General features: G+C 27.2%; 46 protein-coding genes, 1 riboswitch and 3 other annotated features (1 of these 50 running past the window's edge). Of the genes, 12 read left to right on the plus strand and 34 right to left on the minus strand.

The genetic code is table 11. The features are described 5' to 3' along the window. On the plus strand, positions 1 to 390 hold a 390-nt coding region (locus BM119_RS20125; protein ID WP_207647666.1), incomplete at its 5' end, for a hypothetical protein. 87 nt (positions 391 to 477) lie between these two features. Here BM119_RS20125 and BM119_RS04750 read toward each other — a convergent pair. Further along, positions 478 to 1,422 carry a radical SAM protein gene (locus BM119_RS04750; RefSeq protein ID WP_090039366.1) on the minus strand — a complete coding sequence of 315 codons (945 nt, stop codon included), beginning with the start codon at positions 1,420 to 1,422 and terminating at the stop codon, positions 478 to 480. A 234-nt stretch (positions 1,423 to 1,656) separates the two neighbouring features. After that, on the minus strand, positions 1,657 to 3,345 hold the full coding sequence (locus BM119_RS04755) for a methyl-accepting chemotaxis protein (protein WP_090039368.1): 1,689 nt from the start codon (positions 3,343 to 3,345) through the stop codon (positions 1,657 to 1,659). Between the two features lie 403 nt (positions 3,346 to 3,748). Between BM119_RS04755 and BM119_RS04760 the strand changes: the two genes are divergently transcribed. The 5 genes from BM119_RS04760 to BM119_RS04780 all read left to right on the plus strand — a co-directional run bounded on the left by BM119_RS04760 (position 3,749) and on the right by BM119_RS04780 (position 13,859). Continuing rightward, positions 3,749 to 8,632, plus strand: a complete 4,884-nt coding sequence (locus BM119_RS04760) for a nucleotidyl transferase family protein (protein ID WP_090039369.1) — start codon at positions 3,749 to 3,751, stop codon at positions 8,630 to 8,632. 4 nt (positions 8,633 to 8,636) lie between these two features. After that, entirely contained in the window at positions 8,637 to 9,869 is a 1,233-nt protein-coding gene (locus BM119_RS04765; protein WP_090039371.1) for a lactate/malate family dehydrogenase, read from the plus strand. Positions 9,870 to 9,875: 6 nt separating this feature from the next. Next, positions 9,876 to 10,931 (plus strand): flavodoxin family protein, encoded by a 1,056-nt coding sequence (locus BM119_RS04770; RefSeq protein WP_090039372.1) that lies wholly within the window; start codon positions 9,876 to 9,878, stop codon positions 10,929 to 10,931. 409 nt (positions 10,932 to 11,340) lie between these two features. Continuing rightward, on the plus strand, positions 11,341 to 12,027 hold the full coding sequence (locus BM119_RS04775) for a hypothetical protein (RefSeq protein WP_090039374.1): 687 nt from the start codon (positions 11,341 to 11,343) through the stop codon (positions 12,025 to 12,027). Positions 12,028 to 12,683: 656 nt separating this feature from the next. Continuing rightward, complete coding sequence (locus BM119_RS04780) at positions 12,684 to 13,859, plus strand: 3D domain-containing protein (RefSeq protein WP_242948319.1); 1,176 nt, start codon at positions 12,684 to 12,686, stop codon at positions 13,857 to 13,859. Between the two features lie 109 nt (positions 13,860 to 13,968). Here BM119_RS04780 and tyrS read toward each other — a convergent pair whose 3' ends face one another. The 16 genes from tyrS to BM119_RS04860 form a co-directional block, all read right to left on the minus strand. Then, a complete protein-coding gene (gene tyrS, locus BM119_RS04785; protein ID WP_090039376.1) occupies positions 13,969 to 15,177 on the minus strand; it encodes a tyrosine--tRNA ligase in 1,209 nt (402 codons plus the stop codon). A 227-nt stretch (positions 15,178 to 15,404) separates the two neighbouring features. Then, positions 15,405 to 15,700 (minus strand) — a binding site (T-box leader). Positions 15,701 to 15,929: 229 nt separating this feature from the next. Next, entirely contained in the window at positions 15,930 to 16,217 is a 288-nt protein-coding gene (locus BM119_RS04790) for a putative quinol monooxygenase (protein WP_090039377.1), read from the minus strand. 327 nt (positions 16,218 to 16,544) lie between these two features. Beyond that, positions 16,545 to 18,323 carry a M3 family oligoendopeptidase gene (locus BM119_RS04795; protein ID WP_090039379.1) on the minus strand — a complete coding sequence of 593 codons (1,779 nt, stop codon included), beginning with the start codon at positions 18,321 to 18,323 and terminating at the stop codon, positions 16,545 to 16,547. Between the two features lie 546 nt (positions 18,324 to 18,869). Next, entirely contained in the window at positions 18,870 to 19,979 is a 1,110-nt protein-coding gene (locus tag BM119_RS04800; protein ID WP_090039380.1) for a hypothetical protein, read from the minus strand. A gap of 356 nt (positions 19,980 to 20,335) precedes the next feature. Then, complete coding sequence (locus BM119_RS04805; protein WP_090039382.1) at positions 20,336 to 20,743, minus strand: hypothetical protein; 408 nt, start codon at positions 20,741 to 20,743, stop codon at positions 20,336 to 20,338. Positions 20,744 to 20,745: 2 nt separating this feature from the next. Beyond that, complete coding sequence (locus BM119_RS04810; protein WP_090039383.1) at positions 20,746 to 20,943, minus strand: helix-turn-helix transcriptional regulator; 198 nt, start codon at positions 20,941 to 20,943, stop codon at positions 20,746 to 20,748. 227 nt (positions 20,944 to 21,170) lie between these two features. Further along, on the minus strand, positions 21,171 to 23,084 hold the full coding sequence (locus BM119_RS04815; RefSeq protein ID WP_090039385.1) for an FtsX-like permease family protein: 1,914 nt from the start codon (positions 23,082 to 23,084) through the stop codon (positions 21,171 to 21,173). Continuing rightward, on the minus strand, positions 23,084 to 23,836 hold the full coding sequence (locus tag BM119_RS04820) for an ABC transporter ATP-binding protein (protein ID WP_090039386.1): 753 nt from the start codon (positions 23,834 to 23,836) through the stop codon (positions 23,084 to 23,086). The genes BM119_RS04815 and BM119_RS04820 overlap by 1 nt, the downstream gene beginning before the upstream one ends. A 137-nt stretch (positions 23,837 to 23,973) precedes the next feature. Continuing rightward, the gene (locus BM119_RS04825; protein WP_090039388.1) at positions 23,974 to 25,041 is read right to left on the minus strand and encodes a sensor histidine kinase; all 1,068 of its coding nucleotides are present in this window, start codon (positions 25,039 to 25,041) and stop codon (positions 23,974 to 23,976) included. Then, positions 25,041 to 25,712, minus strand: coding sequence for a response regulator transcription factor (locus tag BM119_RS04830; protein ID WP_090039390.1), 672 nt, complete (start codon positions 25,710 to 25,712; stop codon positions 25,041 to 25,043). The genes BM119_RS04825 and BM119_RS04830 overlap by 1 nt, the downstream gene beginning before the upstream one ends. Positions 25,713 to 25,784: 72 nt before the next feature. Continuing rightward, positions 25,785 to 26,405 carry a TetR/AcrR family transcriptional regulator gene (locus BM119_RS04835; protein ID WP_090039391.1) on the minus strand — a complete coding sequence of 207 codons (621 nt, stop codon included), beginning with the start codon at positions 26,403 to 26,405 and terminating at the stop codon, positions 25,785 to 25,787. Between the two features lie 3 nt (positions 26,406 to 26,408). After that, on the minus strand, positions 26,409 to 27,206 hold the full coding sequence (locus tag BM119_RS04840; RefSeq protein WP_177199313.1) for an ABC transporter permease subunit: 798 nt from the start codon (positions 27,204 to 27,206) through the stop codon (positions 26,409 to 26,411). A gap of 1 nt (position 27,207) precedes the next feature. Beyond that, entirely contained in the window at positions 27,208 to 28,083 is an 876-nt protein-coding gene (locus BM119_RS04845; RefSeq protein WP_242948320.1) for an ABC transporter ATP-binding protein, read from the minus strand. A gap of 248 nt (positions 28,084 to 28,331) precedes the next feature. Then, on the minus strand, positions 28,332 to 29,777 hold the full coding sequence (gene pdxR, locus BM119_RS04850) for a MocR-like pyridoxine biosynthesis transcription factor PdxR (protein WP_090039396.1): 1,446 nt from the start codon (positions 29,775 to 29,777) through the stop codon (positions 28,332 to 28,334). A 15-nt stretch (positions 29,778 to 29,792) separates the two neighbouring features. Further along, on the minus strand, positions 29,793 to 30,959 hold the full coding sequence (alr, locus tag BM119_RS04855; RefSeq protein WP_423230997.1) for an alanine racemase: 1,167 nt from the start codon (positions 30,957 to 30,959) through the stop codon (positions 29,793 to 29,795). 515 nt (positions 30,960 to 31,474) lie between these two features. Then, positions 31,475 to 33,133: a glutamine--tRNA ligase/YqeY domain fusion protein gene (locus BM119_RS04860; protein ID WP_090039398.1), complete on the minus strand. Its 1,659-nt coding sequence runs from the start codon at positions 33,131 to 33,133 to the stop codon at positions 31,475 to 31,477. 511 nt (positions 33,134 to 33,644) lie between these two features. Continuing rightward, positions 33,645 to 33,905: a binding site (T-box leader), on the minus strand. A 340-nt stretch (positions 33,906 to 34,245) separates the two neighbouring features. On the opposite strand from BM119_RS04860, the gene BM119_RS04865 reads away from it, so the two are divergent. Continuing rightward, on the plus strand, positions 34,246 to 34,896 hold the full coding sequence (locus tag BM119_RS04865; RefSeq protein WP_090039399.1) for a glycosyltransferase: 651 nt from the start codon (positions 34,246 to 34,248) through the stop codon (positions 34,894 to 34,896). Between the two features lie 202 nt (positions 34,897 to 35,098). Here BM119_RS04865 and BM119_RS04870 read toward each other — a convergent pair whose 3' ends face one another. The 7 genes from BM119_RS04870 to BM119_RS04900 all read right to left on the minus strand — a co-directional run bounded on the left by BM119_RS04870 (position 35,099) and on the right by BM119_RS04900 (position 41,756). Next, positions 35,099 to 35,764 (minus strand): hypothetical protein, encoded by a 666-nt coding sequence (locus BM119_RS04870; protein WP_177199314.1) that lies wholly within the window; start codon positions 35,762 to 35,764, stop codon positions 35,099 to 35,101. A gap of 46 nt (positions 35,765 to 35,810) precedes the next feature. Further along, complete coding sequence (locus BM119_RS04875; protein WP_090039403.1) at positions 35,811 to 36,497, minus strand: hypothetical protein; 687 nt, start codon at positions 36,495 to 36,497, stop codon at positions 35,811 to 35,813. Positions 36,498 to 36,520: 23 nt separating this feature from the next. Beyond that, complete coding sequence (locus BM119_RS04880; protein ID WP_090039404.1) at positions 36,521 to 37,825, minus strand: SPFH domain-containing protein; 1,305 nt, start codon at positions 37,823 to 37,825, stop codon at positions 36,521 to 36,523. Between the two features lie 532 nt (positions 37,826 to 38,357). Further along, the gene (locus BM119_RS04885) at positions 38,358 to 39,230 is read right to left on the minus strand and encodes a DegV family protein (RefSeq protein WP_090039405.1); all 873 of its coding nucleotides are present in this window, start codon (positions 39,228 to 39,230) and stop codon (positions 38,358 to 38,360) included. 289 nt (positions 39,231 to 39,519) lie between these two features. Further along, entirely contained in the window at positions 39,520 to 40,149 is a 630-nt protein-coding gene (locus tag BM119_RS04890; RefSeq protein WP_177199315.1) for an HAD family hydrolase, read from the minus strand. A 4-nt stretch (positions 40,150 to 40,153) separates the two neighbouring features. Further along, positions 40,154 to 41,179, minus strand: coding sequence for an ROK family protein (locus BM119_RS04895; protein WP_090039408.1), 1,026 nt, complete (start codon positions 41,177 to 41,179; stop codon positions 40,154 to 40,156). Between the two features lies 1 nt (position 41,180). Then, entirely contained in the window at positions 41,181 to 41,756 is a 576-nt protein-coding gene (locus BM119_RS04900; RefSeq protein WP_090039409.1) for a sugar O-acetyltransferase, read from the minus strand. A gap of 222 nt (positions 41,757 to 41,978) precedes the next feature. On the opposite strand from BM119_RS04900, the gene BM119_RS04905 reads away from it, so the two are divergent. Then, positions 41,979 to 42,257, plus strand: coding sequence for a DUF3795 domain-containing protein (locus BM119_RS04905; RefSeq protein ID WP_090039411.1), 279 nt, complete (start codon positions 41,979 to 41,981; stop codon positions 42,255 to 42,257). Between the two features lie 226 nt (positions 42,258 to 42,483). On the opposite strand, the gene gltX is transcribed toward BM119_RS04905, so the two are convergent. The 5 genes from gltX to BM119_RS04930 all read right to left on the minus strand — a co-directional run bounded on the left by gltX (position 42,484) and on the right by BM119_RS04930 (position 46,758). After that, entirely contained in the window at positions 42,484 to 44,142 is a 1,659-nt protein-coding gene (gene gltX, locus BM119_RS04910) for a glutamate--tRNA ligase (RefSeq protein ID WP_090039413.1), read from the minus strand. A 42-nt stretch (positions 44,143 to 44,184) separates the two neighbouring features. After that, positions 44,185 to 44,418, minus strand: a binding site (T-box leader). Positions 44,419 to 44,551: 133 nt separating this feature from the next. Continuing rightward, positions 44,552 to 45,406 (minus strand): sensor domain-containing diguanylate cyclase, encoded by an 855-nt coding sequence (locus BM119_RS04915; RefSeq protein WP_090039415.1) that lies wholly within the window; start codon positions 45,404 to 45,406, stop codon positions 44,552 to 44,554. Positions 45,407 to 45,755: 349 nt separating this feature from the next. Further along, positions 45,756 to 45,983 carry a hypothetical protein gene (locus BM119_RS04920; protein ID WP_090039418.1) on the minus strand — a complete coding sequence of 76 codons (228 nt, stop codon included), beginning with the start codon at positions 45,981 to 45,983 and terminating at the stop codon, positions 45,756 to 45,758. 10 nt (positions 45,984 to 45,993) lie between these two features. Then, entirely contained in the window at positions 45,994 to 46,371 is a 378-nt protein-coding gene (locus BM119_RS04925) for an SHOCT-like domain-containing protein (protein WP_090039420.1), read from the minus strand. 24 nt (positions 46,372 to 46,395) lie between these two features. After that, the gene (locus BM119_RS04930; protein ID WP_090039422.1) at positions 46,396 to 46,758 is read right to left on the minus strand and encodes a DUF2089 domain-containing protein; all 363 of its coding nucleotides are present in this window, start codon (positions 46,756 to 46,758) and stop codon (positions 46,396 to 46,398) included. A 319-nt stretch (positions 46,759 to 47,077) separates the two neighbouring features. On the opposite strand from BM119_RS04930, the gene BM119_RS04935 reads away from it, so the two are divergent. After that, positions 47,078 to 48,007: a patatin-like phospholipase family protein gene (locus BM119_RS04935; RefSeq protein WP_090039424.1), complete on the plus strand. Its 930-nt coding sequence runs from the start codon at positions 47,078 to 47,080 to the stop codon at positions 48,005 to 48,007. A 95-nt stretch (positions 48,008 to 48,102) separates the two neighbouring features. On the opposite strand, the gene BM119_RS04940 is transcribed toward BM119_RS04935, so the two are convergent. Together BM119_RS04940 and BM119_RS04945 are read right to left on the minus strand one after the other, a co-directional pair. Next, positions 48,103 to 48,546, minus strand: coding sequence for a DMT family transporter (locus tag BM119_RS04940; protein ID WP_177199316.1), 444 nt, complete (start codon positions 48,544 to 48,546; stop codon positions 48,103 to 48,105). An 11-nt stretch (positions 48,547 to 48,557) separates the two neighbouring features. After that, positions 48,558 to 48,977 (minus strand): DMT family transporter, encoded by a 420-nt coding sequence (locus BM119_RS04945; RefSeq protein WP_090039426.1) that lies wholly within the window; start codon positions 48,975 to 48,977, stop codon positions 48,558 to 48,560. A gap of 165 nt (positions 48,978 to 49,142) precedes the next feature. Between BM119_RS04945 and BM119_RS04950 the strand changes: the two genes are divergently transcribed. After that, positions 49,143 to 49,841, plus strand: a complete 699-nt coding sequence (locus BM119_RS04950) for a Crp/Fnr family transcriptional regulator (protein ID WP_090039428.1) — start codon at positions 49,143 to 49,145, stop codon at positions 49,839 to 49,841. Positions 49,842 to 50,101: 260 nt separating this feature from the next. Here BM119_RS04950 and BM119_RS04955 read toward each other — a convergent pair whose 3' ends face one another. After that, positions 50,102 to 53,410: a DEAD/DEAH box helicase gene (locus BM119_RS04955; RefSeq protein ID WP_090039429.1), complete on the minus strand. Its 3,309-nt coding sequence runs from the start codon at positions 53,408 to 53,410 to the stop codon at positions 50,102 to 50,104. Between the two features lie 446 nt (positions 53,411 to 53,856). On the opposite strand from BM119_RS04955, the gene BM119_RS04960 reads away from it, so the two are divergent. Next, positions 53,857 to 54,333 (plus strand): LURP-one-related/scramblase family protein, encoded by a 477-nt coding sequence (locus tag BM119_RS04960; protein ID WP_177199317.1) that lies wholly within the window; start codon positions 53,857 to 53,859, stop codon positions 54,331 to 54,333. A 214-nt stretch (positions 54,334 to 54,547) separates the two neighbouring features. Here BM119_RS04960 and thiD read toward each other — a convergent pair whose 3' ends face one another. Continuing rightward, entirely contained in the window at positions 54,548 to 55,357 is an 810-nt protein-coding gene (gene thiD / locus BM119_RS04965; protein ID WP_090039433.1) for a bifunctional hydroxymethylpyrimidine kinase/phosphomethylpyrimidine kinase, read from the minus strand. Positions 55,358 to 55,527: 170 nt separating this feature from the next. Beyond that, a riboswitch (TPP riboswitch) is annotated at positions 55,528 to 55,639 on the minus strand. 290 nt (positions 55,640 to 55,929) lie between these two features. On the opposite strand from thiD, the gene BM119_RS04970 reads away from it, so the two are divergent. Continuing rightward, positions 55,930 to 57,671, plus strand: the 5' portion of a protein-coding gene (locus BM119_RS04970) for an aminopeptidase P family protein (RefSeq protein WP_090039434.1). Its footprint extends 37 nt past the window's final position; only the first 1,742 of its 1,779 coding nucleotides appear in the window; the start codon lies at positions 55,930 to 55,932; the stop codon falls past the right edge of the window.

The following is a 57,671-nucleotide window of genomic DNA, read 5'->3' on the forward strand; positions in this document are numbered from 1 at the left end:
AAATATTCTTATAGATATTATTACCATAAATACCAGTTACACATACAAAAAAATAAAAGTAGATTTGTTTTTACACAAACCTACTTACATTCTCGAAAAAACCAAATCTCCAATTATAAACTCTTTAGAACTAGACTTAAAGACCTTGTGCTTACCAATGAAGATCCATCAAGCGATAAAGCTCAAGAACTAGGTAGCCTTTTACATAATATAAACCTTAATCGCTCTATGGGTGATAATGATACCCTTAAAGAAATGAAATCTTGCTATGATAACTATACTTCCAGTAAAGATTCTATTGATCCTCTTAATTATAAAATTCCCTCTGAAGAAATGTGCTTTTTAAAAGAGGTAATGAGATTTTTCTATAAAAACAATAAAGGAATATAAGTAAAAAAATACTTATATTCCTTTATATTTATTGCTTAAATTTTAGATTTTCATAAATTATATATCTTCTATTTTTTCTTCAGCTCACTAACTTTTAATATATTTCATTTCATACTCTGTAACATTTCCAATATAGACTTTATTAAGATCATTTTTAAATTCTTTATATACTTTTCTCATTTCCTCTATGCTTGTTGCTTCTTTATCCATTTTATAATTTGGAACACATCTTGTAATATGTAAAGGTATATTACTATCTATACTCTTTAAATAATCTCTAATTAATTTCACAGAATCTAAAGATGTATTTTCGCCCTCTATAAGAGGAATTGTGATTTCCACGTGGCAGCCCATTTCAATACTTATTCTTATGGTATTTAGAACAGGTTGCAATATCCCCTTACAAATGTAAGCATAAAAAATTTCATCTCCTTTTAAATCTATGTTTAATGCATCTATATAAGGAAGGAGTTCTTTTAATGGTTCTTCATTTATAAATCCATTAGTTACAAGGACTATCTTTTTATCTTTACTTTTTTCTTTTAATTTTTTAGATACTTCTAATATGTATTCATAGCTTACTAATGGTTCATTATAAGCAAATGCTATTCCTATATTGTTTTCATCTTTAAAACTATCTATCATTTCTATTGCTTCATCACTAGTAACAGTTCTATTATCTGCTAAATTTTGAGATATTTCATGATTTTCGCAAAATGAACATTTAAGATTGCATCCAAAAGAGCCTAACGTCAATACATTGCTACCCTTATGAAATTCACATAATCCATGTTTTTCTATAGGTTCTAATGCAGTTTTAGTTATCCTCTCATAATTTAAGCTATAAAGCCTTGGTTTTTTAGATTTAATCTTTTCACATCTTCTTGTACCACATAATCCAGTTCTGCCTTCTTCTAATACACATTTATGAGGACATAACATACATTGTACCGTTTCATCACTCTGTAAAACATAATAAAGAGCCTCTTTAATTTTCCCATTAGGACCCAGCATATTATAATATCCTGACATATTAATCCCATCTCCTTAAGTATTTACTATATTACTATGTTTTTATATTCTACTTAACTTTATACCTTTAATTTCAATGTTTTATATTCTTCACAAAATAATAAAAATAGACCATGTAAATATACCACAGTCTATTTTTCACAAATTATTTTTATGATTAATTTAAAATTTCATTATAAAAATACATTAACCTTGTTTTTAATCTTCGTTTATAAATAACCTTAATTTCATTTATTAAAGATTAAATTTATCTATTTCCATCTTTAAACTTTCAGAAAGAGCTTTTAAAGTTTCGCTATATCCAACTACTTCTTGGGTACTATCTAACTGTTCCTCTGAATTTCTTAATATCTGCTCTGAACCTTGAGATATTTCCTCAACAGATTCTGATATTTGTTCAAAGGTATTACTTAAAGAATCTTTTCCTTGTTTCATTGTGTTTGTATAAGTTTTTATTTCCTCTGACATATGAAGTATTTCTTCTAAAACATTTTTTATGTCTCCAAATATAGAGTTGTTTTCCTTACTATATTTTATGTTGTTTTCAGCCACATCTATGCTTTCACATATTTCATTTACTGCATGTTTAGATACAGTTTGTATTGCTTCTATTTTTTTCTTAATATCTTCAGTGGCACTAGATGTTTGTTCTGATAGTTTTCTTATAGAAGATGCCACAACTGAAAATCCTTTTCCAGCATCTCCTGCCCTTGCAGCTTCTATAGATGCATTTAATGCTAATAAATTTGTTTGATTTGCAATTTCTGTTATTATATTGACAATACTTGAAATCTCCTTTGAACTTTTATCAACTTGTCCTATAATCTCATTTAAGTTATTAGTTGCTTCCTTATTTTTCTCACTCCACTTTGCAAGTTCCATGGAGGTTGTAAATCCTCTTTGGCTTAAATTATTCATATTGTTAGTTCTATCTACTATATCATGTATTCCCTTTGTTACACTTTCAATGTTTTCAGATAAATTCTCTTCTTCTTCCATCCCATTGTCTATTTCACTAACAGATATTTCTGTAGACTTAACCATTTCCTCTATGGAACAAGTTATTTCATTGCTACTAGCTGCATTTTCCTCAACAAAAGCTGTTAAATTTTCTGCTGCATCATTAACATTCTCCATAGACTCTTTTATATGAGCAATTACATCTCTGAAGATACCTCTCATTTTAAATAATGCTTCTGCCATAACTCCTATTTCATCTTTTCTATTAACTATGTTATTGTCTTCCTCACTATTAGATAAATCTAAATTTGCTGTTTTCTCTACTAACAATGATAAATCTTTCAATGGATTTATTATTTTTCCTATTATAGCTCCTAATATAAGTCCTATAACTATGAAGCTTATTATTGATATTAATATTTGATAAAGTACTATTTTAGTTACTATAGAATTTATACCACTTTCTTCAATTCCTACATCCATGGTTCCGTATAAATTTCCATTTTTATAAATAGGTCTCATAATATCATATGTCCAAATTCCTTCAACCTCTGCAAAAAATCTAGTGTGCTGTTTTGTTCCCTTTGTAGCTCCCTCTATTGTATAGTCATCTTTATAAGTTTTATTAAGTTTATCTTTATTGCTATGTACTATTGCTTTAACTTCATCCTTATTTATAACTACCGCATAAACAATACCCTTTTGGTCCTTCTTTTCATCTACAAGCTTTTGTAAATCTTCAACTACATTATCACTGCTGTTTAATATAAACTCAGCCTGTTTTGATATTTCGTATACCTGATCTTCTGCCTTTTCTATAAGTACCTCTTTCATATTTGTATTAATAAGTAAAGTAGTAACTACAGTGTTAATAAGTAATATTATAAATGTTATTAATAGTACTGATAATATTAGAACTCTTTTTATACTTTTATTTTTTATTTTATTAACTTGATTCTTCATATGGCACCCCCAATTAAGTTAAATTTAGTTAAAAGTTATTTAAAACTATTTAATCTATTATCGTACAAATTACTAAAACTTTAAGTATAATTTTAAATAATCTGTCACAATATTTATCATTTTTTACCATATATTCTTCAAATAACCTTTTTTCTCTTATTATTTATTATATATTATCATATATGTAATATAAATCCAATAAATAGATCTTAAATTTATTTCTTTGTTCTTTTTAACACTATAAAAAACATCCTTTATTCTTAATTCTTAAGTTTCAAAATTCACCTTCAAAAACTTTTTTCTAAAAAAGCTTGTCCCTTGTAACTTGCAACTTGACACTTTAAATTTGTCACTTGTCACTCTCTTCATATAGTGTATACTTTATTATGAAGGGAGTGTTCTAATGGAAATTTATTGCGTTAATGTTCATAATATAATTTGCAAAAAACTTTTAAATGTAAGCTGGTTAAACAAATTAGGGTTTAAAAAAAATTTAATTGATGACTATATAAAAAGTTATGAGTTTTTAAATACACTGTGCTCTATGGTTGATAACAAAGATTTTACGTGTAAAAGCACATTAAACCTTTTAAATCCTCTTATTAATGCCTTAATTAAAGATAAAAATCTAACTTCATTTGCACCTAATGATTGGCTTACTTACATATATGAGTTTACTTTACACAACAATTTTCCTGATGCTTCAAGTATCACTATTGTTCCTGAATTAACTCCTATATGTGATTTTTATTTAAAATGTCTTAAAGTTATATGTGATACTGAAAAAATAAATAATGGGGACTCTTTTATGAGTAAGTACCCATTAAAATTTTTAACTTCTAAGGAAGAACAAAATTTAGAAAATAAAGATGAATATTTAAGATTTATAAGATCTTTTAATAATTTTTATGTTTATGAAATGATGAAATTAAATGGAGAAATTACTGGTTTTAATACCTTAGAACATATATGTGGTGTGCATTATTTAGCTCTTTTCATAGCAAGGCAGCTTAAAAGTTCAGGAATAAATATAGATCTTGGTAGAGTTTCTGGTGCTGCTGCTGGTCATGATATTGGTAAATATGGATGTAAAAAAAGTGAAATGAAAAGGGTTCCTTATCTTCATTATTACTATAGTGATCAGTGGCTTAAAGACCACAATATTCATTATATAAGGCATATTGCTGTAAATCACTCTACTTGGGATTTAGAACTTGAAAATCTTTCCCTTGAGAATCTTATTCTTATTTATTCTGACTTTAGAGTAAAAAACACTTCCTCTGAAGAAGGGATAGAGATGCACATATTTACATTACAAGAATCCTTTAAAATCATCCTAGATAAACTTGATAATGTAGATGAAGCTAAAGAAAATAGATATAAAAGAGTTTATGAAAAACTACAAGACTTTGAAAGCTTTTTAATTAGTATAAATATAAAAACAAATATATATGATTTACTTAATCCTATTAATCCTCACTCTATATTAAGTAAAAAGGATTTTGCTTTAACCCAAGGTTATGAAGTGGTTTGTTGTCTTAAATATATGGCAATAGAACACAATATAAATCTTATGTATACCTTAAGAGATGAGGTTTCCCTTGAAACCTTACTTGAAAAAGCAAGAAGTGAAAAGGATTGGAAAAATCTTAGAGAATATATAAAGATTTTTGAGGAGTATTCAACTTATCTCACTCAAAAACAAAAACTTCAAACCATGAATTTCCTTTATGAAAACCTTATCCATCCTGAGGATGATATAAGAAATCAATGTGCTAAAATACTTGGTTCTTTAATAGCCATTTATGATGAAAAGTATAGAAAGGAAATTCCCCTTGAGGTTGCTACTGAATTTTCTGACCATGAAAGTCCTAAAATTCTTGAAAAATATATAAATTTAATGTTATTTCCTAGCCACAAAATAATATCAGATCATAGGTATTGGCTTGGATATAGTTTAAGTACATTGGTTAAATACCTGTTTTCTAATTGCAACGAAAATATGGTTGTAACTTATAGAAAGGTTATTTTAAGCTTTTTTAATGCTAATAAATATAAGAATTCTGAAAGCTATTTATTTCTTTTGGAATGTTGCAAATTTATCCCTCTTAGCCCTTATGATGATAGTGTTATAGATTTTTATAATTTTATATACTCAATGCTTTCAAAACGAAATTCTATCTTAAGATTAAGTGCTCTTGAAAGTTCCATAGATTTAATATCTAATTGTAACTTCCATGAATTGTTTATAGATAATCTTACTGTATACCTAAATAATTCAACAAAGAGAAGCTTAATTCCATCTGAAAATTTACTAAGATATAACCTTTGTAAGACCCTTAATCTAGAGGAATTAATGCCTACACTTAAAGAAAACTGTATAAATACCACTGAAGAAATTCAGGAAATATTTCTTTCTAATTTGAAAAGTGCTACCACTTGGGTTAAAAAGAAATATCAAGTTTCCCTTCTTTTAGATGAGGCTTATTATGATAAAAATGCTAACCCAATGCATACAGCCCTTCATTTTTGTAATCTTTTAAAAGTTAGCGCTGTAGAAGGAGTTAGAAATGCTGCTGGTAATGCTATATTAAATCTTATGCCGAAGCTTAACTTCTCTGAAAAGAATGAAATAGCTGTGGAGCTTGTCCGCGCTTTAGAGATGGAGGAAAATAAGTTCACTGAATACATACCTAAATATTTAGGTCAAATTTTTTTATATCTTCCTCCTACAGAGTTTGATGAAATAGTTGATGATTTATGTTATAAAATTAAAATTTCAAAAACTAATGTTAAATCTCTCTTATTAAAAACCCTAGGTTTTACCTTAGAGTTTTATGATAATTATAAAACTAGATTTCATGAAAATAAATGTCATTTTGAAGAAAGACGTAAAACTCTTCTTGGTATTGTTTTAAATGGTCTTGGGGATTATAACAACCAAGTTAAGCAATCTTCTCTTGGTTCTATTGGCAAAGGAGTTTTTGGCTCTAAGGATCTAAGTCTTAAACAAAAAAACGTTATATTTAATCTTATAGCAAAAAAACTTTTAACTCTTTTAGTAGAAGAGAAGGAAAATGAGCTACTCTTTCTTTCAAACTGTGCAACATTAAATCACATATATAGATTTATATCAGATTATAGCTTTTTCCTAGGCAATATTGATTTACCTATACCTAGAAAGGTTGCCTTTTTCCCTGGTACCTTTGACCCATTTTCTTTAAGTCATAAGGAAATTGCAAAAAGAATAAGAGATTTAGGCTTTCAGGTTTATCTTGCTGTAGATGAGTTTTCTTGGTCTAAAAAGACCTTACCAAATCTTTTAAGAAGATCTATATTAAATATGTCCATAGCAAGTGAAATAGATATGTTTCTTTACCCTGATACTTATCCTACTAATATTGCTAATGATAGTGATCTTTTAACTCTAAAAAACAACTTTAAGAATTCTGAAGTTTATATAGTTGTTGGAGCTGATGTTATAGTTAATGCTTCTTCTTATAGGAAAGAGCCTACTGAAGATTCAATTCACAACTTCTCTCATATAATCTTTGAGAGAAATAAACTTAAAAATTTAGATAAAGCAATTAAAAATATAAATGGGAATGTTGAAATTTTAAATTTACCAAATAAGTACACTGATATAAGCTCAACTCAAATTAGAAATTATATAGATGAAAACAGAGATATATCAAGACTTGTTGATCCTCTAGCTCAACAATATATCTATGACAATGGCTTTTATCAAAGAGAGCCTTTAAACAAAATAGATGTAAAACCTCTTTCTTTAGATGTAGATGTATTTGATAATTTAAATAATACTCTTTTGCAAAATATATCCAATCTTACCTTTGATAAATATGGTAAAGTTTTATGTGAAAAAATAATAGATACATTTAAGAAACCTTCTGGTAGAGTTATTTTACTTAAGGATAGTTATAGTGGTAAAATTCTTGGTTTTTCTTTATTTCACTGGAGCCGCTCTTCTATGCTTTATGAGGATATAAAAGATGTAGAAATTGCAAAAAACATAAGAAATAACAGTCTTGGCCGTATAATTCTTTTAGATGAACTTTATATCCATGAATATGATAAAAATAAAACCATACTTCCAATACTCTTAACCGAGACCTTAGCTTTCTGTATATCTCGTGATTATGAATTTGCAGTTTTTAAGAGTTCTGAGGATTCCTTAACACCTTATGGTATAGATGATTTATTAAAATTGTATGGATTCAAAGAAATTACTGATAATAATAAGGGCAATATTTTTTTAGTTAATATGAGTAATCCTTGTATTATAAGTTTTGATATAGAAAATCATCTAAAGGAACCTTTTAGAAGCAATAATAAAATAAAGAATGTAATAAACTCCACAAGAATAAAATTTCAAAAGGCTATTTGTAAATTATTTCCTGGGCAACTTGTTTTACCTTTTGATATTAATATGGTATATCAAGGTATGATAAAGAAAGTTTGTAAGGAAAATAATGTACCTACTAAAATACTTAATCCTAGGACTTTAGGTGATTATATGTGTGTACCTTATGGTGATATTTTAGATAGATATACAATTCCAAATACTGTAACAAAATCTCTACATAGCGAGAAATATTTCCACCCAGATATGAACTCTTTTGATATTAAGGAATCTCCTCGCTATTTAAATTTAAAAAATCAAATAAAGATGTTAAAATCCTTTAATCGTGAAGTTATATTAGTAGATAACATTCTTCATAAAGGATATAGAATAAGAGCTTTAGATCCTCTATTTAAAGAACAAGGTATAAATGTTAGAAAGATTATAACTGGTATATTATCTGGTAATGGTAAAGATATTATGGATTATCAAGAAAGAGCTGTTGATAGTGTATATTTCATACCAAGACTTAAAATTTGGTTTAATGAAAATGATTTATACCCATTTATAGGTGGCGACTCTTTATGGAGGGGAAAATTTCCTGAGCGAAACCTTTTACCATCTGTAAACTTAATTCTTCCATATACTTCACCAGTATTTATAAGAGGAGCTTCCAAAGAAGCAATATATGAATTTTCAAAAGTATGTATTGAAAATTCAATTGAAATCTTTAAAGTTCTAGAAAAAGAATATCATAATATTAATGAAAGAAATCTAAATTTACATTGCCTCGGACATGTGTTTAATACCCCTCGTGCTGTAGATCATGGAAACCATATTAAATACGATTTGAATTTAAGTCCTATTTACTATTTAAATAATGATCTAGAAGCGTTACTAAGATTTGAAAATATTGTTAGGAGATGATTTAATGAATTATTATAAACTTAAAGATAAAGTTTTAATAACTAATGAAGATTTATCATTTGAAAAAGTATGTGAAGGTGATTTAAAAAACTTTAATGGTCATGTATTTTATGGAGATAAAAAACCTTTAGATAGTTTTAGAAGTTTTTTTAAGATTAATTCTACTGAAGATTTAAAAGAAGAAACTTTAGAAATTCTTAAAAACCATAAAAACTCTAATGACTATCCTTCTATTCTTTTAAATGCTATTAATGAGAATAGGGCTTCATTTGTTAATTTAAATAATGATTCTTTTAAAGATATAATCAATAATTGTAATCCTAAAAAATGGAGAGTAAATGTAGTTGGTCTTGGAGATGTAGGTGGTACATTAATCACTGGTCTTAGACTTTTAGGGGGAGACATTGTTGAATCCATAGGAATCTTTGATTTAGATAAAAACAAAATAGATAGATGGATTTTTGAGTGCAATCAAATACTTGATATAAATAATCCTACTGCTCCGTACATTGAAGAAGTTAAAGAAGATGAGCTATTTAACTGTAATATGTTTGTATTTTGTGTATCTGTTGGAGTACCTGAAGTTGGACGTGAAAAAGAAGATGTTAGACTTGTTCAATTTGGAGGAAATAAAAAAGTTCTGTCTCTTTATGCTAAAAAGGCAAGAGAAAATAATTTCACAGGAATATTTTCAGTAGTTTCTGACCCTGTAGATTTATTATGTAAGGTTGCCTTTAATGAAAGCAATAAAAACTCTAATGGAGAATTTGACTTTAAAGGACTTAAATCTCACCAAATTAAAGGCTTTGGCCTTGGTGTTATGAATGCTAGGGCAAATCACTTTGCCATGGAAAACCTTGAAACTAAAAATTATTTAGAAGAAGGTAGAGCCTTTGGTCCCCATGGTGAAGGTCTTCTAATTATTAACAGCATGACAAATTATAATGAAGATTTATCCAATATGTTAACTCACAAAACCAAAACTGCAAATCTTAAAATTAGAAGTGCTGGTTTTAAACCTTATATTGCCCCTGCCCTATCTTCTGGCTCAATAAGCTTAATTGCAACAATGAGCGGGAAATGGCATTATAGTGCTAACTTTATAGGTGGAACTTTTATGGGATGTAAAAACATTGAAACACCTTATGGAACATGTATTGAAACTTATGATTTTCCTTCTAATGTTTTTGAAAAACTACAAAACACTTATGATTATTTAAACTCTATATATAAGTAATATAATATGAAAGAAAAAATTTATGTAATTAAGCCTAATAAAAATATAAGTCCTAGGCTTAATAATATGATAAAAGCATTTGTAGAGGGAAAATCTCATGAAATCATAGAAGATTTTACTACATCTCTAAATTTGAAAAATAAAAAGCTTTTATTTGCTGCAGAAATTAACAAAAGTCTTTATGATATTTCTATGATTAATTTTTTAAGTGATTTAATTGAAAATGATGAGTTAGCTCTTGAAAATTCCATAGGTTCAATGATTATTTGTAGTCCTTGTGAACTTGGAACTAAGAACTTTGGTCAGGATATATTATTTTTATCCAACAATATGGGATGCCATTTCATTGGTCATCCCCTTGTTGAAGCAACTGATAAATTAAATAATCTATTGAAATGGAAAAGGGTTCTAAATCTTCCTTTAGAACAGGTCCTATTAAATAGATGTGCAACCCTTGGAGAAAGATTATTTTATTTTGAAAACCTAAAAATTGAAAACCCCAAAATTTTAGTTTTATACTCTACTCCACATAAATATTCTAATACCTTAGCCTTATGGCATATGGTAAAGGATAATTTACCTTGTGACTCTAACATTAAAGAGATATGTATTGAAAATGGTAAAGTTCAGGATTGTAAAGGGTGCAGTTATAATGCTTGTGTCCATTTTGGCAAAAGAAAAAGCTGCTTTTATGGAGGTGTAATGGTTGAAGATGTACTTCCTGCTATTGAAGAATCAAATATTATAATCTGGCTTTGTCCTAATTATAATGATGCCATAGCAGCTAACTTGACCGCTGTAATAAACAGATTAACAGTTTTATATAATAGAATAATATTTCATGATAAAAGTATTTTTGGCATAGTTGTATCTGGCAATTCTGGTAGTGATTCTGTTGGAAAACAACTTATTGGGGCATTAAACTTAAATAAGGGCTTTCAATTGCCTCCAAATAGTATACTAACAGCTACAGCCAATGACCCTAAATCTATATTAAATTATGAAAACGTTGAGATATTATCCAAAAACTTTAGTGATAATATAATGCATATAATTAAATGATATATTTTTAAAATAAATCCCTACATTAATATATGTATAAATTTATAGGTTTAATTATATGAACAATAAATTTAAAATTAAATAAGCTTTAAGCCATGAAATTCAAGTTGAAAATAACTTAAATTCATGGCTTTTAACATTGAAATCAATTGATTCTTTGCTTTATATGAAGTTTACTTTTAAAAAATATATTACTCTAGTTAAAAAGTCTTAATCTTTAGTAAATAAAACAATTACTGGAGATTACCTCCTTAATCTTCATAGTTATGTTGAAAAGTTTACATTTTCATTGCATTTTTACCATTGCTTATTAGTTATCAAAGTACTATGATAACTAATAGAAATCCTTCTATATATATACAAAATAGACTATTTTTGATGATTTCACTTATAAGGAGTTAGATAAATTATGGTAAGGTTATATGTAAACTTTCAAGATAATGTTCCACAGTATCATTGCACTGCTTGTTCAGCTTGTACAAGCACCTTTGGAAAAAGCCTCTGTAAAATAAAAAACAGAGGATGTTGCTTTTATTTCCCTAAGTTTAATTTAATAGACATTCTAAGAATGACTAAAACTAAAGAGGGATTAAATACATTAAGCAAAATAGTTCATAATAAAGGAACAGAAATTTATCACTACTATATACATTCAAAAGGATATTTTGATCACGAAGGATATAATAAATATTTAGAAACTAAACCCTCTTCTTCTAATCAGGATTATTGTGAAGAAAATATCCAGGATAAAACAATGTTTTTTAGATCTTGTCCTTTTGTCCAAGAAAATGTTGGATGTACACTTCCTATAAAATATCGAACAAATGTATGCAACTTTTTCATATGTAATGAAGTAAAAAAAATACTTGATACTTTGCCTTTGCTTAAAGAATATGAAGAGGAAGCTGCAAAATATTCAAGGTTTAATGATTGGCAAAATGTAGGTTTAGAGTCTATTCTTAAAGATTTAAACATAAATCTTAAGGACAATCTTTATGAATGCATAAAAATTTTAAGGGATATACCTTTAGAGGAATGTGAATTTCCTAAACTGCCCTCTCTAGATAGCTATAATACCTTAAAAGAAAATGCTTAAATTGTTATTAATTTTGTACAATATTATATAAATAAAAAAGATATCAAGTCTCTAAAAAATAATAGACCATAGATTAAAAATATATTAAGTATAATCCCAAAAATTAAAAGTCATTCATAGTGGTACTATGGGTGACTTTTGTTATTTATGTAAATGTAGTATTATGTCAAAAAATATATTATGTAAATATAATTATGCATATAAACAATAAACTCTTTATCTTTTCTATAATCATCTCCAAAATTATTTCATTAATCTTCCTGCCCTAAATTATGAACAATTTTATAGCTCTTTCTCATCTCTAAAACCTTTATTTAAATGGTTTATTCATAACAACCTCAATACATCTCGCTATTTCTATTCACAAAATGTTTTCTTTTATTTTACAATCTTCAAATTTGTACCCCCCTTGACTTTGACAGATTGTCATTACTCTGTTATTATTTATCATGTTCCCAAAAATTTTTGAGAACACTATTAAATGTCTTTTACATTTTTTTCTAACCATAAGTTATTATTATTTTTTAATTTTTGTCCAATAATGGTATATTATAGTATCATAGATTATATAATTATTCTAATAACTTTATTAAAAGGAATTTACTAAAACAGTTAATTAAAAACTGTTAACTAATTATATTAAGGAGGATGATATTTTGCATAAGAAAATTTTAGCAGTGTGTATTTCTTTAACCATTGTTATGAACCAAGTGTTTGTTGCAACAGTTGCTAATGCTGCTCCTAGTGAGGCTATTGAAAGTAGTAACACTCAAATCAAAGAGTTGGACAAACAAATAGTTGATCTTAATGCTCAAATGTCTACTTTAAACACAGAAATAAATAAATTAAATGATACATTAAACCAAAATAGCACTGAGATAAAAAATACAGAACTTAAAATTAAAGATACTGAAGTTAAGATTAGTGAAACTAAGAATAATATATCTGAAAAAGAAAATATATTAGGTGATAGATTAAGAGGTATGTACAAAAGCGATACGTCTTCTAATCCTTTATTACTTGTACTAAGTTCTGAGAACTTTTCAGATTTGCTAAATAAATCTGAAGCTATGGTTAGAATAATAGCTTTTGATAAAAAATTTATTAGTGAATTAGATGCTGAAAAAGAGAATTTAAACAATCAAATAACTGATTTAAATAAAAAAGAAACTGAACTTAATGAATTAAAAAGTTCTACTGAGCAATCTCTTAAAGAAGTAAAAGACAAGCAATCTGAAAAACAAGGTGTTTTAGATAAGTTTAATGAAGAGAAAAAACATTATTTATCTATCATAGAGGAGAATGAAAATTCTTTAATAAGTCACTCTGTTTCTGTAATTAATTCATCAAATTCTATAGATGAACTTAATAATGCAGTAACCACATTAAAACAATTGCTACCGTCTCTCTCTGCTTCTTCCGTTAAGAATAAAGCTCAAGAGGCAATTAACACTGGGACAAGCAAGATATCTAAACTTCAAACTCCTAATTCTAGCGGAAGTTCTAACGGTGGTAATAGTGGTGGTATTACACCTGCTAAGAAAACATATACCATGGACGCAACAGCTTATTGTGATGGACTTATAACTTCAAGTGGAATTCCACCTAGAAGAGATCCTTCAGGTCTTAGTACTGTTGCAGTAGATACTTCTGTAATACCACTAGGTTCTAAGCTTTACATCCCGGGTTATGGACTTGCTATAGCTGCTGATATTGGTGGAGCTATTAAGGGCATGAGAATTGATTTATACATGAACTCAGAATCTGAGTGTAATTCATTTGGTAGACAATCTGTCACTGTGCAAGTTCTTGCTTATGATGGAGAATGGTAATACTTTCAAGTTAAAAATTGATAAGTTAAATGTTTCGGATACAATTAAAAGCTCTATAGTCCTTATGGCTATAGAGCTTTTGTTTTTATAATAATAATCTTCCATAGTATTACCTTGAAACTATTATTTTAACAAAAATTTTCTTACCTATTTGAATTATCAATTCTTCTTCTATTTCTATTTTTGATAGATCTAATTCTTTATTATTATTTACTTTTACTCCTCCTTGACTAGCAAGTCTTCTTGCTTCACTTTTGCTTTTTACTATATTGTTATTAACTAATATATCCACTAAGTCAAAATCTTTTTTATCTACATTTATTGTTTTTATATCATCTGGTATTTGCTTCTTTTGAAAAACTAACTTAAATCTTTCCTCTCCTATTTTTGCTTTTTCTTCTCCATGATATAAAGTAACAATTTCTCTTGCTAAATTCATTTTTATATCCCTTGGGTTAGCTTTATCATTGTCTAGTTGGTCTTTTATTCCGCTTATCACATCTGGATGAATATCTGTTACTAACTCGTAGTATTTAATTATCATTGAATCAGGAATATTCATAGACTTTTCAAACATAGTTTCTGGGCTTTCATCTATTCCAATATAGTTGCCTAAACTTTTGCTCATCTTCTCTACTCCGTCTAAGCCTTCTAACAATGGCATAAATATTGTAGCTTGTGGTTCTTGTCCATAATGTTTTTGGAGCATTCTACCCATTAATACATTGAATCTTTGATCTGTTCCTCCAAGTTCAATATCTGCCTTTAGTTCTAATGAATCATATCCTTGCATTAGTGGGTAAAAGAATTCATGTATTGATATTGGCATATTATTATCAAATCTCTTTTTAAAGTCTTCTCTTTCAAGCATTCTTGCAACTGTCATTGTAGATGCTAAATCAATTATACTTTCAAGACGCAATTTTGATAACCACTCACTGTTGAATCTTACCTCTGTTTTTTCTTTATCTAAAACTTTAAATATTTGTTCTTCATATGTCCTAGCATTTTCTAACACTTGTTCCTTTGAAAGAGCCTTTCTAGCCTTTGATTTTCCTGTTGGATCTCCAATCATTCCAGTGAAATCACCTATGACTATAACTGCTTTATGACCTAAATCCTGTAGTTGTTTTATCTTCCTAAGAACCACAGTATGACCTAAATGTATATCTGGTGCACTAGGATCCAACCCTAATTTTACTACCAACTGTGTGTTTTCCTTATCTGCTTTTATAAGTTTTTCTTTAAGATCATCAAGACCTATTATTTCGTCTGCTCCTTTCATTATAATCTTTAATTGTTCTTCTAAATTTTTCATTATAAATCCTCCCTTAATATTTATTTTAGAAATCTTCTTAAGAAGGTTTCATCATTAACTTGTCATTAATTAAAGCTGTCAATTCCCTCATTTCAAGTTTAACCTATTATAGGTTTTTAATTCTATATTCTCAATTTCAAAAACAGCTTAACCTTAAATTTTATCAGTTAGCAAATTACAGCTTTTCTAGGCACGCTTCTAGACATAAAAAAACTCCCGTCCTTATATAAAAGGACGAGAGTGTTATTCACGTGTTACCACCTTGGTTCATTGTTATGTCACCATAACAACCTCTTCAAGTACGCCAATAAAATATATAATTATATTAAATAAAAATATACCTTTTTACTGGTTATACTCTAGCACTGTAACGTGTGCAAAATACGACAACTGCCTACTGGTTGTAATCTTTCGGAGTGCTGCTCAGAGATGTATTCAAATTAAATTCATTTTGCCCTTCTCACTATCCAGGTACTCTCTGTAAAACTCTTTTAATTCTACTTGTTCTCTTCAAAGCTTTTTCTTATAAGTTTACGGTTATTATATAATAGGTTTTTTTCATTGTCAAGGTTATAAAAATATATTTTTAAACTATTACTTTATTTTTCTTCTTAAATGATTATAATGAATATTTATTACCACTTACTACAATGAATTTTATTTTCATCATATCTATAATCAATTTTCTTATCTATTAAGGCACATTCAGAAAAATAACAAGTCAGTATGCTAGTCTATTTTGTGTCATGTTCCTAAAACACTATTTCATATATATTTAATTCTGATCCATCTTCTTTAAGTTCTTTTAATTTAGGAACTATTGACGTAAAGTGCTTACTACTATTATGTACCTCAATAGCTTCTTTATCCTTCCATTCCTCAATAAATGTTAAAACGTTTTTATTATTTATATCTTCATTTAAACTATATGATATACATCCTTCTTCTTTTAAACTTTCCTTTACCAATTCTTTTGCAAGGTTTTTAAACTCATCTACCTTGCCTTCTTTTACTACATTCTTAGATATAATTTTCAACATAATCATCAAACCCCTTAATAATATATTTTTCAAACTACCTTTAATATTACATACTAAAAACTGTAATATCAAGTGCTCTTTTTTAAGTACCTAGGTTACTTTTATGTTATCTAGCAATTCTAACCATAGAATTTCACACTAAAATAACTTTAATTTTTCTAATTATCTTTCCATGGCTATTTAACCTAGAAAGTTATTTTTCTCTTTATCTTACACATGCAAATATGAGATAATCAACTAAGATTGAATATTCCAATATACAACAAAATACATAAGCCTTAAAAGAACTAATAAAAATTCCTCTAAGGCTTACTATTTTAGCTAAACTTATATTTCGTAACTAAAAGCTATAAATGTATCTATATCCTTTTCTATAAGTTTTAATGAATTTCTCCAGAAATTTATGTCATGAACGTCTATATCCATTATTCTTGTAACATCTTCAATTTTATTTTTTCCTGTTACAGATAAAAGTTCTTCATATTGTTCTGGGAACTCTTTTCCCCTTTTTAGATATTCAGCATAAAGCCCTTTTGCAAATAGAATTCCAAATGCATATGGAAAGTTATAAAAATTAGCATCTGCATAATAATAATGAGATTTCCATGTCCACATATATGGATGTAAATACTCTTGATCTAATCCATCACCATAAGCTTGTCTTTGAGAATCTAACATAATTTCCTTTATTTCATCTACTGAAAGTGAGCCATTCTTTCTTCTATTAAATACTTCACTCTCAAATAAATATCTTGAATATATATCTATAATAACTTGAGTTGAATCGCTTATTTCTGTTTCCAATATAGTAAAAGCTTCTTCCTTAGATGCATTTTTTATTGCCGCCTTTTTTACTATGGCTTCACAAAAATTAGATGCAGTTTCGGCTAATGGCATTGGATAACTTGTATTTAAAACACTTTCATTATTTAAGCAAGAGCTGTGAAATCCATGTCCAAGTTCATGTGCCATTGTTACAACATCGCTAAATTTTCCACCAAAATTAAGAAGTATTCTACTCTCCTTTAATCCCATCAATGATGAACAGAATGCTCCCCCTACCTTTCCTTCCTTAGGCATAACATCTATCCAATTATTATCAAAAGCTTTTCTTGCAAAGTTGCCTAAATTATCACTAAAAGTTCTAAAATTCTTTTCAACAAAACTCTTTGCTTCTTCATAGTTAAACTTCATTTCATTTTTTATAACTGGTGCATAAAGTTCGTAAAATGGTAATCCATTTTTATAACCTAGTAATTCTCCCTTTCTTCTTAAATATTTTCTAAAGGCAGGAAGTTTTTCTTTCATAGCTTCTAACATTACATCTAAAGTTTCCTTATCCATTCTAGAGTTTTCTAATGTCATATGAAGTGGAGATTCATAACCTCTTGTTTCACTTACAGTCAAAACTTCACCCTTTATTCCATTTAATGCAGCTGCTACTCCATCTTCTATTTTCTTATAAGATTCTATTTCAGATTCATATGCCTTTTTTCTTATTTCCTTATCACTATCATATGCCATATTAAGAACCATTGTAAGTGGTGTAGAACTTATTTCTCCATCTATTTCCATATCTACTTTATGATTAGATATTAAAAGATTTTTATATGTTACCCAGGCATTAGATCCTGAATTTTTCATTTTTGCTAAAAGAGCTTCTTCTTTTTCACTAAGTAAGTGTTTACTTGACTCAATTATTTCCTCTAAATAAAATTTATGTTCTTTTAATAAAGATGAATTTTCAATAATTGAACCAATATCTTTTATTTCACTTATCCACTTATTCATTTTTGTTTGAGGTTCTGCTAATAGACTAAGTTTTAAATTTAATAGATCATCAGCCTTATTAGCTTCCTCATTTTTAGAATTAACACTAATTGTTAAAAATGCAAATCCTCCTATTTTGCTTTCCAAGCAATCTAAGTCTTGTTCCTTCTTAATCATATTTTCTAACTTTTCTTTCTCGTTATCATGATCTTTTGTAGCTTCGTCAATAAATTCCTTTAACCCTTTTATAGTATCATCTAATTTTTTCATGTCATTTTGAAATTCTTCACATTTAAACGAATCATATAATTCCTTTAAGCTCCAATTTAGCCCCATAATATATCCCCTTTCTTCGCCTAAGACATTTTTAAATTTTAATCTAAACAATTTCCCCTTTTAATTGTTTAAATTTTCAATATAGTTTCATTATTATAAATACTACACTTTTTACATTTTTCCTCTATTATTAACCTTAAATTTACATTATTTATACAAAAATCTCTTATAAGGGACTATGAGTTTAAAACGGAAGTTATTCATCTCATCAATCCAACATGAACTTTTTTCCGTTTTTTTCCTTAATAATAATAGAATTTAGTTTATTCAAAACAATAATTTTTTTCTTCCAAATATTAAATGTATGGAAGAAATCGTTTTATTATAGCAAGATCAACAATAGTTATATTAAGATATCAATGATATTGCACTAACGAAATAATAAAAGACTTCAATTAGATACAGAATGTTTATTAAAACTTATATATTAAAATTTTTTAAATATACAAATAATTTTATCCTAGAAAGAAAAAATAACCACTACAAACATATTAGTTTGTAATGGTTATTTGAATTTGAAATATATCTACTTCAGTAAGGAATATACTATTTAAGTAACTCAAGAATTTCTGGAGTCTTATTATAGTTTGTCCAGTATGTTTCACGATATGGAGTTAAAGTATGAATCCATTTACTTTCTGAATCTATATGAATTAATCTTTTAGCATTCATTATATCAAATGTTACTTGACCTGCTTCATCAGTTTTAGAAATATTTCTTTCATTTGCTAAATCAAAACCTGCAACTGCATTAGTTACATATGTGTAATCAATCATACTAAGCTTTTTACTATCATAACTAAAGGTGCTCTCAACCCATTGCCTAGCTTTGTCCATATTTAATCCAGTATTCTTTGCTCTTAAATAAATTAAAGCGCCATAAAAAGATTTCTCCATATTATCTCCTAAGTTGTTAAATGTTTTAGGAGTTGAACCAAATCCAGCACAATCTATTATTTTCCAAGATTTCACATAATCTTCTTGTGCTCCCATGGAAAATGCATAGTTTGTTGCTTGAATAGCTTTTTGAGAATCAGATAATGCTCTTAGACCTCTAACAGTTGTAGCAGTTTCATATTCTTTAGTACCACTAGTACCAGCAGAACCATTTTCAATTTTTGCATTAATATATTGTGCAATCATTGTTTCACTATATGCATATCCATAGTTTTTAGCAAAAGACATACCGCTACTAGCGTTGCCCATATCAATTGAATCTAAAAATGTAGTTCTATTATATAAAGCATTTAGCCACAACTCATGAGTTTCAGGCATATAATAGTATAAACAATATCCTACATAATTATTTTTATATGCATCTATATTTCCTCTTGCTTTTCCATCTTGTATATAATATTTTTGTGAAAAATAGTTTGCATGATTTATAATGTTAACTACTTTAGCCCCTTCTTCAGGATTTTTATTATATAACTCTATTGCCGCAGATGGTAAATTGTTTTGACATATTACATTATTACCTGTAACATCTGTTGTTGTTGCATTTAATTCATAAAATGGGTAGACTGGAATATTTCTTTCTATATTATTTGATGTATCTGTTGTTAATTCTGCTGCTAATACTGGTATTGGAGCTGTAGCAATCACCCCCAGTACTGCTAGTGATACCGCTATTGATTTAATAAATCCTTTTTTCATTAATGAATCTCCCCCTTAAAATATTTCCTTTTAATGGTACCATTTTTCTAATTATTTGTAAATAAATAAATTATTTACATACGCATTAAATAGAAAAAATATATAAAATATGTTGAAATATTTTATATAATTCTCAATAATATTTAGTAATACAGTTATAAAATTTTTATATTTCAAAAAATAAATACAATTGAAAATTCCTAACCTACACCTAGTAAACATTTTCAATTTCAAATCATCTTTAATCCTGATTTTATATGGCTTTCAGCTGATTAAAATTCTATACTTTCTTGTACACCTAAAAAAGCTACATTATTAAATCTCATATGAACTTAATAATATAGCTTACATCTATTCTAATATTTTTTACCATAATAAGTTCCTATTATAAACCATGCTACTAATTTTGCCATTAAAAGAAAAGATATAACGAGAGTTATAGTTCTATATCCTAAGAATCCACATATAATCACTGTTATAGTTTCAACCATAAGAAAAATTGAATAAACCTTACTACTAGTTTTTTCCCTTATAAATACTGCTCTCTCTTCATTTTTACATATCTCAACTTCTTCTACTTTCTTCGGATTTCTCATTGTTCTTATGCTATTAAATATTCCTATTATACCTACAACACCAAATCCACCAATCATACCTCCTAAAAAGTTAGTTGGCCCTTTACCTAAAAAAGAACATATTCCACATACTATACTAAAAATTAAAAATACTAGATAAAGAACTAAGTCTATTTTTAATTGTTTCATTTTTATTCCTCCTCAAATATAAATACTTTCTCAATGGTACTATTAAATATTACCGCTATCTTGTGTGCTAAACTTATTGATGGATTATATTTTCCATTCTCTAAAGATATTATAGTTTGTCTACTGACATTACATAATTTTGCCAGTTCTTCTTGTGTCATATCATTCTCGTTTCTTAAGTTTTTTATAATATTTTTCACATTTACCTCCTTAAAACACAAACTAATGTAAAGTTAGGTTTACATTTAAAGTATAGTTTACTTTACATTACATGTCAAGTTAGCTTTACATAAAATTATGAAATTAACATAGAATAAAGAGGCATGTAGTTTACTTTCACTACATACCTTAATTATTATATATAAATCTACATTTATGTTATGTTCTTCTTCCATATGAATTTATATAAATTAATCTAATGTGGTTATTATCCATCTATTGCTACTATTTTTTTAAATACTTTTACTGAACATACATACATTACCGAAAAAACAACAATACAAATAGCTATTGTTAAAAAATAAGTTTTTATAATACTAATTTTTAACAATTCACTTAATATATTTATTGCAAAATAACTGTGTAATAAAGCTAAACTAAGAGGTATAATATAAAATAATTTAACTTCTCTTTGTATAGCTTTATTTATATCTTCTTTTGCAATACCAATCTTTATTAACATATTATATTTATCTTTATCTTCACTAGCATCATTGTATATTTTCATATATATAATACTTCCTGAAGAAAGAATAAATACTAAGAACAAAAATCCTCCTATTGCATAAGCAAACTTCATCCATTTAATCCTGTCTAAATGTTCAACATAATAATAACCTCCTGTTGTCTTTTTGTCTATACTAGATTTTAAGTCATTCCATAAATCCTCTAATTTATATTCATCCTTAACCTTTATACCATAAAACTCTCCAGTCTTTCCCATTGGCTTTAGTTTTAAAAATTCTTCTTTATCTACTACTATCATATTTATATCTAATATACTTCCAAAAACTCCAGCATGTATTTTCTCACCTATATTATAAGTGTTATTTCCAATGTGATACTCTGTAGTGGGATTTCCAATTTCTATAGCTCCTAAATTTCCAGTTTTATATATATATGTTATATTATTTTTAGTTACATTACCTTCCCTTAAGGCTTTTAATACATTATCTTGACCTGTTATCTCTAATATTTTTACTACATCTTCATAATTTACAACTAAAACACTGTCATCATTTAACTGACCGTTAGTTGAAACATTTTTATCACAAAATACTACTGGACATTGAAATTCATATTTTATATCATTTTTCTCTTTTACTTTATTGTTTATTTTTTCTTTCTCTATATTTTCAGATGAAAAGAATGAGAATGTATACATTGAGTCTCTATTAACATACTCATCATGACTATATTTAATAGTTACCGCAGCTCCTAAGCAAGTTATTGTACTACATATTATTATGGTTACCATAGCATATACCTTATAGTTTCTTTTAAATCTATAAGCCATATTGTTTATACTAATTATATTTTCTCCTTTATATAAAATATCTTTTCTATTTGTTAAAAATTTAAATATAATAGGCATCATAGCTCCAAAAAAACCGTATGTACCTATAATTATTAAAATTACACTATACAGGAAATATTTCATATTAACTGATACTGCTTTAGTTGAATAATAATATCCTAGCGCTATCACCCCTATAGAAGCTATAGCTACAACATACATAACAAAATTTATTTTAGGCATTTTATCATATTTTTTACTTGCATTTAATAGTTCTATTATCTTACTTCTATAAATGCTTATAAAACCATGAGTTGTTACTATAAAGAATATTATTAAAAATGTTATAACCGTATAAATGATTGAATTAGGAGTAACATCAAATGAAACTTCTAAAGAATATCCAGCAATTTTTAATACTATCATTTGAAAAAACTTGGATAAGATAGCTCCTACAACAATTCCAATAACACAAGAAAATACTCCTATCATCATATTTTCAACAAAATATATTTTCCCAATAACAAAGGAATCTAGTCCACTAAATGCATAAATACCTATTTCCTTTTTTCTTTTTCTTAAAAATGTATTTGTTGAATACCAAATAAAGAAAAACATAAATACAATTAATATTGTCATTATTAATTTAATCATTATTTCACAATAATTTTCATTAATATCTCCTAAATATTTTAATGTATCTCCATATATAAAGGTTTCAAAATTAAATAAGATTATTACTGAAAAAATCATTGCAATAAAATACATTGTATATAACTTTATATTATTCTTAAAATTATTGAAGGCTATACTAAATATACTCATTATAGATTACCTCCAATAGAGGCTAACATGTCAATTATCTTTCCGTAAAACTCTTTTCTATTTCCTCCATTATTAAGTTTACATCTTACATTTCCATCACTAAGCATATACACTTCCTTAGAATAACTAGCTGTTAATGCATCATGAGTAACCATTATAATTGTTGCTTTTTCCTCTTCATTTACCTTTTTCAAACACTCTAACAAATCCGTTGATGACCTAGAATCTAATGCCCCCGTTGGTTCATCTGCAAAAATAACCTTTGGATTCGTTATTAAAGCTCTTGCTGCTGCTCCTCTTTGTTTTTGTCCGCCTGATAATTCATAAGGATATTTGTTTAAGTGATCATAAAGCCCAAATTTTTTTGATATTTTTTTAACACTTTCTTCTATATGTTTTGTCTTTTTTCTACCTAATGCCAGTGGTAAAGCTATATTATCCATTAGAGTCATGTTATCAAGAAGATTATAATCTTGAAATATAAAACCTATCTTATCTCTTCTTATTTTTGATAATTCTTTATTCTTTACTTTTGTAACGTCAAATCCATCAAGTAATATTTCACCACTGGTTGGCCTATCAATTGTAGACATTAAATTTAATAAGGTTGTTTTTCCTGCTCCTGAAGGTCCCATTATTGATAGAAATGCTCCTTCATTTACTTCTAAATTAATATTATTTAAAACCTTAGTTTTAAATCCCCTAATACCGTATTCTTTGCTTACTCCTTTTATCTTTAATATATTTTTCATCTCTTACCTCCAAATTAAACTTTAGGTACATGAAAGAAAATAACAAGTAAAACATACTGACTTGTTACTTTTTTGAATGTGCCTTAATTAAAGTTTAATACTTTTGTAAGTTATATTCTCTATGTTAACATTACTTTTTAATCTCTAATATTACATTTTTGAAACATACCTTTGCTATGTGAGTTTACTATGGGATTAAGATAGTCTGATATTTTATAAAAATGTATGTTTAATTCTGTGTACTCACCCTTTGAAGATTTAACTTCTACTTTATGCCCTAATTTATTTAAAATCTTTTTTGAAAAATATAATCCCATACCTGTTGATTTATATACATTATTTCTTCCATTATTCCCAGTAAAGCCTTTATCAAACACTCTTTCTAAATCTTCTACAACTATTCCAATTCCATTATCTCTTACTTTTAAAATTATAGAATTCTCTGTTTCTTCACAATAAAATTTTATTTCTCCATTTATTCCAACATACTTTATAGCATTACTTATAATTTGATCCAAAATATAAATTACCCACTTTCCATCAGTATAAACATTATAATCTAAACTATCTAATTTAATATCAATATGCTTCTTTATAAGAAAAAATGAGTTATTCTTAATTGACTTTTTAACTAAATTCTTTATATTGGTTTCTTTAATAAAAATATCTTCACATGAGCTAGTAGTTCTACTTCCATATAACATGGAATTAACTAAAAAATTAATTTTCTCTGTTTCACATTTTAAACTACTTGAAATCTCTAAATCATCAATCCGCTCAAGTATCATATTTAAAACTGATATAGGTAGCTTTATTTCATGTACCCACTTAGCTATATATTCATCTAAATCCACTAAATTATTTTCAATCTTTCTACATTCAATATTAATCTTATTCTCTTTTTCATCAATTACTCTTTTTATAATTTCTTCTTCTAAAGTTTGTCCAACTTCAAAGTCTCTAGAAACATCCTTATTTTCAATAACACTATTATATATATAATAAAATTTTTTCTTCCACTTTATATATTCAACAGTAAAAAAACATAAATAACATGTTACAATAACAAAATTTAAATAATACAGCTCACTGTATTTTCCTTGAAAAAAATTTGAAGAAACTAAGTACCCATTTAAAATTAATAATATACAAATAAAACAACTTAATTCTAATATTCTTTCCTTAAAGAATCTTTTTAAATTCATTATATTATGTATCCTATTCCTTTCTTTGTTTTTATGAAATCTTTAATTCCTATTTCTTTAAGTCTGTTTCTAATTCTATTTATATTTACAGTTAAAGCATTATCATTTACAAATTCATCATCTTCCCAAAGACTCATCATAAGCTTTTCTCTACTAACAACTTTTCCTTTACTTTTCATAAGTAATGCTAATATTCTAATTTCATTTTTTGTTAAATCTAGTTTATTATTTTTATAATTTATTTCACCTTTTTCAACATCTAAAATCAAATCCTCACAATATATAAGATAACTATTATCTTTACTATAATCATAAGTTCTTCTAAGTACAGCACTTATTTTAGTAATTAGTAGATCCTCTGAAAAAGGCTTTGTTATATAATCATCTCCCCCATTATTTATTCCCATTATTACATCCATATTTGAATCTCTAGATGATAAGTAAATTATAGGTGTCTTAGATACTTCCCTTATCTTAGAACACCAATAAAACCCATCAAAAAATGGTAAATTCACATCCATTATTACAAGATGAGGATTTGTATTTATAAACTCTTTCATTATATTTTGAAAATCATTTATTAGATTAACTTCATATCCCCACTTTTCTAATACTAATTTTATTTCTTTGCTTAATGCAATATCATCCTCTATTAGTAAAACACTTTTCATTTTTTATTTTCAATAAGAGATTACTTTTAACAAGTATTAATCCTTTACTGAATCTATCCCCCTTTTAATCAGTTATTTATATACACTATTTTTGATTATCTCTACAAATCTAGAAAACTCTTTATTGATTTTCTCTCTATTATTCATGATTACATTATAATTTGATCCATAAGTGGCCATTATTTTTTTACTAAACCCTTCTGATATATATAATAACATTTCAAAAACTGCTTTTACATCTACTTCTTCTTTGAACTTGCTATAATCAATATTTTCTAAAAGTAATTTATTGCTTATTTCTACATATCTATCATATTCACTTTTAAGTTCATCTTGAAAATCTTCAAACTTTACTCCAAAAGCTTCCATTGTAATTGTACTTTCCATAGGGAACTTTAATGCTAATTTAACCTTATATTCACAAATTTCAGCTATTCTTTCAAAAATATCATAGGATACACTTTTTATATCTTCTAAAAAAACTTGTTCTAACTCCTTTAAAGCTCTATTTACGACATATAAATATAACCTTCTTTTGTTTTTAAAATAATTAAATAATGCTCCTTTAGAAATTCCGGCTTCTTTAACTATGGTGTTTGTAGATCCTTTATCATATCCATTTTGGGCAAATTCCTTAAGAGCTTCCTTATAAATTTTATCTTCTTTCTCCTTTTGTAAATTTCCTTGAATCATATATTAAAAGTCCTTTCTTTCATATATTATCTTTCCTAAAATTAATGAAATAATTAAAGTAATAGCCATAACTATTAAATGACCACTACCTATTGATTTATCTATTACTACAGAATTTATATCTATATAGCTAAAAAAGCTAACATCCTTTAAAAAACTTAACGAGTCTGTTATATTTCCTAAAACAGATAAAATATAAGATAAAAATACAATACCTAATGCCATTCCTAATGATGATCTTAGCTTTTTAAAAAATACAGATAAGAAGTAACAAAGGTATCCAAATGTTAAATGTAGTATATAAGGAGATATACCAAGTAGTAAAACCACCTTCCCATCAACACTATTATTCGCAAATGAGTATATGCCTAAAGCCATAACACCACTTATAATTATATCAAATAGTGTAATTATGATGAAAAAACTAATAGCTTTTGATAAATATACTTCTTTTCTGGATATTGGCTTACTTAATAAATACTCACTAGTTTTTTGGTCTTCTTCCTTTACAAGTAATGATGAAGATAAATATACTGCATATATTGTACCTACTAAAGCTGTTGTTAAATGACCTTTGCTTGCATAAAAGCCCTCAATGGTATTCATATCTAAACTCTCCATGCCGAAAGCCTTAAGCAATGTCTGAGGCAATGATTTCATTAACTCATTCATTGCCTCCATATCATTCTTCATAGCTTCAAAAGAACCTATCATCATAATTACAACTAATGATATAATTATTGTCCATAAAATTAATCCTTTTATATTAGCTTTAAGCTCTCTTTTTATTATAGCTACCATATTATATCTCCCTCTCATAATATTTTAAAAATACTTCTTCTAATGTTGGATTTTCAATTGTTAAATCATTAAAATCCCCTATTAATATTTCTTTTAAAAGACTTCTATCATCTCCACTATAGTTAAAAGAAATTCTTCCATTACTTTCTTTATAATCCCAAATATTATCTATATTTTTTATATTTATGTTTTCAGTAATTAAAGATACCCTTTTAAAATTAATTTCTCTTAAGGAATCAATTTCATCAACCTTTATTAAATTCCCATTTTTTATTATTCCAACCCTATCACATAGTCTTTGAACTTCACTTAATACATGAGCTGAATAAATTATAGTTTTCCCTCTAAACTTTAACTGTTCTAATATTTTAAAAAACTCTTCCTGAATTAATGGATCAAGACCTCCCGTTGCTTCATCAAATATAAACAAATCACCATTAGAAAGTAGTGTATCTATTATTCCCACTTTTTTTCTATTACCGTAAGATAAATCTTCTATTTTTTTATTTAAATCTAACTGTAATCTTTCTGCTAAATCTTCAATTTTCACTTCTTTATTTTTATATAATTCTTGAGAATATTTTAATAACTCCTTAACTCTCATATCTCCGTAAAAATTACATTCCGATGGAAGATACCCTATACGTTTTCTTATATCCTTTTCTCTTCCCTCTATTTCTTCTCCAAATACTTTTATTTCACCACTTGTTTTTTTAATAAGTCCTAGTATAGCTCTTATTGTAGTAGATTTACCTGCTCCATTTGGTCCTATTAATCCAAAAACCTCTCCCTTATTAACATTAAAAGAAATATTTTCTACCCCTTTACTTTTTCCATAATATTTTTTCAAGTTAATTATCTCTAGAACTTTTCCCAATATTAACACCATCCTTATTTTAATGACCACTTGGTCATATTATATTAAATTTTGACCGAGTGGTCAATAAAAATTTTGTGTATTATTTTTTAATTTATTATTGTTGTTAAATAAAAAAAGACATGTAAATTCAAATGAAATTTACATGTCTTTTGCTAGTGATATTTTATTATTAATTAATGCACATTTAAAAATAATACTTCAGTATTCTAGTTTGTTTCGTGTCATCTTTGACTTATTCTTTTCTTTCATATTCCTAAATCTTTTACAACCTCTCCAATAATTTTTATTCCTTTTTCTATATCCTCTTCATTCACCCTTGAGAATCCTATCCTTATAGTTTCTGACCCATTTCTATTGTTATAAAAAACATCTCCTGGCATAAAAACTACACCTTTTTCGTAACAATGCTTTAGAACTTCTCTTCCATTAACCCCTTTAAGTTTTATAAAAATGTGAAGACCTCCTTCACCTAATATATACTCATGAGGAATATGTTTTTTTACTTGTTCTAATGTAAAATTGTATTTATCTTTATAATGCTTTCTAACCTTTTTCATGTATCTAGTAAATGCTCCACTTTCCATATATTTGTGAAACATAGCTTGATCCAAAAAAGAACAATGTATGGTTCTTGCTCTTTTTACACTTTCTAAATTATCTATAAGTTTTTCATCAGCTAATATCCATCCTATTCTTAATCCTGGAAAAAGTATCTTTGAAAAGCTCCCTATATATACAATTCCATTGCCTTTCATACATAGAGATGCTAAAGGCGGTACATGGGAACTTGAATACAATAATTCCTCATTAAACCCATCTTCTAATATTGGAACTTTGTATTTTTCACAAATTTTATATACTTGGTGTCTCTTTTCACCCTTCATAACTATTCCAGTTGGATTATGATATGACGGTATAAGATATAATAATTTAGGTGGATTGTTTTTTAGCGTTTCTTCTAATATTTCTATGTCAATTCCATCACTTTTCATAGGAATTGATAATATATCTAATCCATGACACTTCATTATTTTTAGTGCTGTATTATGTGTAGGTTCCTCACATGCTATAATATCACCCTTTTCAGTTAGTGAGCTTAATAATATATCAAATCCTTCTGTAAAACCATTGGTTATTAATATATCTTTCCCCTCTACATCTACACCTTTTTTTTGCATATATCCCTTAATATATTCAATTAAAGGCTTATATCCCTTTGCATATCCATAGTTCAGTAGTTTTTCTCCCTCCAAGGAAAACACATTTAAAAAGCATCTTTTGAACTCTTCTAAATCAAACAAACTTTCATCTGGGGCAATACTCTTAAATGAAATCATTCCCTTTTTCCAAGGAAGTTCAGTTTTTATTATATCTAGTTCCTTGCACTTACTCCCATAATCATTAATCATATTTTCCCAATCTATAGTAAGGTCGCCATTAACAACCTTTGATTCTATGGATACAAAAGTACCCTTTCCTTTTAAGCTTTTTATGATTCCTTCACTTTCTAAATTTTCATAAGATATCACCACTGAATTCCTACTTATTCCAAGTAATTTACTTACTTCTCTAGTTGATGGCAACTTACTTCCCTTTTGTAAAATCCCTTTTTCTATATTGTCCTTTATATGCTGTTCTATTTGTAGGTGTATCTTTTCTTCGCTATTAATTTTAAATGATGAAAAAATCAAAAATCCACCTCCATTTTATATATAATTTCTTATTTTCGTAACTTCTCCATTTTCTATATACACTCTAGGAACCCTTTGCTTAAGCATACAAATAATCTCATAATTAATTGTACCCATCATTTCTGCTATATCATCTGCAGTTATTTTTAAATCTTCATATTCTCCTATTAAGATAACTTCATCTCCTACCTTAACTTCTCCAACATCTGTTATATCTATCATGCATTGATCCATACAAATTGATCCTACTACCTTTGCAAATTTTCCATTTATTATAACTTTAGCTTTTCCACTTAAAAGTCTTGAATACCCATCTGCATAACCTATTGGTAATGTGGCTATTATGCTTTCTCTTTCAGTTTTAAAAGTTTGACCATAACTTATATACATGTCCTTATCTAACTTTTTAACATAAGCAACTTTAGTCTTTAATGTAAGAGGAATTTTTAATGATAATTTTTCTTTTTTTACATGATTAGAAGGATAGTATCCATATAATATTATACCAGCTCTTACTCCATCTAAATAGGTCTCTTCTAAATCTATTATAGCACCACTATTAGCCGCATGCTTTAGTGGTATATTAATTCCCTTAAGTAAAAGTCTATTGTAAAAATCTTTTAACTTAAAAAACTGCTTATGGGTATAGTCTTTATTTTCGGCATCTGCAGTTGCAAAATGGGTAAATATTCCTTCTACTATAAGCCCATCTAAAGAGCATATTTCCATCACATCATTAAAGCTTTTCTCATTTGGTAAAAATCCTAGTCTTCCCATTCCTGTATCTAAGGCAATGTGAACCTTAGCTTTTTTGCCTATTTCCTTTGCAGCTTTTGAAAGTTCTTTTGCATATTCTAAATTATATACTGTTTGCTCTATGTCATATACGATAATATCTTTTGCAAAATCTATAGGAGTATATCCTAAAATCATCATAGGAGCTTCAATGCCAGAATTTCTAAGTTCAATAGCTTCCGTTATAACTGCTACTGCTAATTTTGTAGCACCATTATCTAATAGTACTGGAGCCACATCAATAGCTCCATGTCCATAAGCATCAGCTTTGATTACTCCTATTATTTCTTTATCTTTAACTAGGTTTTTAACTTGTCTCATATTATAAGCAATTGCATCTAAATCTATTTCAGCCCATACAGGTCTAATATTTATATTTATATTCATCTATTCGCACCTCTAATTTATTTTTTATTTTCTATATTTAAGCTACAATAATTATCTCTATTTTAATGGCACTAAAAACTAAACTTCTAATAAAATTATACAATAACCTTATCTTAACAAAAGTTAGTTTACATAGGGCATATTCAAAAAATAGCAAGTCACTATGCTAGTCTATATCAATAATCATTTTATCTAATATTCATCAAGTCTATATTACAAACAAGAAACAAAATCCCCCCTTATTCTCACTTTCTAAAAGTTGTTATTATTCAAAGTTTGTCATTTTCTCTATAATACTATTATAAGAAAATACTATATAAAAAGAAGAACCACTCCCTTGTTAATTTCACAAAGTAGTGGTTACCCTAACATGTATAATCTATATTTTTCTCTAAATATAAAAGCATAGCCAACTAAATATCTTTTCTTTAATCTTAAATTAGAAATTCATTAATCTTATCACCCATGACTTTTATTTTGTCTTTTAATATTTACAAATATAATTTGTCACTTAATTAGTTACCTTTATAAGAACTTTTTAAAGCTACTATCTTATTAAAGACTAGTTTATCATCATTACTTAATTTAAAATCTTTTATAAAATATCCATGTCTTATAAATTGGAATCTTCCTTCATATCCTAAATCAAGTGCTGCACTTTCAACAAAAGCATTGTTCTTTATTTCAATGGAGTTCGGATTTAGAACCTCAAACAGATTATCACTTGAAGGAACCTCTGTGAATAAGCTATTAAAAATCCTTATATCACAAGGAGTCCCATGTTCTTGGCTTACCCAATGAATTGTTCCCTTTACTTTTCTTTTTGTGAATCCAGTTCCACTTTTTGTTTCAGGGTCATAGGTGCATCTTAATTCTGTTATTATTCCATTCTCATTTTTTATTACTTCATTACATTTAATAAAATAACCATGCTTAAGTCTTACCTCACCATTAAGGATTAACCTATTATATTTCTTAGGTGGATTCTCACTAAAATCTTCTCTCTCAATATATAAGTTCTTAGTAAATGGAATTTTTCTTTTTCCCATTTCTTCATTTTCAGAGTTATTGTCTCCATCCAAATATTCAATATAATCATCTTGTAAATTTGTAACAACAACTTTTATAGGATCTAAAACCGCCATAATAGAAGGTGCTTTACCTTTTAAGTCTTGCCTTAATGAATGTTCCAACATTGCTACATCTACAACACTTTCACTTTTTGACACTCCTATTTCTCCTAAAAAGTTTATAATAGATTCTCTTGTATATCCTCTTCTTCTTAAGCCTTTTATAGTTGGAAGTCTTGGATCATCCCACCCATCTACAGTTTTGTTTGCTACAAGTGCTTTTAAATATCTTTTACTTGTAACAACTCCGCTTAGATTCATTCTTCCAAATTCTATTTGTCTTGGTTTATTTTTTTCTAAATCTAATTCATTTATAACCCATTCGTATAAAGGTCTATGATCCTTAAACTCAGCTGAACATAAAGAATGTGAGATACCCTCTGTATAATCTTGTATTGGGTGAGCATAATCATACATTGGATAAATGCACCATTGATCCTTTGTTTTATAATGAGGAGTATATGATATTCTATATATAACAGGATCTCTCATATTCATATTGGGGCTTTCCATATCTATTTTAGCTCTTAATACTCTTTCCCCTTCTTTGAAACATCCCTTTTTCATTTTATAAAACAAATCTAAATTTTCTTCTATAGTTCTCTCTCTATAAGGACTATTTTTACCTTTTGTAGTTAATGTTCCTCTAAATTCTCTTATTTCATCACTACTTAAATCACAAACATAAGCTTTTCCTTTCTTTATAAGATATATAGCATACTCATAAATTTCATTTCCATAATCTGAACCATAAAACAGCCTATCTTCATAGTCAAATCCTAACCACTTCATGTCATCTTTAATTGATTCAACAAACTCAATATCCTCTTTTTGAGGATTTGTATCATCAAATCTTAAATTAAACTTACCATTATACTTTTTAGCTAAAGAATAACTTATATTTATTGCATAAGCACTTCCTATATGAAGATATCCATTTGGCTCTGGTGGAAACCTAGTATGAATCTCTTTACATACACCTTCTTCTAAATCTATCTTAACTAGTCTATCTATAAAATTTAAATTTTCCTTATCATTACACATATTATTTTCCTCCAAATTTCATATTTTATTTTTTTGAATGTGCCTTAGCAGTTTAATATGGTTTTAAATCCTATATTTAAAGAAACTGTTACATTGTATATTCTTTTCATATAAGATTCTTCATTTGATACTTCGCTGGTAAATTTGAAGGAAGCTGAAACTTTTTAAAGAGAATATTTTTCCTGCCCCATTTAATCACATCCTCATCTTAATTTTGCACTTTTCTGGAAGTTGAAAATCTTAGATTTTCTTGAAAATTATTTTTTATTTTAGAAATCTTCCTAAGAAGATTACATCCTTCACTCTCAACTTTCCACATTCCACTTTCACATTTAAAAAAGACTATACATATTCAATGTTTATTAAAGCTATCAACAGATACAACTTCATTATAAATTCTCAATTTTCAATTCAAAAACCCTTTAACCCTAGGTTTTATCAGCATTTTAGAATTAAAATTTTCTATAATTTTCTATACAATAAAAAACTCCCGCCCTTAAGATTATAAAATCTTAAGGACGAGAGCTAACTTTCGTGGTGCCACCCTAATTTATTAATATGTTACCATATTAACCTTTTCAAGTACTGTACCTTATTTAAATACTTATACTCTAGTTCTGTAACGTGAACAAACGTCATATCATCACTTTAAATTAAAGATCCGTATGAAGCTCAGAGTCTTGTTTCAATAAGTCATTCTTTACTCTTTTTCAGCTACCAGAGCTCTCTTTAAAAGAATTTTCTTATTTACTTTTCTCATCATAGCAATAAAATATATTATTAATTTATATCTATTTTCTTATAAAAAGTATTTTAACCTCTAAAGTTAATTAATATACTTTTTATATAAATGTGAATTCTATCTAATTAACAAGATTATATAAGATAATTCTTTTTAAGTCAACAAGCTTTCTCTAAATTTGTAATTCTCAAAGCTATTATTTTCAATGAAAACAAACAAAAACTTTAAAATTCATAAATAAATCTTCTAAAACTTATCACTTCAAAATTATCAATTTAATCTTATCACTTGGAAAGCTTTGAAATAAATATTTTTATTTATTTAGGATAAACTAAACTTGAATTACAAAAAAGAATAGGAGAAAATGCAAATGAAAAAATTTTTTACAGTTTTAGTAACACTTTTACTATCCCTTACTTTATTAATGACACCTTATAAAGTTCAATGTGCTGAAGATAAATCTTCTAAAGAAACATGTTTTAGTAAATCTCAGGTTGATTTAAAAATGTCAGAAAGAAAACTTTGGAGTGACCATGTATTATGGACTAGAAATTTTATAATAAGTGATTTAGCATCCCTTGAAGATAAAGATGCTGTTTTACAAAGGCTTCTTAAAAATCAAGATGATATTGGAAATGCAATTAAACCATACTATGGAGAAGAAGCTGGAAATAACCTTTCAAAGCTTTTAAGAGAACATATTACAATTGCCGGTCAGGTTGTTGATGCTGCTAAAAACGGAAACAAAAAAGACCTTGAGAAATACAATAAAGACTGGTATGAAAATGCAGATAAGATTTCTGAGTTTTTAAGTAGTGCAAATCCAAACTGGTCCAATAAAGATTTAAAGGATATGTTATACAAACACTTACAATTAACTACAGATGAAGTTCTCGCTAGATTAAATAAGGATTGGAAGGCAGATATAGCTGCTTATGACAAAGGAGAAAATCATATGCTTATGTTTGCTGATATGCTTTCAAACGGAATAATGAAACAATTTCCTGAAAAGTTTAAATAATTATATTTACTTATTGTAATTTGAAAATTTTAGAATGAATACTTATCAAAATTACATAAAAATTTTCTTAACAAAAAAGTTTCTATGAAAACAATAAGTTTTCATAGAAACTTTATATTTTTATATAACATATCTCCATTGATATGTTATTTTTTACACCATCTTAATGTTAGATAAATTAATATTATTTAATTTTTAGAACTTAGCCCTTTATTGATGTGCCACAATATTCACATTCTCCTACTGTTCCTTTTAGAATTGTGTTATTAGCTCCACATCCGTTACATGCAACAACAACTTTTTCTTGTTCTTGTTTATTGCTTTGTGTTTTAATGTTTTCCTGTGATTTTTTATTTAATAATCTTACTTCTCTATTTGCATCATCTATATAAGCATCTTTAAAATAGCCTCTACTAATCATATCTTGTAAATCCTTAACAACTACTTCATAAGACACTTGCACTGTTGCCGCAATATTGTCAATAGAAGTTACCCCTTCAGTATTAATTATAGCATTATATTTTTGATATTTAATTGAATATTGTTTTAATTTATTACTAAATATAAATACAGCTACTCCTCCTAAAATTAAAAATATCATAGGACCTATAACATTTTGGTTTGGATTCTGTTCTGGCGGAGGAGTCAAAGCTCCAAATATACCTATTGCAACTAGGCCTAAAGCTAATTTTTTCATATTGCTTGTAACATTAATAGATAAGTTTTCTTCATGGAATTTCTTATTTAAAAAATATAATCCTAAAGGCCATAAAAAGATTGTAACAAATATTATAAATGCCCAACTTTTAGGCTTGTCATTTGATTTTTCACCCAAATTATTCATATTATTCTTTTTTTCATTTCTCATTTTTACATTATTCAAAACAAACTTCCTCTCCAATTTATTTAACGTATTAAAAACTTCCTCTTTTTGATTTTAAGACTATTGTATTTCTTTCCTTTATTAATAATAAAATTTGTGATAATGAATTCTTTATTTCTTTTTCATCATTGAAGTAGTCTACCATTTCATAGATCTTATTTATTCTCTCATAAATTTCGTTATCTTTTCTGTATTCTGTTGAAGCTTTATCACTGTACTTTATAGCTTCTAAAATTTTATTTAAATCATCCTTATAAATTTGACAATTGGGGTTAGCTAACAACTTATATATTATATTTTCACACTTATCAAACCAGGATATTTCTAAAGACCCCTTAGATACTTTTGAACTAAATTTAGATAAAAACATTATTATTACTAATAATATAAATAGAGCACTAAACTCAATTATAATAAATAAACCTACATTGTTTATTAGTACTCCTTTTAAAAATAAATATAAAATAAATGTTACAACCCAATATATACTTAGGGATGAAATTAAACTTACCTTAAAAATTGATTTAGATTTTGAAGTAACAGTATACAAAACTCCAATTATAACCACAACATCACTAATTAATTTAAATAATAATGATACATAATCTATAGCTACTTTTGCACCAATTTTATCTCCGGTAAAAAAGTTAACTAATTGAAATATTATTATACTTAATCCAATTAAAAGAATTATGGATAACCTATTCTTTTTTGTCATAATCTTCTCCTTGTTTACTTATATCAAAGTTTATTACCACACTCTGAACAAAACTTTGAATCATTTTTGATCTCAGCATTACACTTAGAACATTTTTTTATAAGAGAAAAACCGCATTCGATACAAAACTTAGCATTATTGTTTTCTATGATATTCCCACATTTTGGGCAGGGTCTTGGCATTTCAAAGCCACATTTTGGACATATTGACATTCCATCTGGAACATCTTCCTTACACTTAGGACAAGGATTATATACTCCTCCGCATTGAGGACAGAACTTCATATTATGCCCTATCTCACAACCACATTTATCACATTTTATCTTAACATCATTGTTCTTCTTTTCTTCCTTGTTAATGCTTGTGTCATATCCACACAAACTACAGAAACGCTTTTCACTTTCCATTTGATTTTTACAATTTGGACACACTTTTGTTGCATATTTTGTGTTAAGATTTTGTGATATTACTCCAATTTGGTTTCCTAGTGCTCCTCCTACAACTGTGCCCATTCCTAATCCAATACTTGCTCCTAACATAGATGCCTGAGCACTTCCTGGATTAGTTGCAGCCCCTTCCAATGTATCAAAAGAACGTTCTTGAACATAATCATATCCAACTATATCCATTTCAGCCTTTTTGGCCAGTGCTGCCTTTAATTTACTAACCGCTATGTCATCCTCTGGAACATTTATGTCATTCACATAAAAATTAACTAGCTTCACACCATATTCATCCATTACTGGCGATATACTTTCTTTTAAGTATTCAGATATTTCTTCTAAATAAGCATTAATTTCTAAAATACTAATCTTCTTTTTTATAAAAAAGCTAGATATAGCATCTTTGACTTTTGTTAAATATAATCCTTTAAAATACTTTATAATACTTTCCTTACCAAATACAGACAATGTACCCACAAGCTTTCCCAAAAACTTTCTTGAATCATCTATTTGTATTCCAAATTGTCCAAAAGAACGGACTGGAACAAATAATTTATATTTTGGATCCTGTATTTGTATAGGCGTTGGCGTACCCCACTTAATATCAAGTGAGTAAGCTTTATTAACATACCATACCTCAGCTGTGAATGGTGACTCTCCTCCAAATGGTAAGTTTATTATATTATTAAGTAATGGAATATTTGCAGTATCTAATATATGTCTACCTGCTGCAAACAAATCAAATGCTTGTCCCCCTTTATAAAGAATAGCTTCCTGTGATTCATTTACTATTAACTGAGTCCAGTTACCTAAATCTTCACTTGGGTATTTCCAAGCAAACACATCTGGACCCCCATTATACTTTACAACTTTTATCATTCCCATAAAAAGCACTCCTTAACTATAAGTCTATTTATTATATAAATCATCTTATATAATTTATCCAATAGCCATCTTATTAAAAATGTTAAATATTTTTTAATTTATGCCTAAAGATTATTATGATGTTTGATAAATTTTACTCTCTATTTAAAGAAGGATTTATTTAAATTTACTTCTTTTGAATAAAATCTACTTTATCTTTATTATATTATACCCACTATTTTCTTATGTTTCAATATTTAGCTATACCCTTGTAATTTTTTAAATATTTTGATTACTTTCAACCAAATATTAAACACTTTGAAGATATAAAAATACCCCTATTAAAAATATATAATAATATCTTTTTAATAGGGGTATTATATTAAGGCACATTCAAAAAATAACAAGTCAATATGCTAGTCTATTTTGTATCATACTGCGTCAGCCATATTAACCCATAGCCTATTATATGAACTAATATCACTTCCTTGTCTGACACAAAATATATATGGCATCTTTGACTTGTTATTTTCTTTCGTGTGCCTTAGATGAATTATAAATTTTTTTCTTTACCTAAGAAAAATAAAGTAACAGTTCCATTTCCAACATGTGTTCCTATTGTAGAACCTATATTACTTATTATAAAATCTTTAACTTTTATTTCAGATGATACTAAATCTTTTAAATACAAAGCTCCCTCTAAATCATCGCTATGAGCTATTCCTATAACTTGATTCTCAGGATTTTCTATTCTTTCTATTAGTTTATCCTTTAATACTTTAAGAGATTTCTTTCTTCCCTTTACTTTATCAACATTTTTAAGTTCACCATCTATATTTACATGTAATATTGGTTTTATAGAAAATAATGTTCCTATTGTTGCTGCAGTAGAAGAAATTCTTCCACCTCTTTTTAAGTGGTTTAAATCATCTACAACGAACCAATAATTCAATCTATTTTTGTTTTCCTCAAGCCATCTCACTATTTCCTCAAAAGTCTTTTCAGACTTTTTCATTTCTATTGCATAGTATCCTAAAAGACCTTCTCCTAGTGATGCTCCTTTAGAGTCAACAACTGCAATTTTAGCATTGGGAAATTCTTCTAAAATTTCATTCTTTGCCATAACAGCATTGTTATAAGATCCACTTAGCCCTGATGATAGACATATGTATATTAACTCTTTTCCCTCTTTAATTATATCTCTAAATACTTGTGAATATCTATATTGATTAATTTGTGATGTTCTTGGCATTTTTCCTTCTTTTATAAGATTATAGAACTTTTCATGGCTTAAAGTTTTGCCAAAATCATCAGTATACTCTACTCCGTCTATTTCATATTTATAACTTATTGTTTTAACATGATTTTCCAATAAATACTCTCTTGGCAAATCACATGATGAATCTATTATTATTTCTACCTTCATTTTTCCTCCTATAATTTACAACGCTTTTACTTTTGTTTTCGTTAAAATTATAAATTATTCCTTCTGTATTGTCCATTATTTATAATATTTAAGGTTTTTTTAAGGTTTTCTATATAGACATTTTTTATATTTTTAACATTTTTTAATTCTCCATATTATATTAAAGCGATTATTTATATACTAATTTTTATATTTATTTATCTTAATAATACTATAACCTATATTTCATAAAAAGTATAGATTATAGTATTATTCCTTGAATTATCTAACATTTAATGGAAAACACATATTATTTTGATATATTAAAATAGGTTAATACATCTTTTGAATTTTTAAATATAAGAGGACAATCTATCTCTTCATACTTATCCATAAATCTAAACTGCGCAAAACTCATGTTTATTGCTGTTGCTGCTTTATAATCAACAGAAGCATCCCCTATATATATTGCTTCTTCAACCTTTGCGTTAGATTTTTCTAAAGCTTTTAATAATGGTTCTGGATTAGGTTTATGACATGTTGTATCTTCTTTACAAATCCATAACTTAAAATATTCACTAAGACCTTTATCTATAAAATCATCTTTAAGTTGTTTATGTGTCTTGGATGTTACTATTGCTAAAGAATATTTATTTTTTAATTCTTCTAACATTTCTTTAACACCTTTAAATATATAGTTTTTATGTGCATTTTTTCTAACATTATCTTCCCAAAAATTCCATGCTGAAGTTATTTCATCTTCTTTTACTCCAAGATTTCTTAAAGCATCATCTCCAGGTATACCCATATATTTTCTTAATTCATCCTCTGAATATTCTTTATTATATTTTTTCTTCATAGTTATTTTTAATCCAATCATATTGGAAAAAGAAGTTTCTATTAATGTTCCATCTACATCAAATATTATCCACTTATACATTTTCTTATCCCCCATTACTTATTATCTTTATATCATCATTTATTAGATCTAATGCTATTTCTGTTATTCCTCTTAATCCTACTTTAGTGCTATCTTTTACTGCAATTACTTCACTAAAAATCTTATTTTTTTCACTATATGTTTTCTTAATATTATCTATAAGATTATGCTTAAAGTTATTTCCACCTACAATAATCATATCCGGGCTTACCATACAATTAATTATTGTCATAACATTTGCAATTATCATTGAATATTTATCATCACTTAGGTTCCTAGATAACACTTCATTTAAATAAGAATCTTCTATTGGCATAATTCCTATTTCCCCCGCAAAGTTATTTTTACCTTTAACTAAATTTCCATTTATTATTAGTCCAGCTCCAGCTCCTAAAGTTGTAAAATGTACATAAGCTAGGTTTAAATCCTTTTGAAAATTTTTCTTATATTCCATGGAATATCCTAGCGCCAATGTATTTAAATCATTCTCTAATATTACTGGAATTTTATATTTTTCTTCAATATACTTATTTACCTCTACTTGTTTCCATTCTTTTATGTCCTTACCTGATAAATAACCTTCTTCATTAACAATACCTGGTACACTTATACCAATGGCTTTAATATTACCATATTGGCTAAGTAAATCTTCTAAAATTGTATCAATAATATTATCATCATATATACTTTCTATTTTAATGATGTTTTCTTCAACCACTTCACCTACAATATTAACAATATTATAAATAATCTTTTTTTCCTCTACAATCATAGACAGAATATATTTTTTGCTAATATTTAAAGAATATCTTTCTGCTCTTCTTCCTCCACTAGACTCATCAAGTCCAACACTAATTATCTCATTTTCTTCTAGAAGTTTTAGAAGCAATGTTCTTACAGTAGTATTGCTTATTCCTGTATCTAAAACTATTTCTGTCTTTGTAGCACTACGTCTTTTTTTTATTGAATTTAATATTAGTGTCTTATTTATTTTCTTTAACTCTTTAGGTTTTCCAACTATTTTTCCCAATTTAATCACCTATATTTTTTATTATTTTACATGGATTTCCCACAGCCACAACATTTTCTGGTATTGATTTTGTAACCACACTACCTGCCCCAATAACCGAATTAGAACCTATAGTAACCCCTGGTAAAATACAAACATTTCCACCTATCCATACATTATCACCTATTGACACTGGCTTTGCAAAAGTTTTATATGGTGCTATTCCATCTTTGTTACATTTATTTATTCGTTCTTTTGAATTTGTTGGATGAGATGCGGTATATATTTGTACATTGGGACCTATTAATACATTGTTGCCTATAGTAATTTTATTGCAATCTAATAATGTACAATTAAAATTAATGAAAGTATTTTCTCCTATAGTTATATTTTCACCATAATCACAAAACACTGGTTTTTCAACCCAAACACCTTTACCAACCTTACCAAATAATTGATTCAATATCTTACTTTGATCATCATCTCTATTTCCATTAAATATATCCATAAACTTTCTTGCTTTCTTATATATTTCTAGTAATTCTTTATCTCTTGTGTTATAAAATTCCCCTCTTAACATCTTTTCTTTTTCTGACATTTCAAACACCCCATATACTTTTATCGTAAACTTTTAAAAGTTTATGATAAAAGTATACCCAAATATAATTAAAAGTTCAATACCTTTTGTATATATGTAAATTAAATATTATAAATTATTTACATAGTTTATTAGCCATAATATTGAATTTAACTTTATAATTAAAGATATAGTTTTAGTCACATTCGAAAAATAACAAGTCAGTATGTTGGAGGGATTTAATTGAACAATAATGATATTATAGATTTAATAAGCAAATGTGGTTTTTATTGTGGTAGTTGCCCTGATTATATTCAAGGCAATTGTACAGGTTGTCGTACAGCACATAGAAAAGGAGACTGCTATACCTTTGATTGCGTAGATACTCAGCATATAGATTTTTGTGGACTTTGTATTAATTTTCCATGTAAAGAAATTATGACAAGAGATAAAGCTACAGTTCTAGATTCAAGATGGTTACAATGGAAAGCTAATAAAAAAACTCTACAAAATAAACAATAAAAGCTATGGAATCAAGGTCTTAAAAACAACCCTATATTCCATAGCTTTTTACATTTTAGCAAATTATATTTTAGGCACATTGAAAAAAATAACAAGTCAGTATTCTAGTCTATTTTGACTTATTATTTTCTTTCATGTGCCTTAATTCACAGAGTTTTTTATACCCGTTGAATGTTAGATTAAGTTTAGATTTACTTTGTTATGATTCTTCTTATCACAATAAGTCTTATAGATCTAAAAACTTATTAAATCTCTCTTTAACCATATTTTCTCCCATAATTTGCATTATAGTATAAAGATCTGGTGTATTTGCTCTATGTGATATTGCAGATCTAACTGATCCAGCAACATCTGCTATCATTCCTTTAAATTGATCTGGATTTAATTTAAATTCTTTTCTATTTGCACAATATCCAAGTTCTATTCCCACAGCTTTTAGTTCCTCAAACCATGTGTCTTTATCAGTATTGAAGTTATAAGCTTTTCCATAAGCTTCTATTATTCTCTTTGCTTCTTCTAATTCAACGTTCTTTGGAAGCTCAACATGTTCTGCTTTTTCATTATAGAATAACTCATTAAAGAAATAGAATACTTTTTCTCTTACATCATTCCATTTTGCAAAGTCTTTCCTTGGTTTTGGACCTTCCTTGTCTATGTTAAATACTTCTTTCATCATAGATTCTTTTGAAGTTACTAAACCACACATTTCTTTATCAAATTCTTTTGCCCAAGCAGTATAATTTTCATAAACCTTTTCTGGCTTCATTTTGCAAATTACATCTTTACTTATATCATTTAATTTAACTATATCAAATAAAGCTCCACTTTTACTCATTTTTCCAAGATCTATGTTAAAATTGTGATAATCTTCATTTGGATTTTCAGCTCTCCACTCTTCAAAACTAGAGTTTATTATGTTAAGAAGATATTCAATAACTGATTGAACTGGATATCCTTCTTCTCTATAATAACTTACTGCACTTTCTGGATCTTTTCTCTTTGAAAGCTTTCTTTTAGATCCATTATCATTTTTCATTATTGTTGGTATATGTGCATATTCTGGTCTTTCTAAACCTAAAACTTCGAATAACTGAATATGTATAGGAAGGGAACTTAACCACTCTTCTCCTCTTATTACATGAGTTGTTCTCATTAATGCATCATCAATAGCATGAGCAAAATGATAAGTTGGTAGTCCATCACCCTTTATTATAACAACATCTTGATTATTTTCTGGGAATGATATTTCACCTTTAATTAAATCTTTAAATTCAACTCTTTTTTCTATATTGCCTGGAGATTTTAATCTTAAGATATATTGCTCTTCATTATTTATTTTTTCTATTGCCTCTTCTGGTGATAGACCTCTATATTTAGCAAATTCTCCATAATATCCAGGAGTTAATTTGTTTGCAATTTGCATTTCTCTTAATTCATTTAGCTCCTCTGGTGTAGAAAAACAAGGATATACTAATCCCTTTCTTAATAAGTCCTTAGCAAAAGTCTTATATATTTCTTCTCTCTCACTCTGTCTATATGGACCGTATTCACCCTTAGAAGTGTCTTGTCCTGTCATTCCTTCATTAAAGTCCATACCAAAATTATGCATTGTTGCTATTGTATCATCTATAGCACCTTCAACTTCTCTTTTTTGGTCTGTGTCTTCTATTCTTAGATAAAAAACTCCCTCACTTTGACATGCTAATCTTTCATTGATTAAAGCTGCAAATACTCCACCTATATGTTGAAATCCTGTTGGAGATGGTGCGTATCTAGTAACCATAGCTCCTTCTTTAAGGTTTCTTCTTGGATATTTTTCCATATAATACTCTGGTGTTTTATCAATATTTGGGAAAATAATTTCTGCTAATTTTTCTAAACTCATTATAGTTCCTCCTTTAAAATAAAAAAACTTCCATCCTAAAAAATATAGGACGAAAGTATGATTCCGCGTTACCACCTAAATTGATTAATAAACATTTCATTAATCCACTTATTTCTCTTTAAGGGGAGATTCCCAACGACCTACTTAAGTGTAATTTAATATTATTCAGCCGATAGCTCCAGAGCTTCTTTCTATAGTTCTAAATTCTAGGATTTCACCCTCCCTAGATCTCTTAAATTCAGATACCTATATACTCTTCTCCTTCAAAGCCTAATATTCAATTGTATATTATTTAAATATAGTTTATATTATACCTTTCAAACTTAATATTGTAAATATATATTACAGTTTTTGCTTACATTAAAATATATATACCTGATTTTACAAAATATATTTTAACCTCTTCATATTACACTATGAATTCTTCCTGTACTTTATTTTTATACATATCCTTGTCTGCTTCTTCAAGTAACTTTTTTATATTTATTAATTTTCCTTTTGAATGTGCAAACCCAACAGAAAAACCACGATTTTCTCCATGAAAATGTATACTTTCTTTTTTAAGTTTATAATAGTAATTTTTACATTGGTCCTCATCTTTATTCTCAATTATGATTACAAATTCATCTCCACCATTTCTACAGACACAGCCTGCCTTCCCTACATTTTCAACTAAACTTTGAGCAACTAAACATATAAATGTATCACCTTCTAAGTGTCCAAAAGTATCATTCACACTCTTTAGCTTATCTATATCAATTAAAAAAATTCCTACTTGTCCAATCTTCCCCTCAAATTTATCTACTGTACTTTTCAAAAAATATCTACTATAAACCTGTGTAAGATCATCTTTGTTTTTTAATCTTTTAAGTTCTAGTTCTAACTCCTTTTGCTTTGTTACATCCCTAGCAATTCCATAAACCCCACTTAGCTGGCCTTTTTTATTGTACCTTGGCATTACATAATCTTCTATCCATTTGTATACACCACTTTTTGAAAAAAATCTTGATGTTTTTGGTTTAGAATAATCCATAGTTCCTTTTATTTTGTCTCTTAAATGCTTTTCATCATCATCATGAACTATTTCAAATGGTATATTGGGATTCATAAGTATTTCCTTGGGATAATACCCTAAGATATCATAAATTGCATTGTTTATATAAGTAAACTTAAAATTTGGAATTAAATCAATACTATATATAATATCTCTTGCGTTATCTAATATCTCTTTTAAATTATTATAATCATCTTCATGCCCTAGCATAACAACCCCCACCCCTACATTAATGTTTTATATATTTCTAATTAATTTATATTATCCTTATAATTTACATTGTAAATCAATTTTTAATATTTTGTCTATAAATTCCTTATTTTTTCTTAAAATAATTAAAATTCATTGAATTTATATATAAAATAGTGGTTTATGCCATGAAAATAAGGATATACAAGCATTAAATGATAATTAATGAATTCTAAAATAATTATCAACTTTTATCTATATATCCCTATTTCATTTAAAATACTTAAAACATTATAATAAAAAATGACCGAAAGCTATATCTTGTAGCTTTCAGCCATGTTTATATTTTCTTCTATTAAAATTTCACTTTTTAAATGGATATAATAACTTCTTCCCCATTAGCTGATTTTACTTCTACTATATTAATTCCCTTATACTTTTTTATATCTCTTTTTAATGCTTTAAAAACTTTAATTGCTAAATCTTTTTGTTCTTTTGAAATAGTATCTTTTGGTATGCACCTAATAGCAATACTTCCAAGAAAAAGTGGAATAGGAATTTTAAAATTATGTGTTCCTTCTCTAACGGTAACTTTCATATTATTTCCCCTATTCTATAACTATTTTTACAATGTCACCCTCTGCTGATTCTATATCTACTATTTCACCAATTATTTCATTGTCTAAACAACTTATAACTGTATTCATAATCTCATCCACATTTATACTATCCATGCCTTCTGCACATACTGGAAGTTTTCCTGTTGCCTTAATTATTCCCTTAATTACTTTAACAGGCAATTGTACATTTACCTTATCACCTTTTTTACTTAAGATTTTAATCTTTAAAAATTTATCCTCATAATTTTTAGGAGTTACTAATTTACAATTTGTGTTACTTAATGCATCTAAAAGCTCTTCTGCTTTATCCGAATTAAGTTTTCCTTCTTCCACCATTTTTAAAATTCTTATTGCCTCTTCATTCATAATAATAGCCTCCCCTTTATTAACTTATTCTTTTAATTTAATAATAGCTTCATCTGGAGATATCTCCCCTTTTTCTAATGCTTCTAAAATATCACTATTATCTTTTGATTTTTTTGATTCTCTAGGCTTAAAACCTAAAGTTTCTATAACTTCATCTAATTTAGTTCTTACAGTTGGATATGATATTCCAAGGTCTTTTTCTACTTCCTTTATACTTCCTCTACATCTAATAAAAGTTTCTATAAAATATAATTGTTCTTCATTTAGATAATCAAATTTAGATAAAGTAAATTCATTATCTATAACTGTATTGCATCTATTACATCTTAATTTTATAGCTTTTAGTTTATTACTACATACAGGACAGGAACTAAGAATCTTATACATCTACTTATCACCCTTCCTTACTTCCATATTATCACATTCAATTTAAAAATCAAGTATCAAATTAATTATTTTAATATTTTAATGATTTTTTAATAATTAAATTAATATTTTTATTAATATTTCTTATTATACAATTAATTATTTTAACTGACTCATTTATTTTTTACTGTTTTCAAAAAAAATATATATATCTACTATAGAAGGAATCTTCATTCATGTTTTAGCTACCAAATAAATTTATGTAGAATACACTTTCCTCCATTCATATACTAAAAATTATACTAAGTTATTACTAGTCTCATATAGGAGTTGATAAAAAATGAAAGTAGATCTAGTATGTGAAGGTGGAGGAGTAAAAGGAATTGCCTTAATAGGAGCAATATATTGTTTAGAAGAATATGGTTATGAGTGGCAAAGTTTAGCAGGAACTTCTGCTGGTGCTATAGTAACCTCTTTAATATCAGTAGGTTATACTGGGAAAGAATTAAAAGATATAATGCTCAATATGCCGTTCAGCTCCTTTAACGACAAAACCCCTTTGCAATCTATACCTTTAATTGGACAACCTATAAGCCTTTTAAAAACTAAGGGATTATATGCAGGAAATGCCATTGAGGATTTTTTAACTCTTAAATTTAAAGCAAAAAATAAAACAAAATTCAAAGATATTTCAACCAATGGGGTAAGTAGGCTAAAAGTTTTAGCAACAGACATAACCAAGAGAAAACTTATTGTATTACCTGATGATTTAGTAAACTATAATATAGATCCAATGAAATTTGAGATAGCAAAAGCTGTTAGAATGAGTATGAGTATCCCCTTTTATTATAATCCTGTAATCCTCAGTTCTAATGAAGCGAACAGTTTTATAGTAGATGGAGGTCTCTTAAGTAACTTTCCAATATGGATATTTGATGTTGACGGAATTCCAAGGTGGCCTACTCTTGGGTTAAAGCTAAAACCTACTAAGGAAAAAAAGAAAAATTCCACTAATACAAATCTGATTTCTTTTATAGGTGATATAGTTGAGACTATTTTATCCAGAGATGAAGAAATATACTTAAAGGATAAAGATTCTGTTAGAACAATAGATATCCCAACCTTGGGTATAAAAACTACAGATTTCAATATTACAAAAGATGAGAGTCTAAAACTTTTTCAATCAGGCTATAATACAGCAGAAGATTTTCTGAAAAATTGGAATTTCAAAGAATATGTAACTAGGTATAGATCAAGGAAATTCATCTAATCCGAAAAGGGAGGTCTAAGCAACGCAAATTAGACCTCCCTTTTCTTTAGATAATTCTTTATTATGATATATACAATTTCAATATATGAAATATCTTACTTATCTACAACTTTTTTATCTACACTAGAATTATATAATATTCCTAAAATAATTATTATTGACCCCAAGATTTTTCCATTAGAAAATTCTTTGGTTATTATAAAATCAATTATTATTCCTGCCAAAATTTGACCAATAAATAATAGTAGAGTGCTATAAACCACAGGTATCCTTGGTATAACTATGTTTGAAGAAAATACAACCACTACTCCAATAGCTCCACCTAAAAATATGTAAAAAGGCATTTGCCTTAGAGTTTCAACATTTACATTTATAGTTGTACCAATAAACATTAGAACTAATAAAGAACAAATTAATCCAACAATATAATTTACAAAAGTTCCTTGTAAAACTCCTATTCTTTTCCCTAAAGAAGAGTTTATTACCATAGAAAGTGTTGTAAGTACCCCTCCTATTATTGCCAAAATCATTATAAACATAAGTTTTCCTCCTATATAGTCATTGATATAAGTCCTATTAAGATAATAATAAATCCTATTAATTTCTTGCAATTAAACTTGTATTTTTTCATTCCAAACCACCCATAATTATCTACTAAAGAGGAAAATATAAGTTGTCCAAAAACTGCTAAAGAAGTTGTTAGTGCAACACCTATTTTACTAATAGTTATAATATTGCTAAGGGTTAATGCTACTCCAACTGCCCCTCCTGAAAATAGATATACTGGTAATTTTTCTTTTATTGTGATTTTATGTTTTTTAACTAAAAGTATTATGGTAATGCCTATTAGTCCAACTATATGAATAATTACTAGTGAATAAGTTAGTCCAACATTTCCTTCTAGCTGCCCATTAAACGACAACATAATTGAAATTAATGCTCCTATTATAAGTGCTAATATACTGTTCATTTTTTCTCCTCCATTGTTTAAAGTTAAGACACATTCAAAGAATCTTTGACTTGTTATTTTCTTTCATGTACCTAATATAATAATATCAAAATATTAAGGTTTCTTAATAGGACATTTGTCCCTTTATTTATAAGATAGTATAATAATATATTAAGAGGTGTTTTTATGGAAAGATTAATTGATTTATCCAAGATAGATTTTTACTTAAATCAATTTAATTTAATTAGTTATTTGAATGATGATTTAATTAACAATTGTGAGATTCATACCTTTAAAAAAGGTGAAAACATTTGCAATCTTGATGAAAAAGTTTACTATATGTATTTCTTAGTTAAAGGGAAAACTAAAGTTTCTACATTGTTATCAACTGGAAAATCCTTATTGCTTTGTTTAAGCACCCCTTTAGAAATTATAGGGGATATCGAATTTATGGATAATCCTTTAGCGGACTGTAACGTTACTGCTTTAGAATCTTGTATTTGCTTAGCCTTTCCTTTAGATAAGCTTGAAAAATATGGATACAACGATCCTTTGTTTTTAAGATTTATTATTACTTCTCTTGGAAAAAAGCTAAGAAACAATTCTATTTATAGTTCTATTAATATGCTATATCCATTAGAAAATAGATTTGCCTCTTACATATTATCTTTATTACCAAAGGATTCAAACTTGAATTCTAGTGTGGAAATTGAAAGCTTAACTCATCTTTCTGAACTTTTAGGAACTAGTTATAGGCATTTGAATAGAGTTATAAATTCTCTTAGCTCAAAAAACATAATAAAAAAAGAAAAGAACTCTTTAACAATACTTAATTTTCAACATCTCAAATCTTTAGCTCAAGATATCTTTATAAAAAATAAGTAATGCATAGATGGTGACAAGTTGGTGAAACGTTATAAATGGGGTTTTACTGATATTAACGATCATACTAAATGATTCTTAGCTTTAGATGGGGTTTGCTCAAAATCGACTTAAATTCTCATAACCATAAACATATATTTAACAACAAATAAAAATTACTACTGACAATAAAGTTCAGTAGCAATTTTTATTTATATAAAAGTAATCTTTATTTAACTTCATAAAGATTGTCAAGATGTAATCTTATACTTAATTAAAATTTCTTAGCTAAATAATTCGTTAATCTCATTTTCATTTAAACTACTAAGAAAACTTTCATTTTTAAAATCTCCATCAATTACTTCTTTAATCATCTCTTTTTTTCTATTTTGAAGTAAAAGTATTTTTTCTTCTATGGTTCCTTTTGCTATTAATTTTATAACGTCAACCATATTTTTTTGTCCTATTCTATGAGCTCTATCTGTAGCTTGATCCTCTATTGCAGGATTCCACCATGGATCAAAGTGAATAACTATATCAGCACCTGTTAAGTTTAACCCTGTTCCTCCTGCTTTTAAAGAGATTAAAAATAATTTTTTCCCATTATCACTATTAAATTCATTTACCATATCTAATCTATAGCTTGCTTTTGTGCTACCATCTAAATAATAATAATCCACACCCTCCTTGTTAAGTCTCTCTTTTATACTTTCTAAAACAGATGTGAATTGAGAAAATAATAATATTTTATGATCATTATTTATACCATCTTTTATAATATCTGTTGCTACATTTATTTTAGCACTTTCTCCATTATATCCTTCTATTAAAACCGATGGGTCAAGGCAAAGCTGTCTTAGTTTAGTTAAATATGAAAATATGGTTATCTTATCCTTTGAAAAATTATTATTCTCCATCTTAACTTTTATATCATTAACAAAGGTTTTATATACTTTTTTCTGCTCTTCTGTCATTTCAATAAAAAACTTTCTTTCTATTTTTTCTGGTAATTCCATCATCACTTCTTTTTTAAGTCTTCTTAATATAAAAGGCTTAATTAATCTTTTGAGACTATCTGTATCTCCATCTTTTCCAGTAAATCTATCTTGAAATTTAGATTTTCCATAAAGATATCCTGGCATTACATAATCAAATATAGACCAAAGCTCTGTAAGATTATTTTCTATTGGTGTTCCTGTCAATGCAAATTTTATATCTGCATTAACCTTCTTTACAGCCTCACTACTTAAAGAAGATGAATTTTTTATGTTTTGTCCTTCATCTATTATACAATAATCAAATTTTTTATTTTCATACCATTGGAAATCATTTATCAAAGTACCATAAGTAGTCAATATAATATCATAGTACTCTAAAGATTTCATAACCTCTGCTCTTTCCTCTTTACTCCCATGTAAAATTGCAATATTCATTGTTGGTGCAAATTTTTCAAATTCACTTTTCCAATTATATACAAGAGATGTTGGTGTAACTATTAAGGATTTCTTGTCTCTTTCTGATAATAAAAACGCTATGGTTTGTATTGTTTTACCAAGTCCCATTTCATCAGCAAGTATTCCTCCAAATCCACAATAGCTTAATGTTTTAAGCCATTTATATCCTGAAATCTGGTAGTCTCTTAAAGTTGCATTAAGATCCTTGGGTACATTATAATTTATATTCTCAATAGTCTTCATTTTACTACATACATCTTCAACTATGCTTTTACCCTTTATAAAATGCATTTTGTTGCATTCTATACTATCGTTTAAATACATAGCCCTACTTTTATGAATTTTTATATTCTTTCCTTTTAATGAATTATCATAAATTAGATTATCTAATAGATATAAAAAATCCTTTGTTTCAGTTTCCTCTAAATCCACAAAACTATTATTTTTAAGCTTATAAAACTTTCTTTTATCCTTAAATGCCTTTAATATGTTATTTATCTCTTTTTCATCAAGGTCCCCAATAGAAAATGAGAAATCTAAATAGTTTCCTTGGCTATCGTTAACAGTAGCTTTAATAGACTTTGATTTATATATTTTCTGATCCTTAAACCTATCTGAATAATAAACTTGCCCTATTTCCGTAAGTTTATTTAAATTCTCATTTAAAAATAAATATAAATCCTCATCATTTCCTATAAACTTGAATTTTTCTTTATATTTATAAAATTTAAATTCATTAAGTCTATTTTCAACTTCATTCTCTTTTATTAAATTTCTTATTAAATATTTTCCCTTGGAAGTGCCCTTTATATAATCGAAAGAAATATCTCCATAAATAAGTTTTACATTTGCATAAACTTCTTTATTGTTTCTATCAAAATAAAACTCTACCTTTAAGTCATCACGAATAAGATTCTTTTCTATATTATTACTTACCTCAACTTTATTAGATATACTATCTAATGTTGGTAATATTTTTCCTAAAACACCCTTGCATTTCTCATCTTTAAACACAATCTTTTCTTCTTTTTTTAAGATATCATAAAAAGGTTTATATTTATTACATTGATTATATGATGGTATATATATTTCTCCATTGTAAAAAAACACATCTCCATTGCTATTTAAAGCTTCTGGCATTGTCTCACCTGTCTTTAAAACAAGTCCTTCTTTGTTTTCTTCTACTGAAAATTCTATAGGAATATCCTTAATATTTATAACAGTATTATAATCTGTTCCATGGTAATTAAATTTTATATTTTTGTGCTTTACACATTGCAAAAACCTTCTTAAAGCCGTTGGTACTATTAATAACATTTTTGATTTTATTACCTTTGGTGCATATGGAACACGTGAATATCCATCCATCATATTACTTATATCTTCATATTCCTCAAGAAAATCTAATAAATTCTCGTCATCCTTTGAAAAATAATGTCTATTAGGATAGTACGTAAAATCTTTTCCATATCTTAATTCCACCCTATCCTTCTTACTTTGAATAAATTCATGTATATTTTTAAGAATATACATTTTCTTATTTCCTATTTTAAATTCAACTTCAAAACAATTATTATTAAAATTATTAAGTTTATTATATTTAAGATAAATCTCAATATTAATTAATTCTTGTCTATTATTCTCTTCTAATGAATTTAACAGTCTTTCCCCATCATCTATATTTTCTGGTTCTGATTTTGTTTTACTATTATTGGGAATTCCTGTTTCTTTGTTCTTTATATCTTTTTTCAAACCATTATCTATTTTTCTCTGCAAAAAATCTATGTAATGCAGGGTAGATGCTACAATATGCTTACAACAATAGGTGTATTCAGCAATAGAATTTTTCAAGTAATCTTCGCATGTACATTCAGTATGCGTTACTATCTCTTCTTTTAAATCTGCTATTATATTTACATCATAAACTTTATTATAATTTTGTGATTTAACTCTACTATTTATATCTAAAGTCTCATCTTCTTTATTTACAAAAGCTTTTATTCCTAATACATTACCACTACTATAATATAATGTTCCTTTGCTATAATTTTTTGATGTTACTATTTTATCTTCTAATATATTTTTAACTAAATTTAAATACAACCATTGTTCCGTTACGTAAAACTTATAAAACTCCATAATAACATTATAAAATTATCCAGCCCTTTGTGTAACTTTCTAATGTCATTTGTAAGTTTTATAATGTTACTTGTCTTAACGTAACTCCTCCCTTCTCTACTCATTTCATATATTTTTGATACTTTACGCTGCAACCTACGTAATTTATTTCCTGAATTCTTAACTTTTAATATTTTTATATATTATTTGTGTAAATTTAACTGAGTTAGTTATTTTCAATGCTATAATATAAAAGTTTACCACAAATTTCATAGTATTATCTCTAACTTGTCAAAAATAATAGTATTATTAATGATAAACTTAAAATAAGCTACTCTACCTTATAATTATAACCCCATTTTTTCTAATATATCAAATATTAAGTTTTAATACTCAGACTATTTATGGTATTGAAAGTATTGTTTTTTACATGTATTATTAAATTAATTTTAAATTGGAGGTATGTTATGAAGTATTTAATAAACCAAAAAATCTTTTCTTTTTCTGATAGCTTTAACATATATGATATAGATGGTTATGAGGTTTATTCCGTAGTTGGACAAGTTTTATCTATAGGACATAAACTATCTTTTAGAGATATGGACAATAATGAACTTTTTTATATAAAACAAAGAGTTATGAAGCTTAAGCCAACTTATGAAATATACAAAGATGATAACTTATGTTGTACAATTTCTAAGAGACTTTTTACTTTTTTTCATTGTGCTTTTGACATAAATAGTAATTATGGAGACATGACTGTTAAAGGTAATGTTCTAGACCATGACTATACTTTTAAGATTAATGAAAAAGAACTTGCTAATGTATCTAAGAAATGGCTTTCAATTAAAGATAAATATGTGGTGGATATTTCAGATAATATTGATAATGCTTTTATATTAGCAGCTGTTATAGTTCTTGATCTATGTTGTCACGACAACTAATTGTTAAAGAACTTTATGGCTCAAGTTAAAAATCAATAGTATTTCCAAGACTTTTACCCAAATTTATTTAAAAACTTAGGCTATACCCTTGAATACTTAATTCAATGATATAGCCTCTCTCCTCATACCTTGTCACTGTCACTCATAAGTCTTGTTACCTTCAAATTAATCAAAGTTTATTTCGAGTTGGAGTATAAAAATAACTTAATAACTTTTAATCTTCACAAATTCCAGCCTTTTTGTAAAGCTCATAAAAATGATGTGTAGGTCCTACTCCGTTACCAAGTTTAAATCCATTTTTTATTGCAATTGTAATATATCTTTTAGCGTCTTTTACACTTTCTCTTATTCCCATACCTTTTGCTAGATTTGCAGCTATAGTTGATGATAATGTGCAACCTGTTCCATGAGTATGTATTGTATTAACTCTTTCTCCTTCTAAATACATGAAATTTTCTCCATCATATAATAAATCTGTGGCTTCATTTTCTAAGTGTCCACCTTTTACTAACACATATTTAGGTCCAAGATCCTTTAATTTTACAGCAGCTTCTTTCATCTCTTCTACTGTGGTTATCTTTCCACCTAAAATTTCCTCTGCTTCAGGTAAATTTGGAGTTATTAGTGTTGCTAATGGTATTAATTCCTTTATTAATGTTTCTTTTGCATCTTGTGATAATAATCTAAATCCACTTTTTGATACCATAACTGGGTCTAAAACAATTGGCGGAAGATTATCTACGTTTCTTAATGCTTCTCCAATGGCTTTAATAGACTCTATTTTAGATACCATTCCAATCTTAACACTATCTACTCTTATATCATCAAAAATCACTTTTATTTGAGCTTTTATAATCTCTGGTGAAATATCTTGTATATCAAAAACTCCCATAGTATTTTGTGCTGTTATGGCTGTGATTACACTCATGCCATAGACTCCATTTGCTGCAAATGCCTTTAGATCTGCTTGAATTCCTGCTCCCCCACAAGAATCTGATCCTGCAATTGTTAATGCTCTTTTCATTTTTAATTCCTCCCACATTTAACTATTCTATACTAAATTAAAAATCTAAATCTTAATCAAGTAATTTAAAGACTTATCTTTTTATCCCTCACTTATTAAAAATAAGAGTAACTATCTATAAAATATTAAATAAATTATAATAAAAAAAGTGTAGCTGAAAGCTACACTGTGTAAATCAAAGTATACTTCCCTACGGTGGTACTAACCACATCAGGTTTTAAGAGTCTAAGAAGTCATTTCTTCTATTCTCAGCTATAAATAATAGCTCCTCTAGTAATTTATTCTATATTTAATTTCAATTTTATTATATACCATACTATAAAGATTTTGCAAATGAAGTGATTTTTAAAATTTATAAAAATAACATACATTTTTTAAATTTACATCTTATTTTCTTAAGTAAGGTTATTATAAGTTCATATTTTCTTAGTTTTAACTTCAAAATCTAGCAATTAACGCTCTTACACCCGAGGTAATTTTCAGAAAATTACTACTAAAGGGTTTACTATTACTTATTTTAATCCTATAATTTTATTATAATTAAAATTTTTCAAACATAGGGGGATTAAGTTATGACAATAAATGAAAGAATCGAAGCCTTAAGGGGTTTAATGAAAAAACATAATGTACATGCTTTTATTATTCCAAGTTGTGATAATCATCAAGGTGAATATGTAGGAGATTATTTTAAATCTAGAACATGGATATCAGGATTTACTGGTTCTGCCGGTACAGCAGTTATAACATTAAATAAATCTGGTTTATGGACAGATGGTAGATACCATATACAAGCTGCTCATCAATTACAAGGAAGCGAAGTTGAACTTTTTAAAGATGGCCTACCAGGAGTTAAATCCTACACTGAATTCATTAAGTATGAATTAAAACCTGGTGAAAGAGTTGCTTTTAATGGAAAGGTTTTCTCTGTTAATTCTTTAAAATCTCTTCAATGTACCCTTGAAGATACTAATATTGAAATAGTTCCTGAAGAAGATTTAATAGATTTAATTTGGAAAGATAGACCTTCTATTCCTAAAGATAAAATTTTTATTCATGATGTTAAATTTGCTGGTAAAAGCAGAGTTGAAAAAATAAAAGAAGTTAGAGATGAAATGGCTAAGCACAAAGCTACTGCTTATGTTTTTGCTTCTTTAGAAGATATTATATGGCTTACAAATTTAAGAGGAAACGATGTTCATAATAATCCATTCTTCTTATCTTATGTTTTAGTTACTACTAATTCTTGTACATTATATATAGATAAAGATAAAGTAGACGACGTTACTAAAAATGCTTTAAGCAATGATGGTGTATCTATAAAAAATTATGATGATATAGCTGAAGACTTAAAAAATCTTAATGATACTGATAAGGTTATATATGATCCCTCAAGACTAAATGTTTGGTTAAAGAGTGCTATTAAAAGCACTATAAAAGTGTGTGAAATGAGAGATGTAACTACAAATTTAAAGGCTATAAAAAATCCTATAGAAATAGAAAATATAATGAAATCTCAAGTTAGAGATGGTGTGGCCATGGTTAAATTTAACAAATGGTTAAATGACACTATAGGTAAAGAAACAATAACTGAAATATCTGCTTCTGATAAATTAGAAGAAATAAGAGCTCAAGGTGAAAATTACATGGGATTAAGCTTTGACACTATAGCTGGTTATAAAGAAAATGCTGCAATGATGCATTATTGTGCAACTAAAGATAACTTTGCTACACTTAAGCCTGAACACTTCTTCTTAGTAGACTCAGGTGCTCATTATTTAGATGGTACTACTGATATAACAAGAACATTTGCTTTAGGTAAGTTTACTGATGAGGAAATGGAAGATTATACTTTAGTTCTTAAAGGTAATATAGCATTATCTAGAGCTATATTCTTAAATGAAGCAATAGGTACTAGCCTTGATGTATTAGCTAGAAGACCATTATGGGAAAAAGGACTTGACTATAAATGTGGTACAGGTCATGGTGTTGGATTCTTCTCTACTGTACATGAAGGACCTCATCAAATAAGAAAAAATGTAGTTGATGTATTATTAAGACCTGGTATGGTGGTTACTAATGAACCTGGTGTTTATAAAGAAGGTAAGCATGGTATAAGAATAGAAAATGACTTATTAATTGAAAAAGCATTTGATACTGATTGTGGTACTTTCCTTAAATTTAGGGCAATCACATTCTGTCCAATAGACCTTAAGCCAGTAAAAAAAGAGCTTCTTTATTCTGAAGAAATTCAATGGTTAAATGACTATCATAAAGAAGTTTTTGATAGATTATCTCCATATTTAAATGAAGAAGA

The organism is Clostridium frigidicarnis (genome assembly GCF_900111985.1).
Taxonomy (GTDB): domain Bacteria; phylum Bacillota; class Clostridia; order Clostridiales; family Clostridiaceae; genus Clostridium_Z; species Clostridium_Z frigidicarnis.

What these genes read in the sequence shown, in the direction of transcription:
- BM119_RS04830 (WP_090039390.1), bottom strand. Translation starts at nt 25,712, where the DNA reads ATGAAAAGTGTTTTACTAATAGAGGATGATATTGCATTAAGCAAAGAA.
- BM119_RS04885 (WP_090039405.1), bottom strand. Translation starts at nt 39,230, where the DNA reads ATGAAGGTAGAAATAATAATAGATTCATCATGTGATTTGCCAAGAGAG.
- BM119_RS04925 (WP_090039420.1), bottom strand. Translation starts at nt 46,371, where the DNA reads ATGAATGAAGAGGCAATAAGAATTTTAAAAATGGTGGAAGAAGGAAAA.
- BM119_RS04800 (WP_090039380.1), bottom strand. Translation starts at nt 19,979, where the DNA reads ATGAAAAAAGGATTTATTAAATCAATAGCGGTATCACTAGCAGTACTG.
- BM119_RS04940 (WP_177199316.1), bottom strand. Translation starts at nt 48,546, where the DNA reads ATGTTTATAATGATTTTGGCAATAATAGGAGGGGTACTTACAACACTT.
- BM119_RS04870 (WP_177199314.1), bottom strand. Translation starts at nt 35,764, where the DNA reads ATGAGAAATGAAAAAAAGAATAATATGAATAATTTGGGTGAAAAATCA.
- BM119_RS04820 (WP_090039386.1), bottom strand. Translation starts at nt 23,836, where the DNA reads ATGAAAAATATATTAAAGATAAAAGGAGTAAGCAAAGAATACGGTATT.
- BM119_RS04835 (WP_090039391.1), bottom strand. Translation starts at nt 26,405, where the DNA reads ATGATTCAAGGAAATTTACAAAAGGAGAAAGAAGATAAAATTTATAAG.
- BM119_RS04945 (WP_090039426.1), bottom strand. Translation starts at nt 48,977, where the DNA reads ATGAACAGTATATTAGCACTTATAATAGGAGCATTAATTTCAATTATG.
- BM119_RS04765 (WP_090039371.1), top strand. Translation starts at nt 8,637, where the DNA reads ATGAATTATTATAAACTTAAAGATAAAGTTTTAATAACTAATGAAGAT.
- BM119_RS04950 (WP_090039428.1), top strand. Translation starts at nt 49,143, where the DNA reads ATGGAAAGATTAATTGATTTATCCAAGATAGATTTTTACTTAAATCAA.
- BM119_RS04900 (WP_090039409.1), bottom strand. Translation starts at nt 41,756, where the DNA reads ATGTCAGAAAAAGAAAAGATGTTAAGAGGGGAATTTTATAACACAAGA.
- thiD (WP_090039433.1), bottom strand. Translation starts at nt 55,357, where the DNA reads ATGAAAAGAGCATTAACAATTGCAGGATCAGATTCTTGTGGGGGAGCA.
- BM119_RS04840 (WP_177199313.1), bottom strand. Translation starts at nt 27,206, where the DNA reads ATGGTAGCTATAATAAAAAGAGAGCTTAAAGCTAATATAAAAGGATTA.
- BM119_RS04930 (WP_090039422.1), bottom strand. Translation starts at nt 46,758, where the DNA reads ATGTATAAGATTCTTAGTTCCTGTCCTGTATGTAGTAATAAACTAAAA.
- BM119_RS04960 (WP_177199317.1), top strand. Translation starts at nt 53,857, where the DNA reads ATGAAGTATTTAATAAACCAAAAAATCTTTTCTTTTTCTGATAGCTTT.
- BM119_RS04880 (WP_090039404.1), bottom strand. Translation starts at nt 37,825, where the DNA reads ATGGGAATGATAAAAGTTGTAAAGTATAATGGGGGTCCAGATGTGTTT.
- BM119_RS04935 (WP_090039424.1), top strand. Translation starts at nt 47,078, where the DNA reads ATGAAAGTAGATCTAGTATGTGAAGGTGGAGGAGTAAAAGGAATTGCC.
- BM119_RS04795 (WP_090039379.1), bottom strand. Translation starts at nt 18,323, where the DNA reads ATGGGGCTAAATTGGAGCTTAAAGGAATTATATGATTCGTTTAAATGT.
- BM119_RS04875 (WP_090039403.1), bottom strand. Translation starts at nt 36,497, where the DNA reads ATGACAAAAAAGAATAGGTTATCCATAATTCTTTTAATTGGATTAAGT.
- BM119_RS04920 (WP_090039418.1), bottom strand. Translation starts at nt 45,983, where the DNA reads ATGAAAGTTACCGTTAGAGAAGGAACACATAATTTTAAAATTCCTATT.
- BM119_RS04775 (WP_090039374.1), top strand. Translation starts at nt 11,341, where the DNA reads ATGGTAAGGTTATATGTAAACTTTCAAGATAATGTTCCACAGTATCAT.
- BM119_RS04955 (WP_090039429.1), bottom strand. Translation starts at nt 53,410, where the DNA reads ATGGAGTTTTATAAGTTTTACGTAACGGAACAATGGTTGTATTTAAAT.
- BM119_RS04860 (WP_090039398.1), bottom strand. Translation starts at nt 33,133, where the DNA reads ATGTGTAATGATAAGGAAAATTTAAATTTTATAGATAGACTAGTTAAG.
- BM119_RS04825 (WP_090039388.1), bottom strand. Translation starts at nt 25,041, where the DNA reads ATGAATTTAAAAAGATTCTTTAAGGAAAGAATATTAGAATTAAGTTGT.
- BM119_RS04890 (WP_177199315.1), bottom strand. Translation starts at nt 40,149, where the DNA reads ATGTATAAGTGGATAATATTTGATGTAGATGGAACATTAATAGAAACT.
- gltX (WP_090039413.1), bottom strand. Translation starts at nt 44,142, where the DNA reads ATGAGTTTAGAAAAATTAGCAGAAATTATTTTCCCAAATATTGATAAA.
- BM119_RS04790 (WP_090039377.1), bottom strand. Translation starts at nt 16,217, where the DNA reads ATGTTGAAAATTATATCTAAGAATGTAGTAAAAGAAGGCAAGGTAGAT.
- BM119_RS04750 (WP_090039366.1), bottom strand. Translation starts at nt 1,422, where the DNA reads ATGTCAGGATATTATAATATGCTGGGTCCTAATGGGAAAATTAAAGAG.
- BM119_RS04865 (WP_090039399.1), top strand. Translation starts at nt 34,246, where the DNA reads ATGAAAAAATTTTTTACAGTTTTAGTAACACTTTTACTATCCCTTACT.
- BM119_RS04815 (WP_090039385.1), bottom strand. Translation starts at nt 23,084, where the DNA reads ATGAGTATATTTAGTATAGCCTTCAATAATTTTAAGAATAATATAAAG.
- BM119_RS04755 (WP_090039368.1), bottom strand. Translation starts at nt 3,345, where the DNA reads ATGAAGAATCAAGTTAATAAAATAAAAAATAAAAGTATAAAAAGAGTT.
- BM119_RS04915 (WP_090039415.1), bottom strand. Translation starts at nt 45,406, where the DNA reads ATGCTAGGGCATGAAGATGATTATAATAATTTAAAAGAGATATTAGAT.
- BM119_RS04805 (WP_090039382.1), bottom strand. Translation starts at nt 20,743, where the DNA reads ATGAAACAATTAAAAATAGACTTAGTTCTTTATCTAGTATTTTTAATT.
- BM119_RS04760 (WP_090039369.1), top strand. Translation starts at nt 3,749, where the DNA reads ATGGAAATTTATTGCGTTAATGTTCATAATATAATTTGCAAAAAACTT.
- tyrS (WP_090039376.1), bottom strand. Translation starts at nt 15,177, where the DNA reads ATGAAAAATTTAGAAGAACAATTAAAGATTATAATGAAAGGAGCAGAC.
- alr (WP_423230997.1), bottom strand. Translation starts at nt 30,959, where the DNA reads ATGAATATAAATATAAATATTAGACCTGTATGGGCTGAAATAGATTTA.
- BM119_RS04770 (WP_090039372.1), top strand. Translation starts at nt 9,876, where the DNA reads ATGAAAGAAAAAATTTATGTAATTAAGCCTAATAAAAATATAAGTCCT.